Raw genomic sequence first — 57,671 nt, forward strand, 5'->3', positions numbered from 1 at the left:
CCCGCGAAGATCGCGCCGCTTTTGCCGACCTGGTCGAGCGCCACGCCCTTACCGAATGCGCGCAGCGCATCGCCAGGCCGACCACCGCACCGGTGGTGCGCGTATCGCTGGCAGGCGAGAACCTGGCCGAGTGGCGCTGGGAGCAGCTGTTCGATGCGTGGTGGTCGGTCACCCATGCCATGCAGAAGCGTCGCGACAATCCGGCCAGCGCCGATGCCGAGCGCGATGTAGCCCGCGCGTTCAACGCACCGGGCCTGAAGCCGAAGCTGAGCTTCGACCTCAACGAGGATGTGGCGGCGCCGTTCATCAGCACCGGTGCGCGTCCGCGCGTGGCGGTACTGCGCGAACAGGGCGTCAACGGCCAGATCGAGATGGCCAACGCCTTCGAACGTGCAGGCTTCCGCGCGTTCGACGTGCACATGAGCGACCTGATCGAGGGGCGCGTGGCCCTGCAGGACTTCACCGGCCTGGTCGCCTGTGGCGGCTTCAGCTACGGCGATGTGCTGGGTGCCGGCCGTGGCTGGGCGACCTCGATCCTGGAACGCAGCGCGCTGCGCGATGCCTTTGCGGCGTTCTTCGAGCGCCAGGACAGCTTTGCCCTCGGCGTATGCAACGGTTGCCAGATGATGAGCCAGCTGAAGGACATCATCCCCGGCGCCGAACACTGGCCGCAGTTCCGCCGCAATGCCAGCGAGCAGTTCGAGGCCCGCACCGCACTGCTGGAAGTAGTGGAATCGCCGTCGATCCTGCTGCGTGGCATGGCCGGTTCCCGCCTGCAGGTGGCGGTGGCGCACGGCGAAGGCCAGGCGGTGTTCGACAACGCCGTCGACCAGGCCGCTGCGCGCGTGTCGCTGCGCTACATCGATGGCAACGGTGCCATCGCCCAGCAGTATCCGCTCAATCCGAACGGCTCACCGGATGGCATCACTGGCCTGACCAGCACGGACGGGCGCGTCACCATCATGATGCCGCATCCGGAGCGCACCCCGCGCGCACTCAATCTGAGCTGGGCGCCGGCCGAGTGGCAGGGTGATTCACCGTGGATGCGGATGTTCCGCAATGCCCGGGTGTGGTGCGGCTGATCGCGCACCGCTTCGCGCAGGCGTCGATGCCGATGCGTATGGAAAAACCCGCCGCATTGCCGGCGGGTTTTTCTTTGCGCGGATGAAACTCCTGTCGCCACCATGAGTTACATGCATTTCCATGCGCCAGACAATCGTCACGTGCAACTAACAAAATGGATTGATAAACGCGTGAAAAAGTGAACTGCTTCACGGCAATGTGATTTGCTGTGTCAAAGTCTTGACGATATGGAAAGTTGCCGTTAACACTTGAACCCCGTTTCAGAACCATTCATCCCGCAGTAACCGCTTGGCGCACGCGCTCGGTTTTCTGTCGCTGCGCGCCGTTCGGCAATACCCCGCAGTAAATCACGCGAATAAACGCCCCCAGGGGACGTTGGACCAGAAGGTCCGGCGGTGGCGTTGCTTTGCCCAAAACCAGTCCAATCAGGAGCCGTACCGATGAATCGGATTTATCGCAAGGTCTGGAACAAAGCACTGGGTCAGTTGGTCGTGGCCTCGGAACTGGCCTCGTCCGACAGTTGCGGCGGGGTCGTCGACCAACGCCGCGATTCGACACAGGCCAGGCCCTTTGTACTGGCTGCCGCACTGGCGCTGGCACTGGGATTGGGCATGACCGGCGTCGCCTCTGCACAGTCGGTGGAGATCGGCGGCAACGCCAACTGCGTGGTGCTCAACAGCTCGATCGTCGACAAGTGCCTGGTGGATGGCAGCGCCTCGGCCACCGGCACCAATGCGGTCGCCGTGGGCACCGGCAGCCGTGCAACCGGTGCCAACAGCGTGGCGCTGGGCGCCGGCTCGAAAGCAACGCGTGCCAATACCGTTGCTGTCGGTGATGCGGGCAAGGAACGGCAGGTGACCCACGTCGCCGCTGGCACCGAGGCAACCGATGCGGTGAACAAGGCGCAGCTGGATGCACAGGCGCGGGCCACGCAGGCGGCGTTGGCCGAAGCGACAGCCCAGAGCAGTCGCTACTTCAAGGCCGACGGCGCCGGTGATGACAGCGACGCGGCGAAGATCGAAGGGCAGGGCGCGATTGCGGTCGGCAGCGGCAGCCAGTCGCTGGCCAACGCCACCACGGCCGTCGGCACACAGGCCGTGGCCGCCGGTCTGGGCGCCAGTGCGTTCGGCCAGAACGCGTTGGCCATCGGCGATGCCAGCGTCGTCGTCGGCCAGAGTGCCGTTGCGCTCGGACTGGGAGATACCGCCGTAGGTGCCAGCGCTGTTGCGGCCAGCGAGAACGGCGCAGCGACCGCACTGGGCGCGTTGTCCGAGGCCAGTGCGGACGGCGCAACGGCGGTCGGTGGCGGAGCCGTGGCCATGGGCCCGGGCAGTACCGCCGTGGGTCGTGGCGCAACGGCCGCCAATGAAGCATCGATCGCGGTCGGTGCGTTCAGCACCGCCGTGGGTGAATACAGCACCGCGCTGGGTTCGAACTCGGCAGCGGTTGCCACCGGCAGTGTGGCGCTGGGCGCCGGCTCGCTGGCCGACCGGGTCGATACGGTATCGGTGGGCGCGGCCGAGTACGGTCTGACCCGGCAGATCACCAGTGTCGCGGCGGGTACCGAAGACACCGATGCGGCCAATGTCGGCCAACTCCGGGACGTCGCGGCCGTGGCCGATGCCACGGCCAAGCGTTTCCAGGCCACCGGCAGCAGCAACAGCGACGCCGGTGCGCTGGCCGCAGGCGATGACGCGCTGGCTGCCGGTGAAGCGGCCAACGCGCTCGGCGATGGCACCACCGCAGTCGGCGCCGGCGCCACCGCGGTCGCGCAGAACGCCACGGCGGTCGGCAACAACGCCCTGGCCGCCGGACAGAACAGCGCCGCGTTCGGCAACAACGCGCAGGCTGCAGGACCCGGCAGCGTCGCGGTGGGTGGCGCCGCCGTGGACGAGAACGGCAATCCGCTCATCACCAACGGCGGCGTGCCGGTGGAGACCGGTGCGACCAGTGCCGGCGTCGGCGGCACTGCGGTCGGTGCCAGCGCAGAGGCGGCTGGCTTCGCTGCGTCCGCCTATGGCGTGGGTGCCTATGCGGCCGGCGCGCAGTCCTCCGCATTCGGCGCGGTGGCCAACGCCATCGGCGACTACGCCACCGCAGTCGGCACCCAGAGCAACGCGACCGGCACCAGCAGCGTGGCCGTGGGTGGCCCGGCTGACCTGATTCCCGGTCTGGGCTTCTTCGTGCAGACCCAGGCCAGCGGCGAAGCCGCCACCGCTGTGGGTGCCGGCGCGATCGCCAGCGGTGACCGGACCGTGGCCAACGGCAGCCTGACCGAAGCCTCCGGCGCCGAAGCCACGGCCATCGGCTACTTCGCCTACGCACCCGGAGAAGGGGCCAGCGCGCTGGGCGCGCAGACCTGGGCCAGCGGCGCGCAGAGCACGGCGGTTGGCTACTACGCCACGGCGCGCGGCGCCAACAGTGTCGCCCTCGGCGCGAACTCTGAAGCCATCCGTGACAACAGCGTCGCCGTGGGCAGTGCCGGCAACGAGCGGCAGATCACCGGCGTCGCTGCCGGCAGTGAAGCCACCGATGCAGTGAACAAGGCGCAGCTGGACGCCGTGGCCAGCACCGCGGATACCACCGCCCATTACTTCCAGGCCCAGCCGGAAGCCGGCAGCGATGCCGGTGCGTTTGCCGAGGGGGAGGGTGCGGTGGCCGCCGGTTCGTCCAGCAACGCGATCGGCGCCGGTGCCGTCGCCCAGGGCGCGGGTGCTTCCGCCGTGGGCGATGACAGCGTCGCCATCGGTCGCAACAGCAGTGCCAGTGGCAACGGCGGGGTCGCCATCGGTGGACTGGGCCAGGCCTACGACCAGTACAACCAGCCGATCATCGGCGATGACGGTCAACCAGAACGTGTCGGCACCACCGCCGGCGCCGATGCCACCGCCGTCGGCAATGGTGCGCAGGCAACGGGTGCGTCGGGCAATGCCTTCGGCAGCGCGGCCAAAGCCACCGGCGACAACAGCGTGGCTGCCGGTGGCAAGTCGCGGGCGACCGGCAGCTACGCGGTCGCCGTGGGCGACAGTGCGTTCGCCAGCAGCGACGACAGCACCGCCGTCGGCGGCTACAGCTGGGCCACCGCCAGTGGCGCCAGCGCATTCGGTTCGGGCGCATGGGCCACCGCCACCAACGCATCCGCCTTCGGCAATGCAGCATGGGCCAGCGGCAGTGGCGCCACCTCCATCGGCTACAACAGCTGGGCCAACGGCACCAGCGCCACCGCCGTCGGCCGCGGTGCCTTCGGCTACGGCGACTACAGCGTGGCGTTGGGCTACCAGGCGCTGGGCAACACGGTCAACAGCATCGCCATCGGCACCAATACGGTGGCCGGCGGTGAAAGCGCGATCGCGCTGGGTGCCGGCAGCAACGCCAGCGGCAGCAACGCGGTCGCGTTGGGTGCAGGCTCGGTGGCTGATCGTGACCGCAGCGTGGCGGTTGGCGCTGCCGGCAACGAGCGCCAGGTGACCCACGTGGCCGCAGGTACGCAGGCCACCGATGCGGTGAACAAGGCACAGCTGGATGCCGTCGCGGCGGAAGCCTCCACCACCGGCAAGTACTTCCAGGCCAGCGGCAGTGCCGACAGCGATGCTGGCGCTTACGTGGAAGGGGACAACGCACTGGCTGCCGGCGAGGCATCCAACGCCATCGGCGACGGCGCCATCGCCCTGGGCAGCGGCGCCAACGCACTGGCCAACAACGCGCAGGCGCTGGGCTTCAATGCCGTGGCCACCGCGGCCAACGCCAGCGCGATCGGTGCCAACGCACAGGCGACTGGCGAGTACGCCACCGCGCATGGCGCGGAAAGCGAAGCCAGCGGTGAACAGAGCGCGGCCTTCGGTGCTGCCTCGATCGCCAGTGGCGCTGGCAGCACCGCCAGCGGCGTGCTGTCCGAAGCCTCCGCAGAAGAGGCGACGGCGGTGGGCTACTTCAGCACCGCCAGTGGTGAAGCGGCCACGGCGGTCGGCAGCGAGAGCGTGGCCAGCGGCACGGCCTCGGCCGCGTTCGGCATCGGTGCGGAAGCCACGGGTGGCTACAGCACCGCCATCGGCGGTTTCGCCAGCGCCTCGGCGTTCAACGCCACCGCGTTCGGCAATTTCGCCAATGCCTCCGGCTCCAACAGCGTGGCGCTGGGCGGCGACTCGGAAGCCTCCGGCGACTACAGCACGGCCACCGGTCAGGGCAGCTTGGCCACCGGTACGAACAGTGTCGCTGTCGGCGGCTCGTTGTTCGGCATTCTCGCCACCGAGGCGTCCGGCAACTACTCCACGGCCGTCGGTGGTGGCGCATGGTCGCCGGGCATCAACAGCACCGCGCTCGGCAATGCGGCCGAGTCGCGCGGCGCCAACAGCGTCGCGCTGGGTGCCGATTCGATTGCAGACCGTGACAACACGGTATCGGTCGGTGGTGGTGGCAACACCCGCCAGGTGACCAACGTGGCGGCAGGTACCGAAGGCACCGATGCGGTCAACAAGAATCAGCTGGACGCCGTGGCGTCGGTGGCTGAGAACACCAGCCGCTACTTCCAGGCCAGTGGCAGTGCCGACAGCGATGCCGGCGCCTATGTGGAAGGTGACAACGCGCTGGCCGCCGGCGAAGCGGCCAACGCGATCGGCAACGGTGCCACCGCACTGGGCAGTGGTGCGACGGCGGTCGCCGCCAGTGCCACCGCGGTGGGCCTGGACAGCCTGGCCAGCGGCAGCAATGCCGCAGCGGTGGGCAGCAACGCACAGGCCACCGGTGAAAACAGCGCGGCACTGGGCAGCGGTGCGGTCGCCAGCGAGATCGGCAGCACGGCGACCGGCGCGGGCGCACAGGCCACGGCGGTGTACAGCACCGCCAACGGCTCGGAAGCGCTGGCCAGCGGTGCGCAGTCGCTGGCCAGCGGCTTCCGCAGCGCGGCGTCGGCCGATGGCACCACGGCGGTCGGTGGCTACAGCGAGGCAACGGGTCGCCTCGGCACCGCGCTCGGCTATGGCACCGCCGCGACCGGTGCCAACACCACGGCCGTCGGGTTCGGTGCGGCCGCGGCCGGTACCGGAGCCGTGGCGGTGGGCCAGTCCAGCGAAGCCAGTGGCGAGGAGAGCGTCGCCATCGGTGGCAGCACTTTCTTCGGCCTGATTCCTTCCCGGGCCAGCGGTACCGGTGCGTCGGCGTTTGGCGCCGGCGCCTGGGCCACCGACGACTACGCGACCGCCATCGGCTGGAACTCCTGGGCCGACGCAGCTGATTCCACCGCACTCGGTGCCAGCGCCACCGCCAATGCTGCGAACAGCGTGGCACTGGGTGCGGGTTCCGTTGCCGACCGCGCCAACAGCGTGGCCGTCGGCAGCACGGGCAGCGAACGTCAGGTCACCCATGTCGCGGCGGGTACCGAAGGCACCGATGCGGTCAACAAGAACCAGCTGGACGCCGTGGCGTCGGTGGCCGAGAACACCAGCCGCTACTTCCAGGCCAGTGGCAGTGCCGACAGCGATGCCGGCGCCTATGTGGAAGGTGACAACGCGCTGGCCGCCGGCGAAGCGGCCAACGCGATCGGCAACGGTGCCACCGCACTGGGCAGTGGCGCGACGGCGGTCGCCGCCAGCGCCACCGCGGTGGGACTGGACAGCCTGGCCAGCGGCAGCAATGCCGCAGCGGTGGGCAGCAACGCACAGGCCACCGGTGAAAACAGCGCGGCACTGGGCAGCGGTGCGGTTGCCAGCGAGATCGGCAGCACGGCGACCGGCGCGGGTGCACAGGCCACGGCGGTGTACAGCACCGCCAACGGCTCGGAAGCGCTGGCCAGCGGTGCGCAGTCGCTGGCCAGTGGCTTCCGCAGCGCGGCATCGGCCGATGGCACCACGGCGGTCGGTGGTTACAGCGAAGCCAGTGGTCGTCTCGGTTCTGCACTGGGTTACGGCACGATCGCCAGCGGGGCCAACAGCACCGCGACGGGCGTGTTTGCCACGGCCAGCGGCGCCAGCGCGGTGGCCATGGGTGATTCCAGTGAAGCCAGCGGCGATGAAAGCGTCGCCATCGGTGGCAGCACCTTCTTTGGTCTGATCCCGGCCCGCGCCAGCGGCTACGGCGCTGCGGCGTTCGGTGCGGGCGCATGGGCCACCGACGACTACGCGACCGCCATCGGCTGGAACTCGTGGGCCGACGCAGCTGATTCCACCGCACTGGGCGCCAATGCCACCGCCAACGGCAGCAACAGCGTCGCCCTCGGTGCTGCATCGAAGGCAGACCGCGACAACACGGTGGCGGTTGGCAGCACGGGCAGCGAACGCCAGGTCACCCATGTCGCCGCAGGTACCGAAGGCACCGATGCGGTCAACAAGGACCAGCTGGACGCCGTGGCGTCGGTGGCCGAGAACACCAGCCGCTACTTCCAGGCCAGTGGCAGTGCCGACAGCGACGCCGGCGCCTATGTGGAAGGTGACAACGCGCTGGCCGCCGGCGAAGCGGCCAACGCGATCGGCAACGGTGCCACCGCACTGGGCAGTGGCGCGACGGCGGTCGCCGCCAATGCCGCTGCCGTGGGCTTCAACGCGGTGGCGACGGGTGAGGATGGCGTGGCCATCGGCAACAGCGCCAGCAGTACCGCTGGCGGCGCGATCGCCCTCGGTGCGCAGAGCAGCAGCGCCGGGCCGGCCAGCGTCGCCCTGGGCGCGCAGTCGGAAGCGGAGGGCATCGGTGCCGTTGCGGTAGGTGGCATCGCCCAGGCCAGCGGCCTGGCCGCTACCGCCGTCGGCTACGGGGCCACGGCCGACGGTCGCGAAGCGACTGCGGTCGGCAACTTCGCCTATGCCAATGGCTGGCAGTCCACAGCCTACGGTGCGGGTGCCACGTCCAGCTTCTTCGGCACGGCCCTGGGCAGTGGCGCGCAGGCGGCCGACGTCGCCACGGCGGTCGGCCAGGGCACCACCGCGCAGATCGCCGGTGCGGGTTTCGGCGTACAGGCACGCGCCGGTGAGTACGGTACCGCGCTCGGCAACAACGCGGCCACCGGCCTCAATGGCGTGGCGGTGGGCTTCAACGCACTGGCCGGGCAGGATGCCAACAGCGTCGGCAGCGGTCAGCACACTACCGCCATCGGCAGCGAGGCGTGGGCGACCGAGGACGGGGCCACCGTGGTCGGCTACAACAGTTACGCGCAGGCAACCAATGCCACGGTGCTGGGCAGCAACACCTGGACGACCAAGGCCGCCGACAACAGCGTCGCGCTGGGTGCCGGATCGCTGGCGGATCGTGCCAACGCGGTATCGGTCGGTGCGGCGCAGGACTGGGTTGATGCGGCGGGCGTTACCCACAGCGCGATCAACCGCCAGGTCACCAATGTCGCGGCCGGTACCCAGGCGACCGATGCGGTGAACAAGGGCCAGCTGGATGTGGTGGCGGCCACCGCCGATGCCACCGGCCGCCACTTCCGTGCGACCGGTACCGGGACCGCCAGCGCCACGGGCAGCAACGCGGTCGCCGTCGGTTCCGGTGCCAGTGCCAGCGGCAACCGCAGCAATGCGCTGGGCAGCAGTGCCAGCGCCATCGGCAATGCGGCGCTGGCCGTCGGCGCCAACGCCGGCGCGACCGGTGCGAACTCGGTGGCGCTGGGCAGTGGCGCGCGCGCGCTGGACGCCAATGTGGTGTCCGTCGGCGGTGGCAACGGTACCGATGGTCCGGCGACGCGCCGCATCGTCAACGTCGCCGACGGTCGCATCGCCGCAGGCAGCAGCGACGCGGTCACCGGTTCGCAGCTCAACGTCACCAACCAGCGCGTCGGTGCGGTGGAAACCCGGGTCGGCGATTTCGATTCGCGTATCGCGACCGTGGAAACGTCCACTGCCAATGCGGTCGGTTATGACGACGCCAGCCGCGACCGGCTGACCCTGGCCGGCATCGAGGGCACCACGATCGACAATGTCGGCGCCGGCAGCATCGCCGCAGGCAGTCGCCAGGCGATCAATGGCGGCCAGCTGTTCCAGTCGCTCAGCGATGCCGCCAGCTTCCTCGGCGGTGGCGCCAGTGTCGGCATGCAGGGCGTGTTCGTCGCGCCGAACTACGTGATCCAGGGCGCCAGCTACAGCAATGTCGGCGATGCGCTCGGCGCACTGGACCGCAAGGTCAGCGAGATCGACCAGCGCACCGGGGGGGCGAACCGCTCCCGCACCGCCAGCCTGCGTTCGACCAGCACGCCGCTGGAGGGGGGCGCCGGCAGCCTGGCCGCGGAGACGGCCAGCGCCGATGCCGTCCCCACCGTGGCCACTGCCAGCACTGCCCGGGTACAGGGCGCGCCGACCGCCGCCGCAGCGGGCTCGGGCATCCCGGTCGCCACACCGGCAGCGGGTTTCAACGCGGTCACCGTGGGAGAGGGCGCCGTTGCCAGCGGCGCGTCGTCCACGGCCATCGGCCAGGGGGCCAGTGCGACGGCCGCCAACGCCGTGGCGCTGGGCCAGGGCTCGGTTGCCGATCGTGCCAACACCGTCTCTGTCGGCAGCGAAGGCAACGAGCGCCAGGTCACCAATGTCGCGGCCGGCAGCGCTGCCACCGACGCGGTCAACAAGGGTCAGCTGGACCGTGGTGTCGCCACGGCCAACAGCTACACCGATGGCCAGGTGAAGGCCGTGACCGACAGCTTCGATGTGTTCAAGGGCGAAGTCGATGGCCGCCTGCGTCATATGGACCGTCGCATCGATCGTCAGGGCGCGATGAGCGCGGCGATGCTCAACATGGCCACCAGCGCCGCCGGCATCCGTACCCAGAACCGGGTCGGCGTCGGTGTCGGCTTCCAGGGCGGCGAGTCGGCGTTGTCGCTGGGTTACCAGCGTGCAATCAGCGACCGCGCCACGGTCACCTTCGGCGGTGCCTTCAGCAGCGACGACAGCTCGGTCGGCGTTGGCGCCGGCTTCGGCTGGTAAGCCACTCCATCGCGCCGGCGGCCACCCACGCCGGCGCAATACCCGCAACGAGGGCCTGGGGGGAGGTCACGGCAATCCCGGCTGGGCCGGCCGGGAGTCGTCAAGGAATGATGGCCGCAGTGTTGGTTCGATCCATGACCCAGAAGAGGAATTTCGACGTGATCAAGAAGCAGAACCTTCGCATCAACGTGCTTGCCGCCGCTGTGCTGTCGATGACCGCGGTAGGTGCCGTCCATGCCGCCGGGTTGCCGACGCAGGAACCGGCACGCCAGGCGCGCACCGCACAGCCGGGCACCGACCGCATCATCGTCAAGTACCGCGCCGGCACGGCCGCTGCGCTGGATCGTTCGGCCAAGCTGTCCACGGTGCAGTCGGCGCTGACCCGCGCCAGCCTGTCCGGCGGCACTGTGCGCGCCAGTACCCTGGGCCCGCAGGTCGTGCGCAAGCTCGGCGTCGGCGCCGATGTGATCCGCCTGCAGGGCCGCCTGGCCCCGGCTGAACTGCAGCGCGTGCTGAAGGAGCTGAAGGCCGATCCGGCGGTGCAGTACGCCGAGGCCGACGTGAAGCTGCGCCGCAGCGAACTGCGTGCCGGCGACGTGCAGCCGGCGCTGGTGCCGAACGACCAGTACTACCAGCAGTACCAGTGGCACCTGCACAACGCGACCGGCGGCATCAACGCGCCGGCGGCCTGGGATGTTTCGCAGGGCGAGGGCGTGGTGGTGGCGGTGCTCGACACCGGCATCCTGCCGCAGCACCCGGATCTGGTCGGCAACCTGCTGGAGGGCTACGACTTCATCAGCGATGCCGAGACCTCACGTCGCGCTACCGACGACCGTGTACCGGGCGCACAGGACTATGGCGACTGGGTCGAGAACGACAACGAGTGCTACACCGGTTCGCTGGCTGAAGACAGCTCCTGGCACGGAACGCACGTCGCCGGCACCGTGGCCGAGCAGACCAACAACGGTGTCGGCATGGCCGGCGTCGCGCACAAGGCCAAGGTGCTGCCGGTCCGCGTACTCGGCAAGTGTGGCGGCTACCTCTCCGACATCGCCGACGCCATCACCTGGGCCTCCGGTGGCACCGTGACCGGCATTCCGGCCAATACCAACCCGGCCGAAGTCATCAACATGAGCCTGGGTGGCAGCGGCAGCTGCGATGGCACCTACCAGGATGCGATCAATGGCGCGATCTCGCGCGGCACCACGGTCGTGGTGGCCGCCGGCAACGAGACCGACAACGCGTCCAATTACCGTCCTGCCAGCTGCGCTGGTGTGGTGACGGTGGGGGCCACCCGCATCACCGGCGGCATCACCTACTACTCCAACTACGGCACCCGCGTCGATCTTTCCGGCCCCGGTGGTGGTGGCAGCGTGGACGGGAATCCGGGTGGCTATGTCTGGCAGGCAGGTTCCGACGCGGCGACCACGCCGGATTCGGGCAGCTACAGCTACATGGGCATGGGCGGTACCTCGATGGCCTCGCCGCACGTCGCGGCGGTGGCGGCACTGGTGCAGAGCGCGTTGATCGCCGATGGCAAGGAGCCGCTGGCTCCGGCAGCCATGCGTACCCTGCTCAAGGAAACCGCACGCCCGTTCCCGGTGGCCATCCCGTCGGCGACCCCGATTGGTACCGGCATCGTCGACGCAAAGGCCGCACTGGCCAAGGCGCTGGAGGAACCGTGCACCGAGGACTGCGGCCCGGTAGCCACGCCGCTGACCAACAAGGTCGCTGTCGGCGGCCTGTCCGGTGCGACCGGCGGCAGTGCCCTGTACAGCTTCGAAGCGGTGGCGGGCAAATCGCTGAGCGTGATCACCTACGGTGGCAGTGGCAACGTGTCGGTGTACCTGGCCCAGGGCCGCGAGCCCAGCGCGAGCGACAACGATGCCAAGTCCACACGTGCGGGGAACGCCGAAACCGTGCGCGTCAACAAGCCGGTGGCCGGCACGTACTACGTCAAGGTCGTGGGTGAAGCCGCCTACAGCGGGGTGACCATCCTCGCCACGCAGTAACGCCATCACACTGTCGTAGATGAACTGGCGACGCCCGTCACCCCGCGGTGGCGGGCGTTGTCATTTTTCGAAAGGCGGCGCGATGGCGGCGGAAACCACGGCTTAACTGCTAAAGTCGGGCCGATCGACAGGAGAGTCACGTGAACGCGCTCGCTGCAACCACTGCCGACGACGCCGAGAGCCGCATCCTGGATGCGCTGCTGGCGCGTGGGCGGCTCAAGGAAGGAGACCTGGCCCGGGCGCGGCCACTGCATGCCGAGGCCGGCGGCAGCCTGCTCGGCCTGCTGGTGCGCCTGGGGCTGGTGTCCGAGCGGGACCAGGCGCAGGCCAGCGCGGATGTGCTGGGCCTGCCACTGCTGGAAGGCAAGCAGGTGCCCGAGACGCCGCCGCAGTCCCTCGCCGAAGGCCTGCCGCTGTCGCTGCGCTTCCTCAAGCAGTTCCACGTCTGCCCGCTGGCGCTGGATGAACACGGCGTACGGCTGTGGTTGGCCGATGCCCACGATGTCTACCCGCAGCAGGCCGTGCAGCTGGCCCTGGGCGTGCCGGTCACGCCGGTGCTGGGCATGCGTGCGGAGATCGACGATCTGGTCGAGCGCTGGTTCGGCCAGGGCCGCAGCGCCATGGGGGCGATCGTGGAAACCGCCGATGGTGAAGGCGGCGCGGTGGACGACATCGAGCATCTGCGTGACCTTGCCTCGGAAGCGCCGGTGATCCGCCTGGTCAACCTGGTGATCCAGCGCGCGGTGGAACTGCGTGCCTCGGACATCCATGTCGAGCCCTTCGAAAGCCGGCTGAAGGTCCGTTACCGCGTCGATGGCGTGCTGGTGGAGGGCGAGAGCCCGCCCGCCAACCTGACCGCCGCGGTCATCAGCCGCATCAAGATCATGGCCCGGCTCAACATCGCCGAGCGCCGCCTGCCGCAGGACGGCCGCATCATGCTGCGCGTGCAGGGCAAGGAGCTGGACCTTCGCGTCAGCACGGTACCGACCGCACACGGCGAGAGCGTGGTGATGCGCCTGCTTGACCGCGAAACCGTGGTGTTCGATTTCCATCGGCTTGGCTTCACCGATGCATTCCTGCCGCAGTTCCGCAAGGTCCTGGAGCAGCCGCACGGCATCCTGCTGGTGACCGGCCCGACCGGTTCGGGCAAGACCACGACGCTGTACACCGCGTTGAGCCAGCTCAATACCGCCGACGTCAAGATCATCACGGTCGAAGACCCGGTCGAGTACCAGATCGAGGGCATCAACCAGATCCAGGCCAAGCCGCAGATCGGCCTGGACTTCGCCAATGCGCTGCGCAGCATCGTGCGCCAGGATCCGGACATCATCATGATCGGCGAAATGCGCGATCTGGAGACCGCGCGCATCGCGATCCAGTCGGCGCTGACCGGCCATCTGGTGCTGTCCACCCTGCATACCAACAATGCCGCCGGTGGCATCACCCGGCTGCTCGACATGGGTGTGGAAGACTATCTGCTGACCTCCACCATCAACGGCATCCTCGCGCAGCGTCTGGTGCGCCGTCTGGAGCCGACCCACGCCGAGCGCTACCCGGCGTCACCGGAAGAGATCGATCGTTTCGAGCTGCGCCGCCTGCAGCCGGAGGGGGCGATTCACCTGTACCGGCCGCGTCCCTCAGCACTGGCACCGACCGGCTACCTGGGCCGCACCACCATCATGGAATTCCTGGTGATGAACGACGCGCTGCGGCGCGCGGTGATGCGCCGCGATGGTATGGGCGAGCTGGAGCGCATCGCGCGCGAAGGCGGCATGCGTACCATGTACGATGATGGCCTGGCCAAGGCCCTTGCCGGGCAGACGACCATCGAGGAAGTCCTGCGTGTGACGGAGGAGAGCTGATGCGCGCCGGAGCCCGGGGCTGACATGCCTAACTACCGCTATAAGGCCCTCAATCCGCATGGCGAGATCTTCGACGGGCAGATGGAAGCGGCCAGCGAGGCCGACCTGATCGCGCGCCTGCAGGACCAGGGGCATCTGCCGATGGAAACCCAGCTGGCCGATGCGGGCTCCATCGGGGGGGGCAACTGGCGCAACCTGTTCCACCAGCGCCCGCTGCAGGGCCCGGCGCTGCTGCAGTTCACCCAGCAACTGGCGACCCTGCTCGGTGCCGGCCAACCGCTGGATCGCGCGCTGTCGATCCTGCTGGGCCTGCCCGAGGACGAGCGCTCGCGTCGTGCGATCACCGACATCCGCGACGTGGTGCGCGGTGGTGCGCCGCTGTCGACCGCGCTGGAGCGCCAGCATGGCCTGTTCTCGCGCCTGTACGTGAACATGGTGCGTGCCGGCGAGGCCGGCGGCAGCCTGCATGAGACCCTGCAGCGGCTGGCCGATTACCTTGAACGCGCGCGTGCGCTGCAGGGCAAGGTGATCAATGCGCTGGTCTACCCGGCCATCCTGCTGGTGGTGGTGGGCGGCGCGCTGCTGTTCCTGCTGGGTTACGTCGTGCCGCAGTTCGCGCAGATGTACGAGAGCCTGGACGTGGCGCTGCCGTGGTTCACCAACGCCGTGCTGCAGCTCGGTCTGTTCGTGCGCGACTGGTGGATGCTGCTGCTGGTGGTACCGGGCGTGCTGGCCCTGCTGTTCGAGCGCAAGCTGCGGCAGCCGGCCTTCCGGCTGGCCCTCGACGGCTGGCTGCTGCAACGGCGCAGCATCGGCCGCCTGCTCGGCGAGCTGGAGACCGCACGGCTGGCGCGCACGCTGGGAACGCTGCTGCGTAACGGTGTGCCGCTGCTGGGTGCGCTGGGCATCGCCCGCAACGTACTGGGCAACCGCGCGCTGGCAGCCGACGTGGATACCGCCGCCGACGAGGTCAAGAACGGTGCGGGCCTGTCGCTGGCACTGTCGCGCGGCAAGCGCTTTCCGCGGCTTGCCCTGCAGATGATCCAGGTCGGCGAGGAATCCGGCGCGCTGGACACCATGCTGCTGAAGGCCGCGGATACCTTCGAGCAGGACAGCGCCCGGCGCATCGATCGCCTGCTGGCGGCGATGGTCCCGGCGATCACCCTTGTGCTGGCTTCGGTGGTCGGTGCGGTCATCGTCGCCGTGCTGGTCCCGCTGTACGACCTGACCAATGCCATCGGTTGACGATGGACTCTTCCGCACTTCGACCCAACGCAACCGAAAGGACCGATCATGATCGCTAACCGTCGACCCATCCGCCTGTCCTTCACCGCCGCGCGGCACCAGTCGGGCATGAGCCTGCTGGAGATCATCATCGTCATCGTGTTGATCGGCGCGGTGCTGACCCTGGTGGCCAGCCGCGTGCTGGGCGGTGCCGACCGGGGCAAGGCCAACATCGCCAAGGCGCAGGTGCAGACCGTGGCATCCAAGATCGACAACTACCAGATCGATACCGGCAAGCTGCCGGGCGCGCTCACCGATCTGGTGACCGCACCGGCCGGCGTTGGCGGTTGGCTCGGCCCGTACGCCAAGCCGGCCGACCTCAACGATCCGTGGGGGCACGCGCTGGAGTACCGCGCACCCGGCGAAGGCCAGCCGTACGAGCTGATCAGCCTGGGCAAGGACGGCAAGGCCGGTGGCAGCAGCGTCGATGCCGACATCCGCTACCAGCCGTAATCCCGCATGACGTATTTCCTGCCGCGCCGGTTGCCCCGACCGCGCCTGCACGGCAGGCGCCCGGCGGGGCTGTCGCTGCTGGAGATGCTGCTGGTGATCGCGCTGATCGCGGCCATCGGCCTGATCACTGCGGCGGGACTGTCGCGTGGCTTCGCCGGCATGCAGCTGCGCAGCGCCGGCAAGGACATCGCCAACCAGCTGCGCATGGTGCGTGCACAGGCGATCGCGCGCGGCGAACCGCAGCGGTTCGTGATCGAGCCGGCACGGCATCGCTGGCAGGGGGCGAACCAGCGCCAGGGTGAACTGCCGGCACAGTTGACGGTGCGTTTCGAAGGTGCGGCGCAGCTGGCCACTGCGCCGGGGCAGGGTGTGATCGAGTTCCATCCCGATGGCGGTTCCAGTGGCGGCCGCATCCGCCTGCAGCGTGATGCCGCTGAATGGCGCATCGATGTCGGCTGGTTGACCGGTGAAGTCCGCTCCGGCCCATGGCAGGCGCAGTGATGCGGCGCGCGCGCGGTTTCACGCTGCTGGAGGTGATCGTGGCCTTCGCTCTGCTCGGGCTGGCGCTGACCCTGCTGTTGGGCAGCCTGTCCGGCGGTGCCAGGCAGGTGCGCGAGGCCGAACTGCGCACGCGCGCCGTCCTGCATGCGCAATCGCTGCTGGCTGCGGCGGGCGTGGATGCGCCGCTGCAGGTGGGGCAGCAGCAGGGCGACTGGGAAAACGGGCGCTATCGCTGGGAGCTGCAGGTGCAGCCCTGGACCGAGCCACGCGCCGGCAACGCCGCGGCCACGCAGTCGCCGGGTGCCCCGTGGCTGGCCGAACTGCAGTTGCAGGTGCGGTGGGGCGATGGCGAGCGCGAACAGCTGCGCTGGCGCAGCCTGCGCCTGCTGCCGCCGGACCTGGAGCGCGCGCGATGAAGCGGAGCGCTGCGGGATTCACTCTGGTTGAGGTGATGCTGGCGACCGTGCTGCTTGCCGGTGGCCTGGCGCTGGCGTTCGCCAGCGTGCGCTCGGCGATGGCGGTCAGCCAGCGGGGTGAACAGATCGCCGCCGAAAGCGAGCGGATGCGCGCGGTGCAGGCCCTGCTGCGGCGACAGCTGGCCGGGGCGATGCGCAGCCCGCTGGAAGTGCCTGACCCGACCCGCGAGCCGGTGTTCTTCCAGGGCGAAGAGCAACGGATGCTGTTCGTCGCCGATCTGCCAGGCTACCTCGGACGCGGCGGGCCCTATCTGCATGCGCTGCAGGTGGACGGCAAGGCCGGGCAGCAGCGTCTGCTGCTGGACCTGGTCCTGCTGCAGGAGGGCGAGCGCATCGCCGAAACGCCACCACGCCCGCCCGAGGTGCTGGTGGATGGCCTGCAAGCGGTGGAGATGCGCTATCGCGGCATCGATGCCGGCAGCGGGCAGATGACCGAGTGGCTGCCGCGCTGGGAAGACACCCGTCGCCTGCCTCTGCTGGTGGAACTGCGGATCGTGCCGGTCCGCGGTGCCGCATGGCCGCCCCTGGTGGTGGCCCCCCGCCTGGGCGGCGGTGGAGGGGGGCGTTGATGCGGTCGCGCGGGGCCGCACTGGTGCTGGTGCTGTGGTTGATCGCGCTGATGACCGCACTGGTCGGCGCGTTCGCGCTCAGCGCCCGCGTCGAGCATCTGCAGGAGCGCGTGCTCGACGACGATGCACGTGGCCAGGAGCGTGCTCGTGCGGGACTTGAGTACGCACTGATGCGGCTGTCACCGGATCCGCTGCGCGCGCCGTGGCAGGCCGATGGTCGCACCTATCGCTGGCAGTTCGACGGTGCCCGCATCGAGATCCAGGTGCTGGACGAGAACGGCAAGATCAACCTGAACCTGGCCGACGTGGCGCTGCTGACCGCATTTCTGCAGGCACTTGGCGAACCGGTGGACAACGCGCGCCAGCTGGCAGGCGCGATCGTCGACTGGCGTGACGAGGACAGCCTGCTGCAGCCCGGCGGCGGTGCCGAGGCACAGGATTACGCCGCGGCCGGGCTGCCGTATGGGCCACGCAACAAGCGCTTCGAGACGCTGGGCGAGCTGCAGCGGGTGCTGGGCATGAACGGGCCGCTGTACCGGAAGATGCTGCCGCACCTGACCCTCTACAGCCGCCAGGCACGACCGGATCCGCGATTCGCCAGCGCTCCCGTGCTGACCGCGCTGGGCCTGGATGCCGACCTCGTGCTGGCGCAGCGGAACCAGCCGGAGCGTGACGGCGATCCGGCGGATGGATCTTCAGCGCTTGCCAGCAGCAGCGGCACCTATAGTATCGAGTCCCGTGTCATCGACGGCAGTGGACGCAGGTCGGTGTTGCAGGCAGTGGTTCGCAATGGCTCCGGGGGGATTCCCGGGCGGTCCTACACAGTGCTTCGCTGGGAGCAGGGAATGACGGCAAGATGACGGCTTGGCAGGACAGTCTGCGGCAGGTGCAGGGCCAGATCGGTCCTGGCGCCGGCCGTTTCCTGCGCTGGTGGCGGCACTCGTTGCTGGCGTGGGTGCCGGCGCGCTGGCAATGGGCGCTGGGCTGGGCCCAGGCACGGTTGCTGCTGCAGCGCGAGGGTGACCAGCTGCAGGTCTGGCGCGAAGCGGGCGAGCGCCGCGAGGCGGTGGTCACCCTGCCGTGGCCCTCGTCTCCGGTCGCACTGGATCGCGTGCTGGAGCCGCGCCTGCGCAGCCTGCCGCGATTCTGGCTGCTGCCGGTGGAACGGGTCCTGCGTCGCACCCTGCGGCTGCCGGCGGCGGCCGGCGACCGGCTGCACGCGGTGGTCGGTTATGAGATCGACCGGCAGACCCCGTTCGAGGCCAGCCAGGTCAGCTATGACGTGCGTGAACTGGGCGTGGCAGGGGAAGGCCAGCTGCAGGTCGAACTGGTGGCCTGGCCGCTGCGCCAGATGGAGGCCTGGCGTGCCAGCGTGGGCGAATGGGGCGACGCCCTGGCCGGCGTCGACGCGATCGATGCACAGGCTGGCACGCTGCAGGTCAACCTGTTGCCGAGCGCCCAGCGCCAGTCGCGGCCCGATCCGATGCGGCGCTGGAACCTGCTGCTGGCCCTGGCCGCGCTGGTGATGCTGGTACTGGCTGGACTGCAGTTGCTGGACAACCGCCGCGCCGCCGCCGACGCACTGCGTGCGGACGTCGAACGCAGCGCGCGCAGTGCCCGGGGTGTAGCCAGTGAACGCGCCCAGCTGCAGGCACTGATCGACGGCGCGGCCTTCCTGGAGTCGCAGCGCCGCCAGCATGCCGGCACGGTGGAAATCTGGAACGAGCTGACCCGCCGTCTGCCTGAAGGCACCTATCTGGAGAAGCTGGCCATCGAGAACAACGGTCTGCAGCTGATCGGGCTCAGCCGCGAAGCCTCGCAGCTGGTGCAGCTGCTGCAGGATGCTCCGCAATGGCGCAAGGTCAACCTGACCGGTGTGCTGCAGGCGGACGGCGCCGGCAGCGGCCGGGACCGCTTCACCATGACTGCCGAACTTCAGCCGTTGCCCGCGGCGGCACCGGCAACGCCGACAGCAGCGACTCCGGAGGCGGCCGATGCCAAGCGCACGCCGTGACCGCTGGCTGGCGCTGGCGCTGCTGCTGGCGGTGCTGGGCCTGGCTTACCTGTTGCTGGTGCACCCTTGGTTCACCCAGCCGCTGCGCGAGATCGATGCCGATGTCGCGGCCCTGCGCGAGCGCCAGCAGCGCGTGCAGGCGCAGCTGCAGCAGCAGCCCCAGATCGAACAGCGGCTGCGCGCCACCCGTGAAGCCTTGCAGCGGCAACCCGGCTTCCTGCAGGAGGCCACGGCCGAAGCCGCCGCCGCCGCGCTCGGCGCGCGCCTGCAGGATGCGGTGGCCACGGCAAGCCCCGGCAACCGCAGCTGCACCATCAGCAACCGCACGCCGCTGACCGACAATCGCCGTGATGCCCAGTTCGTCCGTGTCGCCATGCAGGTACGCCTGCGCTGCGGCGTGGCGGAACTGGCGACCGTGCTGCACAGCCTGGAAACCGGCAGCCCGCGGTTGTTCGTGGACAACCTCAATCTCATCGCGCAGCGCTTCCAGCAGTCGCCGAACGAATCCGGGCTGGGCCTGGACGTCTCCTTCGAACTGGCCGGCTATCTGTTGCCCGGTGCCGCCAGTGGCGCTGCGGCAATCCCTCCCGCAGCGGAGCCCGCCGCGGCCGTCCCGGCCCCGGTCGAGCCGCCGCCACCGGCGGCCGCCGAGGGAGAGGAGGTCGCCGATGAAACGTGAGCCCCTCAGCCTGCGCACCGCTTTCCTGCTGGCCCTGGCCGGCTGGTCCGCGGCGGTATGGCTGGCCACCGGTTTCGGACTGGGCAGTCGCCTGCCGGCCGGCGGGGCCGACGCCGACCCCGCAGCAGCACTGCCGGTGCTGCCGGCGTTCGCTCCGGAACGGATGGCCAGTGCGGACAGCTACAGCGCCATCGCCGCGCGTCCGCTGTTCGCCGAAGACCGCAGGCCGCGCCCTTACCTGCTGGGCGGCAGTGAACCCAGCGCCAGCGCCGCTTTGCGCCTGACCGGTGTGCTGCTCACGGACGACTTCGGCCTGGCCACGTTCAGTACGGAGCAGAACCGCTCGCTGCGCCTGCGCCTCAACGGTGACGCGGTCGACGGTTGGCAGCTGGTCGCGCTGCAACCCCGCCAGGCGACGGTGATCGGCCCGGGCGGCAGCCAGGTGCTGGAACTTGCCGTTTTCAACGGGCAGGGCGGGGAGCCACCGACGGTTCTGCGCGGCAGTACCGGTGCACCCGCACCGGGCGTGCCGGTGCCACCGCCGGTAGTGCCGCTGCCGGCGCAGGCCGCGCCGGCACAGGCGGCGACCGCACCGCAGCGTGCAGCGGACGCCACACCCGCGCCGGCGTCTGCTGCCGCCCCCCCGCCGCCGGCCAACAGCAACGGGCCCAGCGAAGCGCAGATGCAGGCCATCCGCGAGCGCATCCAGGCCCGCCGCCGCCAGCTGCAACAACAACAGCAACAACAGTCGCCGCCGCCTTCGGGCAATGGCGCCAACCGGTAGAGTGAGAGCATGAGCCTGCGTTTTCTTCCTTGGTCCTTCGTGCTCGCGCTGCTGGTGGGCTGCAGTACCGTCTCCAGCCCCCATGTGCAGCGCAAGGGCGCCCTGCAGCCTGCGGCCAGCGCCGGCCAGGCCGCAGCGGACGTCCAGGCCGATGCGGCGGCCGACAGCCAGGGGGCACCGCAGGCGGTCATCCGCCGTGGCACCGGCACGATGATCAACCGCGAGGCCGCGCGCGCGCCGTCGCCGGCATTGCATGCGGCCGGCACCGGCAGCGCCACGTTCAACTTCGAGGGCGAATCGCTGCATGCCGTGGTCAAGGCGATCCTCGGTGACATGCTGGGCCAGAACTATGTGATCGCGCCGGGGGTGCAGGGCACGGTCACGTTGGCCACGCCCAAGCCGGTCTCGCCGGCACAGGCGCTGAACCTGCTGGAGATGGTGCTGGGCTGGAACAACGCGCGCATGGTGTACAGCGGCGGGCGCTACAACATCGTTGCCGCCGACCAGGCGCTGGCCGGCACTGTCGCGCCGAGCACCGCACCGGCCTCCAGCGCGCGCGGTTTCGAGGTCCGGGTGGTGCCGCTGCAGTTCATCTCCGCCACCGAGATGAAGAAGGTGCTGGAGCCGTACGCGCGGCCCAACGCCATCGTCAACGTCGACAGCGGCCGCAACGTGATCACCCTCGGCGGCACCCGTGCCGAGCTGGAGAACTACCTGCGCACGGTCGAGATCTTCGATGTGGACTGGCTGTCGGGCATGTCGGTGGGCGTGTTCCCGATCACGTCCGGCAAGGCCGAGCAGGTTGCCAGCGACCTGGAGAAGGTGTTCGGCGAGGAAAGCAAGACGCCCAGCGCCGGCATGTTCCGCTTCCTGCCGCTGGAAAACGCCAACGCGGTCCTGGTGATCACCCCGCAGGTGCGCTACCTGGACCAGATCCAGCAATGGCTGGACCGCATCGATACGGCCGGTGGCAGTGCCCGCCTGTTCTCCCATGAGCTGCGCTACATCAAGGCGCGCGATCTTGCCGAGCGGCTCAGCGAGGCGTTCGCCAGCAGCGGCAAGCGGGGCGGCTCGAGCCCTGCATCGCTGGCCCCGGGTGCCATTCCGTCGCAGCTGGACAGCGACAGCGACCGTGGCATCGACAGCAACAACAGCAGCAGCTTCGGCTCGACCCCGGGCAGCAGTTCCAGTGGCGGTAATGGCAGCTTGAACCTGCCGCAGCGCCAGTCCGGCAACGTCAGCGTCAGCCTGGAAGTGGAAGGCGACCGGGTCGGCGTGTCGGCGGTGGAGGAAACCAATACGCTGCTGGTGCGCGCGACGCCGCAGGCCTGGCGCTCGATCCGCGAGGTGATCGAGAAGCTGGACGTGATGCCACTGCAGGTACATATCGAAGCCCAGGTGGCCGAGGTCGCTCTGGATGGCGACCTGAAGTACGGCGTGAACTGGTTCTTCGACAACGCCGTGGCCGGGCGTGCACTGACCGGAGCCTTGAGCGGTGTGACCCTGCCGGCCGCGGCGAGTGGCTCCTGGAGCAGCTTCGCCGGTGCTGCGACCGGCGGCGAAGGCCTGGGTTGGGCGTTCACCGGCCACAATGGTGCAGCGGTGGTGAGCGCGCTGGACAAGGTCACCGATGTGCGACTGCTGCAGACCCCGTCGGTGTTCGTGCGCAACAACGCCGAGGCCACGCTCAACGTGGGTGACAAGGTGCCGATCAGCACCACCACGGTGAACACCGGCGTCGGCACCAGCAGCTACAGCTCGGTGCAGTACATCGATACCGGCGTGATCCTGAAGGTGCGCCCGCGCGTGACCCGCGACGGCACGGTGTTCCTGGACATCGTGCAGGAAGTCAGCAGCGCGTCGGATGTGCCGGAGAACTGCAATCCGCAGGAGCGCAACTGCAACCCGCGCATTTCCACCAAGAAGCTGGCTACCGAGGCCGCCGTGCAGAGCGGCGACACCATCATGCTGGCCGGCCTCATCACCGACTCGGCCACCGATGGTAGCAGCGGCATTCCCGGCCTGAGCCGGATTCCGGTGATCGGCGCACTGTTCGGGCAGAAGAGCCGCACCAGCCGTCGTTCGGAGGTGATCGTGCTGCTGACGCCCAGCATCGTTCGCAATGCGCAGGAAGCGCGCACGTTGACCGACGAGTACAGCGAGCGTTTCCGGGCGATGGAGCCGCTGAACCAGCCGCGCGCAAAGAAGTAGGGGGTTACGGCGGGGCGACGCCCGCCGTTTCCATGAACCCCGCTTCGGCTCCGGCCTCTGCACGTGCCGGGTGCAACCCGGCCAACACCCTCCCGGTGCTACGCTGTGGCCACCGACAACCACGGAGGCGGGATGGGGGCGATCGTGTTGTTGCCGCTGTGCGTGGACGATGCGGCGCTGGACCGGTGTCTGGCCGCACTTGATGCCGGTACGGCACCGGGTACCGCGGTCTGGTTGGCCGACGATGCCCAGACCGGACCACGCGCTCAGGCGGTCGTCGAGCACTGGCTGGCGAACACGCCACTGCAGGCCGAGTACACCCGCCGCGCCCGGCCGCTGGGCGAGGTGGCCCATCTGGATGAAATGCTGCGTGCCTGCGAGGGGCTCGACGTGGCCGTGCTGGCACCGGACAGCGTACCGGCGCCGGGATGGCTGCAGCAGCTGCAGGACGCCTTCGCCCGCGATGCGGCCATTGCCACCGCCACGCCCTGGTGCAATGCGGGCGAGACCGCGGCCTGGCCCCGGCTGGGCGAGATCAATGCCGAGCCCACCGATACTGCGCTGCTGGCGCAGACCTGCGCCGCACTGCCGACCCTGCACCCGGAGCTGCCATCGGCGGTCACGCATGCGGTACTGGTGCGCGGCAATGCACGTCGCCGTGCCGGCGGACTGGACGTGGAAAGCTACGCCGGCTGGAACGCTGCGCTGGTCGATCTGAGCCTGCGCATGGCGGGCCTGGGCTGGCGCAACGTGCTGTGCGAGAACGCGTTCGTCAGCCGCGCCGGCGAAGCGGTCAGCCGCGATGGCGATCTGGAGGCGTTGGCCGCGCGGTGGCCTGGCTGGGTGCCACGCCTGGCCGACTTCCTGATGCACGATCCGCTGCACGAACTGCGCGCGGACCTGCAGCAGCGGATGCAGCAGGCGATAATGCCGCGCGAGCAGGGCGATCTGTTCGTCCCGTCCGCGTCGGAGCCAACCGCTTGAATGCCGCCATTGCCGCCATCGTCGTTACCTACCAGAGCGGCAGCACCATCGATGCCTGCCTGTCGCGGCTGCGCCAGTCGCAGGATGTGGCGGAAATCCGGGTGATCGACAACGGTTCGGTGGATGGCACGCTGGACATCGTGCAGCGGCACGCCAGCCACGACCCGCGCGTGCGCTTCATCGGCAATCCGGACAATCCGGGCTTCGCCGCCGCCAACAACCAGGGCGCGGCCGATTCGCACAGCCCGTGGCTGGCGTTCATCAACCCGGACCTGATGGTCGAGCCGGAAACCCTGGCCAGGCTGCGCGACCGCGCGCACGTGCTCGGTGACTCCCTGCTCGGGGTCGAGCAGGTGGATGAGCACGGCCATGCCGATGAGGCGGTGCGCCGCCGTGATCCGGATTTCCTGGCCATGCTGCGCTCACCGGGCAGCGGCTCGAAACTGGCGATTCCGCGCGATCCGGCACAGACGCTGCAGCCGGTGCCGGCGCTGTCCGGCGCGCTGCTGCTGATGCCGCGGACGCTGTTTGATCGTCTCGGTGGCTGGGACGCCGGTTACCGGTTGCACGCCGAGGACCTGGACCTGTGTCGGCGCGCGCGTGAGGCGGGCGCGGTGGTGGCGATCGCCAACGACCTGCAGGTCACCCATGTCCGCGGCGTGTCCAGCCGTTCGCGGCCCTTCTTCGTCGAGTGGCACAAGCACCGCGGATTGTGGCGTTACTTCCGCAGGTTCGAGGCGCCACAGCGCTCGTTGCTGGTGCAGGTGGCGGTCTGGGGGGCGATCTGGGCGCACGCGCTGCTGCTGGTGCCGAGACTGCTGCGCAGATCCCTGTAGTGTCGAGCGTGTCCGGCGGCGGCGCGCATGGGCGGGGCCCCCGGGTTCACCCCGCCGGGCGCATAATCCGCCTCATGCCTATCATCCAGTCCCTGCTCGACACCGATCTGTACAAGTTCACCATGATGCAGGCGGTGCTGCACCAGCATCCCGGCGCCCAGGTGCAGTACCGGTTCAAATGCCGCACGCCCGGCATCGACCTGGCCCGCTTCATCGACCAGATCGATGAAGAGATCGACCACCTGTGCAGCCTGCGCTTCAGCGACGCCGAGCTGGATTACATGCGTGGCCTGCGCTTCGTGAAGCCCGATTTCGCCGATTTCCTCGGCCTGTTCCACCTGGACCGCAAGTACATCCAGCTGCGTGCCTCGACCCGGGTGCCCGGCGAGATCGAACTGGACATCACCGGGCCCTGGCTGCATACGATCCTGTTTGAAGTGCCGCTGCTGGCCATCATCAACGAAGTCTGGTTCCGCAACACCACCACGCCCGACTTCGCCGAGGGCGAGCGCCGCCTGCAGGCCAAGGCCGCGCTGCTGCGCGACACCCCCGGCTTCGAGCAATGCCGCATCGCCGACTATGGCAGCCGCCGTCGCTACTCGCGCGACTGGCATGCGCGCCTGCTGCCGCTGCTGCGCGATGCGCTCGGCCCGCAGCTGGTCGGCACCAGCAACGTGCATTTCGCCCGGCTGTACGGCATGACCCCGCACGGCACGATGGCGCACGAGTACCTGCAGGCATTCCAGGCGCTGGGGCCGCGGCTGCGTGATTCGCAGGTGGCGGCATTGGAGTCGTGGGCGCGCGAGTACCGCGGTGACCTGGGCATCGCGCTGTCCGACGTGGTCGGCCTGGACGCCTTCCTGCGCGACTTCGACATGTATTTCTGCAAGCTGTTCGACGGCGTGCGCCATGACTCGGGCGATCCGTTCGACTGGGGCGACCGCATGCTGGCGCATTTCCAGCAGCGCCGGGTCGATCCGCGCAGCAAGGTGCTGGTGTTCAGCGATGGGCTCGACATCGCCAAGGTGATGCGCCTGTACGACTATTTCCGCGGTCGCTGCCAGGTGGCCTTCGGCGTCGGCACCCACCTGACCAACGATCTGGGCCCGACGCCATTGAACATCGTCATCAAGATGGTCCGCTGCAACGGCCAGCCGGTGGCCAAGCTCAGCGATTCGCCGGGCAAGAGCATGTGCGACGACCCCGGCTACCTGGCCTACCTGCGTCAGGTCTTTGAACTGCCGGACCCGGCTTAAAGGTAGTCGACCACCACCAGGTAGGCGCCCCGCAGCGGTTGCTGCTGCGGCGCTTCCACGCGGTAGCGCTCGGAGAAGGCGATGTCGCCGACGCGCATGGCGCTGGCCGACACGGCCAGCTGCTGGCCATGGCGCTTGCCATCGCGCAGCGTCGCGGCCTGGCTGTCGCCCACCGCGGTCACCGCCACCGTCGAGCCCTTGGCCGACGGCGGGCAGGCCGCCAGGCTCAGCTCGCCCTGGGACAGGGCCGTCGTGCAACCCGGCTCGGCGATGCGGCCGCTGAACCGGATGCTGCCACTGCTGGCCTGGGCCAGCGCACTGACGGACATCAGGGCCACGCACAGCAGAAGGGAAGTCCTCATGACACGTTCTCTGGTTCGGTGTGTCCTAGTTAGCGACAGCTCCGGACGGCCTTTAATAGGCAAAATCCGAATCTGCTAGGGCCATCACCAACAAAGAGTGATGCGCATCAAATAAGGCGCTGGCCGCCTGAAAACAGCCTCTTTCAGGCGCGCCCGCCACCGGGTCGAAGACGTCATCTGCTGTCGTTCCCCCACCTTTGCCGGCCCGCGCCAACTCCCCATCGGCCGCCAAGCCAAAAGTGCCTATCACGTCACATTTGGGGCGTCAATAAACCATCGTTCAGAAAAATAATGGGACTTTCATCACAGTTCTGCATATACTTGCGTCACGGATTCAGGGGTAGGTATGTCCGAATCCGGCCACAGGTGAGACGCAAGGATGGGTCTTGAAGCCCGGCAGTGCTCCTTGCTTCCTCCTCTACTTCCATCTCTTCAGTAGGGTTAGGTAAAAGCAATGCACAAGATCAACATCATCGCGGCTCTCATGCTGGCCGCTGCTCCGCTGGCCGCCAACGCTGCCGACGGCACCATCACCTTCAATGGCAAGGTGACCGACAAGACCTGCACCATCTCGACCCCGGGCGGCAAGGACTTCGCCGTTACCCTGCCGACCGTGTCCAAGAACACCCTGGCCACCGCCGGTGCCGTCGCGGGCCGTACCCCGTTCGCCATCAACCTGACCAAGTGCAGCGCCGGCAACGTCGCCACCTACTTCGAGCCGGGTTCGACCGTTGACTTCAACAGCGGCCGCCTGATCAACCAGGCTTCGGCCAACGCTGCCGGCAACGTGCAGCTGCAGCTGCTGGGCTCGAACAACCAGTTCCTGCCGGTGAAGGCCGCAGGCACCGGTCTGGCCCAGGACAACTCGCAGTGGGTGACCGTTGCCACCGACGGCACCGCCAACCTGAACTACTACGCCGAGTACTACGCCACTGCCGCCGCCACCCCGGGCGACGTCACCAGCAGCGTCAAGTACACGATCATCTACAACTGATCATCGCCGTACCCGCACTGGCCGGCGTACGCGCCGGCCAGCGCTCCGCGGCCCCTGGCCACACACCTCGAGCGTAGTACTTCCGATGAAAGCTCTCTTTCCCCGGGCGCTGCTGCTGGCAGCGTCGACGCTGCTCTTCTGCCAGGAAGCCATGGCAGGCGTGGTGGTCAATGGCACGCGTGTGATCTATCCGGCGCAGTCGCGCGAAGTCACCGTGCAGGTCGACAACGTGGGCGACTCGCCCGCGCTGGTGCAGGCCTGGATCGACAGTGGCGACGCCAACCAGACGGCCGACACCAGTGATGCCCCGTTCGTGCTGACGCCGCCGATCAGCCGCGTCGAGCCGGGCCGCAGCCAGGCGCTGCGCCTGATCTTCTCCGGCGCGCAGCTGCCGACCGATCGCGAGTCGGTGTTCTGGCTGAACGTGCTGGACGTGCCGCCGTCGCCGGACAACGCCGAGAACGGTGAGCAGAACTACCTGCAGGTCGCGTTCCGTTCGCGCCTGAAGCTTTTCTATCGGCCGCAGGGCCTGAAGGGCGTCGCCAACGACGCACCGGCAGCCCTGCGCTGGACCCGCAGCGGTGACCGCCTGCGGGTGGAGAACCCGAGCCCCTTCCACGTGACCCTGGCCGAAGTGCATGCCGTGACCGGCAGCAGCGAAAAGGCGGTCGAGGACAAGGGAACGATGGTCGCACCGAAGCAGAACCTGGAGTTCGCCGCACCGGCGGGCACCACCGAGGTGCGCTTCATCACCATCAACGATTACGGCGGTCGGGTGGAGCACAAGGTCCGCCTCGACAGCACCGGGGGCTGAACGCGCCGCGCTGGCCAGGGCCTGCGCATCCCGCCACCGCCGCCGTGCGGCGAATTGAAGGAATGTCAGTGTGATCGGAAACAGATTGACATTGTCGATCCATCAGGCGCTTTGCCTGTTGGCTGCCGGCGTGGCCTGCCCAGGATGGGCGCTGGCTGCCCCGGCCAATCTCGGCGAACAGGCGCTGATGGCGCAGACTGGGGCGGCGACCGCGCGTGCGCCGGAGTCGGCGCAGTTCAACTCCAGCTTCCTCTCCGGCCAGGCCAAGCAGGTCGATCTGGCGGCCTTCAGCAACGGCAATCCGATGGTCGCCGGCACCTATCGCGTGGACGTCTACGTCAATGGCGCCTGGCAGGGCCGCCGCGACGTGCAGTTCAAGGCGGATGCACAGGGGCGCGTCGATGCCTGCCTGGCGCTGCCGATGCTCGAGGAAATGGGCGTGGACAGCGAGGCGGTGCTGCTGCAGCAGGATCCGTCGGTGCCGACCGATACCTCCACGTGCGTGCCGGTGCAGCAGCGCATGGCCAATGCCTATGGCGTCTATGACAGCGGCAACCTGCGTTACGACCTGAGCATCCCGCAGGTGTTCCTGCGCCGCGAAGCGCGTGGCTACGTCAACCCCGCGCTGTGGGACCGTGGCATCAACGCCGGCTTCGTCGGCTACAGCTTCAATGCCATCGACAGCGACAGCCGCGTCGAAGGCGGACAGCGCAACCGCAGCGCCTATCTGGGCCTGAATGCCGGCCTGAACCTGGGTGGCTGGCAGTTCCGCCACGATTCCAACCTGACCTGGACCGAGGGCGACGGCCGCCACTGGCAGAGCATCGCCACCTACGCCCAGCGCGGCATCCCGAAGATCCGCGGCATGCTCACTGTGGGCGAGGCCTACACCACCGGCGAACTGTTCGAGTCGATCGGATACCGGGGTGCCAGCCTGGCCAGTGACGACCGCATGCTGCCCGATTCGCTGCGCGGCTACGCGCCGGTGGTGCGCGGCATCGCCGAGACCAATGCGCGGGTGGAAGTCCGGCAGAACCAGCAGCTGATCTATTCCTCCACCGTATCGCCGGGCAGCTTCGTCATCGACGATCTGTACCCGACCGGTTACGGCGGTGACCTGGAAGTGAGCGTGATCGAGGCCGATGGCCGCCGCCGCGAGTTCAAGGTGCCGTTCGGTTCGGTGCCGCAGATGCTGCGCGAAGGCGTCTCCCGCTACTCGTTGACCGCCGGCCAGGTCCGCAACGAGCTGCTGCGCGATGAACCCTGGCTGGCGCAGGGTACCTACCAGCGCGGCATCGGCAACCAGCTGACCCTGTACGGCGGCAGCGCGCTGAGCGAAGGCTACGTTTCACTGCTGTACGGCATTGGCCTGTCCACCCGGATCGGTGCGTTCGCGGCCGATGTCACCCATGCCCGTACGTCGTTCAACCACTACGGCGACCACACCGGCGCCAGCGTGCGCCTGAGCTACAGCAACATGATCGGCGAAACCGGGACCAACCTGACCCTGGCCGCCTATCGTTATTCGACCGAAGGCTACTACAGCCTGCAGGACGCCCTGTACGGACGCGACGCGGATGATCGCGGCATCGACCCGACCACCCGTGGCCGCCAGCGCAGCCAGTTCCAGCTGACCCTGAACCAGCCGCTGGGCCGCCGTGCCGGTGCGCTGTACGTCACCGGTTCGGTGCGTGACTTCTACGACCGTTCCGGCACCTCCAAGCAGTACCAGGTGGGCTACAACAACGCCTGGCGCTCGGTGAACTACGGTTTCTCGGCACTGCGCACCGAAGAAGGCATCCTCGGCCGGGCCGACACCCAGTACCTGTTCTCGATGAGCGTTCCGCTGGGCCGCGGGACCCATCCGGTGTCGTTCAGCGCCGACCTGGGCGCGCGTGACCGTGGTGGCTACGACAACAGCCGCGTGGGCATCACCGGTTCGGCCGGCGTCGACAACAACTTCAGCTACGGCGTGGCCCTGTCCGATTCCCGCGAGGGCAACACCACCGCGGTCGGCAACGCCGAGTACCGCAGCCGCTACACCGCGTTGAACGCGACCTACAGCCATTCCAGCGATTTCCGCCAGGCATCGGTGGGCGCCAACGGCAGCGTGGTCATGCATCCGGGCGGCGTCACCTTCACTCCGCAGCGTGGCGATACCATGGTGCTGGTCGAGGCGCCGGGCGCGCGCGACGCGCAGGTGACCAACGCACCGGGCCTGCGCATCGATGGTCGCGGCTACGCCGTGGTGCCGTACGTATCGCCGTACCGCCTGAACACTGTGACCCTCGATCCGCAGGGCATGGCGCATGACGTCGAGCTGGAAAGCAGCAGCCAGTCGGTTGCACCGTTTGCCGGTGCCATCAGCTACCTGCGCTTCGATACCCGCAAGGGCAACGCGCTGCTGATCCAGGTGCGCAATCCCGATGGCCGCACCCTGCCGTTTGGCGCACAGGTCAAGGACGAGCAGGGCCAGCCGGTGGGCATGGTCAGCCAGGGTGGCCGCCTGTATGTGCGCAGCGAGCAGGATCACGGCCGCCTGCAGGTGGAGTGGGGCGCCGGCGCCGACCAGCGCTGCACCGTCGATTACCAGGTTCCGGCGGGCGCCGATGCGTCCAAGACCGGCTTCATCCCGCTGGAGGCAGCATGCCGATGATTCTTTCCCGTGGCCGCAAGGCGCTGGCCGCACTGGCCGTGCTCACGGGCGCCCTCGTGGCGGCGCCTGCGTTTGCCAGTTGCTACATCACCCAGTCCGGGTTCCAACCCCAAGACGTGACCATGGACATGGGCCAGATCGTGATTCTTCCCAGCACCCCGGTCGGCGGCGTGATCAAGGAACTCATTGTCAACATCAATCAACGCAACAGCGTCGCTTACTGCGATAGCCGGGGCGGCAACGCCAGCGGTCGCTTCGTCAATGCGGCACAGCAGACGCCGGTACCAGGATTCAGCAACGTATACGCAACCGACGTGGCAGGTGTTGGCATTCGCGTCTATCGCGATTCCGGTGATATCCAGACCTACTATCCTCACACGCTGATCCTGCGAAGCAATACCAACCTCTCGTTGAGCGGAGGCCGCTTCCGTGTCGAACTGATCAAGACAGCAGCTCAGACAGGATCGGGCGTTATCGCGCCGAATGGACGTTTCACCACCTATTACTACGATGGCGACAGTGCCAGCCGGCCGGTGCTGACCTCCACCTTCAAGGGATCGGGCACGACCGTGGTCAGCCCGACCTGCGAGGTGGACGCCGGCAGCCGCAACATCGCGGTGGACTTCGGCAGTGTCCCCAACACCTCGTTCACCGGCGTCGGTTCGCGCGCGGTCAACCGTGACTTCGACATCCGCCTGAACTGCCAGGGCAGCAATGTTGCTGCCTACCAGAGCAAGATCGGCATCCGCCTGGATGCCGACCAGGACAGCTCCAACATGCCGGGCGTGCTGAAGCTCAGCGCGGCTGCCAACAGCGCGACCCGCATCGGCATCCAGATGGTCCAGCGCGATGGCACCACCGAGCGCGAAGTGCGCTTCGGCCAGGCGATCAATGTCGGCACCACCATACCGGGTACCAGCACCATGACCCTGCCGCTGCGCGCCCGCTATGTACAGACCCAGGCCGGTACCGTCGGTGCCGGTGTCGCGAACGGACAGGCGACTTTCACCATCCAGTACGAGTAACGGCCAACGGCCGTTCCACCGCTGCGTTGCACCCCAACGTTGCCTGTTCCGCAGGCGACGTTGACTGCGTCTTGATCCCGGAAATACCAAGATCGGAGCTGCCATGAACGTATCGCAGCACTAGTGTGATGCGCGTCATGAAATTCGAGTCGCCCAACACAGCACCTCCGCTGCCGCAGCGTCGGCTCGGCTGAGGTCCGCTGAAAGGACCCGGCATGACAGCGCCCCATCTTGCCATCGCCGGTTTGCCGCCCGAGTTCGTCGAGATGCACGGCGGTGGGCTGTACTGGGTCGTCGCGGCCGGAAGCGCGCCGGCCGACCTGGTCGGCGCAGGTGTGCTGGGTTCGGCCAGCGACGTGCAGGACGCCGTGCTGGCGACGCTGGGGCGCGGCGCCGATGCGATGCTGGCCGAGCTGCCGCCGGGGGAGGGGCCGGCGCGGTTGCGTCTGTTCCGTTCCTCGGCCGCTGCCATGCAGCGGACCCTGCGCGGTCTGGCGGTTGATCTTCCCCGCGCGGCCACCGCCGCGACCCGCCTGTGCATGGTGCAGTTTCCGCTGGCGGCGCTGGAAGGCTGGAGCGATGCCCGGCTGGCGGCATGGAACCGGCAGCTGCAAGCCTGGGCGGAGCAGGCCGGCACGGTGCTGCTGCTGCTTTGCCACGGTGAAGTGGCCACCCTGGCGCCGCGCCTGCTGGCCTTGAACCGGACCTGTTCCGGCGTCGCCCAGCTGCATCCGCACCGCGGTGCGCTGCAGCTGCTGCTGCATTACTGGGCCAACGCCCATGGTGTGGTGGCCCGCCGTGCCTTCGCGATCGAAGCGGCAGAAGGCGGGTTGCGCCGCGTGCCAGAAGAGGCGGACAGCGTGCTCTCTGCGGTCGAGGCCAGCGGCGGCGATCGTGATCTGTACCTGGCCGAGGCCGACGTGCTGGAAGGCGCTCCGCCGCTGTCGCCCGCCTGGCGGCTCCACGATGGCTGGGCGGACCTGCTGCCTTCGGCGCTGCAGGCGCGCGAGGCCACCGTGGTGCTGGCGATCCGCAGCAACGACCAGGTGGACACACTGGCACGCCTGCTGCATCGGCTGCGCCGCGAGCGCGGCGACCTGCTGAAGCTGGTGGTGCGCGAGGTGCAACCGTGCCTGCGCTACGCCGACGAGCGCCTGCTGCTGCAGTGCGGCGGCAACATGGTGGTGCCGGCGGCGACTCCGCTGCCGCGGCTACTGACGCTGCTGGAGACGGTGCAGCGGCAGCGTTGGCAGGGGCAGCTGGCGGCCGACCCCGAACCGTTGATCCGTGCCCACCGGCCACCGGAAGTGAATGGAATCGTGGCGGCCGACCGCTTCCGGCAGATCGTCGGCGAACGCATCGATCAGGACGGCAGCGCGGTGGAAAGCGCCGTGCTGGCGCTGCAGCCGGTGGCCGGGCTGCGCGCGGAACAGACCCTGCAGCAGTTGAACATCCGCAGGCAGGGGGATGTGGCCTGCGTGTACCGCGGCCAGGTCCGCCTGTTCCTGTTCGGCTGCCGCCGCGATGCGGTCGAACAGGCGCTCTCCAACCTGTACCGGCTGCCCTGGCGCGAGCTGTTCGATGGCTACCAGCGCCTGGCCGAGTACGACATCGCAGCGATGAATGCCCGCGGCAGCGACTCCGAATCCGAGACGCTGCCCGCCCCTGCCGTTCCGTTGCCGCAACCCGCGGCCCCGGTCAACGAGGTCGCATTCAACGCCCCCATCCCGTTCCGGTTGGGAGATTCCGCATGACCACCGACCAGCAGCTGTGGACGCTGATCGCGGCCTGTGCGCTGGTGATGATTCCGTTCGGCGTGATGCTGGGCGCGCTGTGGCGCGCGATGCGTCGCCGCGCAGCGTCCTGGCTGCCCCCACGGCACCTGCGGCGGGCGGGCGTGCGGGTGCGCGATGCGCGGAGGCCGCAATGAGCGCACAGCTGACGCCCGCATCGCGGTTCGTGTGGTCGGACCTGCGCGGCTGGAACCTGTATTTCCTGTCCAAGGTGGTGCTGGCCTGGATGGGCGCGCTGGACCTGAAGATCCTGCCCAACCTGTTGTTCCTGGCCGCCCTGCTGGTGCCACTGCCGTGGCGATGGGCACGCATCACACGCACGGTCGTCGCCGTGCCGGTGGCCGTGGTGCTCTACTACCAGGACACCTGGTGGCCGCCCTTCCAGCGTCTTCTCGCACAGCCGGGCGTGCTCGATTTCTCCGCCGACTACTGGCTGGAGCTGGCGCAGCGCTTCATCAACTGGCAGATGGTCGCGGTGCTGGTGCTGCTGGTGGTTGCCTACCTGCTGCTGAAACCGTGGCTGCGCATCACGACGCTGAGCGTGCTGGGCATGCTGGGCATGGCGGTGGTGGCACTGCCATTGCCGGCGGGCCTGAACTGGGGAACGTCGCAGGCCACCGCAGCGACCGGCGGTGCTGACGCCGCTGCCGGCGCTGCCGGTGCACTTGCGCCGGCCAGCAACGAGACACTCAATGCCTGGCTGGCGGCCTTCTACCAGCAGCAGTCGGGCCTGAAGACGGTGTTCCCGGCGCCGGCCAGCGCTGCGCCGTTCGACGTCATCATCCTCAACATCTGTTCGCTGGCATGGAGTGATCTGGACGAAGTCGGCATGCGCCAGAACACGCTGCTGGACCACATGGACCTGATCTTCGACGATTTCAACTCGGCCACCGCCTACAGCGGACCGGCGGCGATCCGCCTGCTGCGCGCCAGCTGCGGACAGACCTCGCACACCGCATTGTTCGACCCGGTGCCAGCCGAATGCCAGTTGTTCTCCAACCTGCAGCGCCTGGGTTTCCAGAGCGAGCTGGCGATGAACCACGATGGGCACTTCGACAACTTCATCGGCGAACTGAGCCAGTACGGTGGGTTGCAGGCACGGCCGATGGACATCAGCGCGTTTCCCCGGGCGCTGGTCGCGTTCGACAAGTCGCCGCTGCGCCGCGATGGTGACGTGCTGAACGCCTGGTGGAAGCAGCGCCAGGCCGAACAGGCGCAGCAGGTCGCGCTGTTCTACAACACGATCTCCCTGCACGACGGCAACCGCATCGTCGGCGCCGACGGTCGTGCCAACGCGGCTGACTACAAGGCCCGCGCGCAGATGGTGCTGGGTGACATGGCAGGCTTCGTCGAAGCGGTGGAGCGCAGTGGCCGTCGCGCCATGATCGTCGTGGTGCCCGAGCATGGCGCGGCGCTGCATGGCGACCGCATGCAGATTCCCGGCATGCGGGAGATTCCCAGCCCCTCGATCACCCATGTGCCGGTCGGCGTCAAGCTGGTCGGGATGGGCACGCCGGCCAGCGGAGGGCCGCGTCATGTGCCCGAACCCAGCAGCTATCTGGCCCTCTCCGAACTGGTGTCGCGGGTGTATGCGCTGAACGCGCAGTCGCCGTCGGGAGCGCGCGACTGGGACAGCCTGCTGCAGGGGCTGCCACGTACGCCCTCGGTGTCGGAGAACGAAGGCGCCAAGGTCATCGATTACGGTGGCAAGCCCTGGCTGCAGCTGCAGGGCAGCCAGGCCTGGAACCCGTACCCGGAGGACAAACGCTGATGGCCGACATCTTGGCCGTTGCCAGCACGCTTTCGGTGGAGGAGGACGACATCGATCTGCTGCGTCGCAGCCTGGGCATGCCCGGGTTGCCCTACGTGGACTTCTCGGCGCAGAACGAACGTGCCCGGGCACTGGCACGCTGGCCGTTGCTGGCCGAGCTGGAGCGGCAGCCATGAGCGTACTGTTGTCCCTGCAGGGCGTGCACGGCGGCACAGGCGTCACCACGGTGCTGGCCGCGTTGGGACAGGCGCTGCATGCGCAGGGCCAGCGCGTGCTGCTGGTCGAGTGCAGTCCGGATCAGATGCTGGGCCTGCATGTCGGGTTGGCCGCACGGGAGGCTGATGGCTGGGCGCGGGCAATGCTGGACGGCCGCGACTGGCGAGATGCGGCCTTCGCCTGCGCGCCGGGCCTGGCGGTGCTGCCGTACGGCCGTGTCAGCGCGGCCGAAGCCCTGCAGATCGAGCAGGCGCTGAGTCTGGCACCCGACACCTGGAATGATCGCGTGCCAGTGCTGTCGGCGCAGTTCGACTGGCTGCTGTTCGACCTGCCGCAGCGGCTGCCGGCACACGCGGCGGCGGTCAACCGATATGCGCGCTGTACGCTGCCGTTGCGCTTGGCGTGCGTCGATCCGGCAAGCCACGTCTTCCTGCAGCGGCAGCACGACGATCCGCGCCGTCTGCTGGCCAACCGGTATGACCCGGCGGTTCCGGTGCAGCGCGATCTGATGCAGCTGTGGCTGCATGCGCACGCGTCGATGCTGGTGCCTCAGCCTCTGCATGAAGATGCGCGGGTGCCGGCCGCGTTGGCCAGCAAGCAGCCGCTGGGGCAGCATGCGGCCGATGCGCTGGCGGCTGCCGACGTCGCCGGCCTGGCATTGTGGTGCCTGGCCGAGGCGGCGCGGCGGCAGGATCGGGAGAGCGGGCGATGAAGGGCGCACGCATCCACTATCTGCACTGGAACCGGCTGCGTGAGCGCGTGTACGCCGCATGGCCACTGTGCGCGCTGCTGTGGTCGCTGCAGGCGCTGGGCTGGGCGCTGTTGAGGCTGGAAGGACCTGCGTGGCAGGCGCTGGCGCCGCGGCTGCGGCGTGCGTTCCCGCAGTTGCAGGGTGATCGCCGCTGGCGCCCCGGAGATCCACTGCGGCTGCTGATCCAGGCCGCATGGCTGTCGCTGGTGCGGCTGGTTCCGCATACCTCGCTGCGCCGCCAGCGCCTGGCCCAGGCCCGGCGCCAGCGCATCGCCGAGCTGCGCGGAGCGGCAGGACGCGGTCGCCTGCGCTACCTGCGGGCGATGCGTGATGCACCTGCCGATGTCGGCAACAGTCGCCTCGCGGCGTGGCTCGCACAGCGCCTGGAGCACCTGCCACCGCGCGCGCGGCACGCGCTGACCGCCATCACCGGCCTGGCTACGCTGGCTCTGGCCGCGCTGTGCATTACCCAGCCCTTCAGCTACCTGGCGCAGTTCGTGTTCGTGCTGCTGCTATGGGTCATCGCGCTGCTGGTACGGCGCATGCCCGGCCGCTATGCGACGCTGGTACTGGTGGTGCTGTCGATCACCGTGTCCTGCCGCTATCTCTGGTGGCGCTATACCGCCACCCTGAACTGGAGCAGCACCTTCGACCTGGTCTGCGGCCTGGTGCTGCTGGTGGCCGAGACGTATTCCTGGCTGGTGCTGATGCTGGGCTACGTACAGGTTGCCTGGCCGCTGCGGCGGCGTCCGGCACCCTTGCCGGCCGACATCCGGCAGTGGCCCACGGTGGATGTGCTGATTCCCACCTACAACGAAGACCTGTCACTGGTGCGGCATACCGTCCATGCCGCCATGGGGCTGGACTGGCCGGCCGACAGACTGCGCATCCACCTGCTCGATGACGGCAAGCGCGAGGCGTTCCGTGCCTTCGCCGAGCAGACCGGCGTCAACTACATCACCCGCAGCGACAACCGGCACGCCAAGGCCGGCAACCTCAACCACGCCCTGACCCTGATCGACGGTGAGCTGGTGGCGATCTTCGACAGCGATCACCTCCCGGTGCGCTCGTTCCTGCAGATCACCTGTGGTTGGTTCCTGCGCGATCCGAAGCTGGCACTGGTGCAGACCCCGCACCATTTCTTCTCGGCCGATCCCTTCGAGCGCAACCTGCAGGTGTTCCGCAGTGATCCCAACGAGGGCGAGCTGTTCTACGGGCTGGTGCAGGACGGCAACGACCTGTGGAATGCCGCGTTCTTCTGTGGTTCCTGCGCGGTGCTGCGGCGTGAGGCCATCGATGCCATCGGCGGCTTCGCCACCGAGACCGTCACCGAGGATGCGCATACCGCCCTGCGCCTGCATCGCCAGGGCTGGAACTCGGCCTACCTTCGCATTCCGCAGGCGGCCGGCCTGGCCACCGACAGCCTGGGCGCGCATGTCAACCAGCGCATCCGCTGGGCGCGCGGCATGGTGCAGATCTTCCGCATCGACAATCCGCTGCTTGGCAAGGGCCTGAGCCTGTTCCAGCGCTTCTGCTACGCCAACGCGATGCTGCACTTTCTCGCGGGCATCCCGCGGCTGGTGTTCCTCACCGCGCCGCTGGCCTTCCTCCTGCTGCATGTCTACATCATCTACGCCCCCGCGCTGGCGATCCTGCTGTTTGTCGTTCCACACATGGCCCACGCCAGCCTGACCAACGCGCGCATCCAGGGCCGGTACCGCCGCCCGTTCTGGGGTGAGGTCTATGAAACCGTGCTGGCCTGGTACATCGCGCGGCCGACCACCGTGGCCCTGTTCAGTCCCGGCCGCGGCAAGTTCAATGTCACCGACAAGGGAGGCACGCAGGCGGGTGACCGCTTCGACTGGCGGGTGGCGCGCCCCTACCTGGTACTGGCGCTGCTGAACGTGCTGGGGCTGTGCTTCGCCGTGTGGCGTTTCATCGAGGGGCCTGCCGATGAGCGCGGCACGGTGGTCGTGAGTTCGTTGTGGGTGCTGTACAACCTGCTGATCATCGGCGGCGCGCTGGCGGTGGCGGCGGAGGTACAGCAGGTGCGGCGCACCCACCGGGTCACCACGCGCCTGCCGATGGCGCTGCAGATACCCGATGGGCGTCGACTGCGGGGCGTGCTGCAGGACTATTCCAACGATGGCGTCGGCCTGGAGTTGGGACTGGATCCGCAACTGGCCGAAGGCACGCGCGTACACCTGCTGCTCGGGCGTGGCCGGCGCGAGTTCGCCTTCCCGGCGCGGGTACAGCGCAGCGTCGGCCATCGCCTCGGCCTGCTGCTGCAGTTCGACAACGAGCGCCAGCGCGTGGAGTTCGCGCAATGCACATTCGCCCGCGCCGATGCGTGGCTGGACTGGCATGCCGGTTACCAGCCCAAGAGCCTGCCACGCAGCCTGTGGAGCGTGCTGGTGCTGGGCTGGAAAGGCTATCGGCGGATGGGCGACTTCACGCCGTTCGATCTCGACCGCCCCGTGCACTGGAGCGGTCGCCTGCTGCGCTGGCTGGCCAGTTTCGCACCACAACGTCCGCTTCCCTCCCACCCGGCTGACCCAGCCGCTGACCCAGGGCTTCGTCCATGAGCATCCCGACCTCTCTGCGCTGGCTGCTGCTGCCGTTGCTGGTACTGCCAGTGGTGTCCGGCAATGGCGCTCCAGCACCCGTGCCGGCGCCTGCCACCGGTTCAACGCCGGATGCCCCGGCCGCGCAGGTTGCGGTACCGACCCCGACCACAGCGGCATCGGTGCCCGCGCCGCGCGGCGAACCGGCCTTGCCCGATACCTGGGCCGGCAGCGCTTGGCCCTGGCAACGGCACAGCACCTTCGCACAGCTTGGCCGCCGCCAGGACACGCTGCTGTCCGGCGTCCGCAACAGCACCACGTTCGAATTCCAGGTGCGCCGCGATCGCCTCGCGCGCGAAGCGGAACTGGATCTGAGCTTCACACCCTCGCCGTCGCTGTTGCCGACGCTGTCGCACCTGCGGGTCTATCTGAATGACGCGATGATGGGCGTGGTACCGATCAGCAACGACCAGCTGGGGCGCCCCGTGCAGGCCAAGCTGCCGCTGGACGCGCGCCTGATCGCTGATTTCAACCAGGTTCGCCTGGAATTCGTCGGCCATTACACCGATATCTGCGAAGAACCCACGCACAGTTCGCTGTGGGTCAACCTCTCCAGCAACAGCACGCTGAGGCTGGGCGGCCAGCCGCTGGACATGCAGGATGATCTGGCCAATTTCCCTCTGCCCTTCTTCGATCCGCGCGACACCGCGCGGCTGGAACTGCCGGTGGTGTTTGCAGCGGCGCCCACGCTGGCGCAGCAGCGGGCTGCGGCGGTCATGGCGTCCTATTTCGGCAGCCTGGCGGGATGGTGGCGGCAGGCCCGTTTTCCGGTGAGCTTCGGCACGCTGCCCGAGCAGGGCCACGCGGTGGTGCTGGCGGTGAATGGCCGCTTCCCGCCGGTGATCGCCAACCACGCGCCTGTGCAGGGGCCGGTGATCGAGCTGATGGCCCTGCCCGAGGATCCGCAGCGCAAGCTGCTGCTGGTGCTGGGCCGCAACGACGATGACCTGCAGAAGGCCGTTTCGGCGATGGCGGCCGGCAATGTCCTGTTCCGCGGCCGCCAGGTCGCGATCGACGAAATGAAGCCGTTGGCGCCACGCAGGCCGTACGACGCGCCGAACTGGGTGCGTACCGATCGCGCGGTGCGCCTGGCCGAGCTGCTGGACTATCCGCAGCAGCTGCATGCCAACGGGGTATCGCCGCAGCCGATCACGGTCAATCTCAACCTGCCACCGGACCTCTTCATCTGGCGCAACCAGGGCATTCCACTGAACCTGCGTTACCGCTACACGCCGCCGTTTGGCAGTGATGAGTCGCGGCTGGGCGTGGCGATCAACGACCAGTTCATTTCAAGCTTCCCGCTGGTGCGCCGCAGCGGCAAGCAGGGCGTGGAGGAAATCCGCCTGCCTGTGCTCGCTGGCGATGCCGGCGCCGACGATGGCCGCCTGTTGATTCCGGCGCTGAAGCTGGGTGACCGCAACCAGCTGCGGTTCGACTTCAACTTTGCCAGCGTGATGGGCAGTGCCCAGCGCGACCACTGCCAGACCGTGCTGCCGCCGAACCTGCAGGCGGCCATCGAGGAGGATTCGACCATCGACTTCTCCGGTTTCCATCACTACATGGGGTTGCCGGACCTGTCCGCGTTCGCGCTCAGCGGCTTCCCGTTCACACGCATGGCGGACCTGTCCGAGACCGTGGTGCTGGTGCCGCCGTCCGCCAGCGAGGCGCAGGTCAGCCTGCTGCTCAACCTGATCGGAGGCCTTGGCGTACAGAGTGGGTACCCGGCCTACGGGTTGCGCCTGTCCGCGGACTGGAAACAGGCCAGTGCGCTGGATGCGGACCTGCTGGTTCTGGGCGCGTTGCCGGATGAGCTGCGCGGCAGCCAGCAGCTGTCACTGCTGATCGACGACCAACGCACCCGCCTGCTCAACGGCCAGTGGCCATCGCCGGAACTGGCGGTGCAGCAGGCCCGTCGCGGCAGCCGCGCGGGCGATCCTGCGGTCACCCGCGTGGCGGTCACCGCACAGGCGCCCTTCGCGGCCATCGTCGGCCTGCAGTCGCCCCGCCATGCACAACGCAGCATCGTCTCGCTGGCGGCCAGCCATCCGGCCGACTATCAGCTGCTCGATGATGCACTCAGCGACACCGGCAAGCGCGAAGCCATTGCGGGATCGGTGGCGATCCTGCGCAGTTCCGGCATCAACAGCCAGTTCGTGGGCGAACACTATTACGTGGGCGCGCTGCCGTGGTGGCTGCTGCTGTGGTACCACCTGGCCGATCATCCGGCATTGCTGGCCGTGCTGGCCACGCTGGTGGTGCTGATGGTCGCCTTCCTGCTCTGGCGTGCACTGCGCTGGGTCGCCGCGCGGCGCCTGGATGCGGGCAAGGAATGAGCCGGACCTCGCCGCCGCTGCTGATGGCGTCCCGGCTGGTGCTGCTGGGTCTGGCCGGGACCGGCGCATGCGCGGCACAGGCGCTGCCGCAAATGCCCGGCGGTACTGCGGCCGAGCAGCGGCAGTGGTTGTTGCAGCAGGTACGCATCGGCGAGGCGACCGGGCGCCAGAGCCTGATCGAAGATGCGTTGGCACGGCTGCGCATGCTGGCACCGGATGATCGTGGCACCCTGCTGGCGATCCTGGAGGTGCAGTTGTCGCAGCAGAAGGTGGAGGATGCGACCGCGACGCTGCAACGATTGCGGCAGGTCGGTGCGGGCAGTCGCGAACTCGCTGCGGGTGATCGCCTCTGGCAGGCCTACCAGGGCGATCTGCAGCAGGAGCTGCAGCAGGCACGCCTGTTCGCAGCCGGTGGCCGCAGTGCCGATGCGCTGGCGATCTACCGCCGCCTGTTCAATGACGCGCCTCCGGGGTTGCAGCTGGGGCTGGAGTACTGGCGTCTGCGTGGCGCGCAGGCGGATGGCCGCGCGCTGGCGATCCGGGAGCTGACCGCATTGGACCAGGCGTATCCAGGCAACACCGGGCTGCTGCAGACGCTGTCGCAGCTGCTGTTCGCGGCCGGTCGCGACGATGAAGCGCTCGACGCGCTGCGGCGCATGGGCCGCAACCCCGACGCCCGCGGGCTGGCTGCCGATGCCGAGTGGGCGTACCTGCAGGACCAGCCCGCCGATGAGCGCGGCGTGCGTCGCCTGCAGGAGTTCATCACCCGCAATCCCACCTTCAATGACATCGCCCTGGTGCGCGAGCGCTATGCCGAGCAGCACAGGCAGGTCAGTGATCCGGCTTGGCGGGCGGGTCTGCGTGGCCAGCAACTGCTTGAACGCGGGCGCGATGCCGAGGCCGAACGTGCCTTCCAGCAGGCGTTGCGGGCCTATCCGCGCGAAGCCGCCTTCCTGGGCGGATTGGGCATGGCGCAGATGCGACAGGGCCGTCGCGCGTCGGCGATCGGCCTGTTCGAACGCGCGATCCAGGCCACGCCCGTCGGCGAGAGCAGCGACAAATGGCGCGACCTCATTGCCAGTACGCGCTACTGGCTGCTGCTGGACCAGGCCGATGCCGCACTCGGTGCCGGTCGGCTGGACGAGGCGGATGCGTTGTACGCGCAGGCGCGGCGGCAGCAGCCACGCGAGGTCAACGCACGGCTGGGGCAGGTGGATGTTGCCGTGGCCCGTGGCGACGACGCCTCGGCCGAACGCCAGCTGCAGGCCGCGAGGCGGATGGCGCCGAACGATGCCAACGTGATCCGCAGGTTGGTGCAGCTGTATGGGAGGACCGATCCGCAGCGTCTGGAGACCTTCATCGATGCGTTGCCGGCCGCGCAGCGCCGGTTGTACGCCGAGGATCTGCGTCAGCTGCGGATCAGTCGCCTGCGCGAACGACGTGAGCAGGCCTTGGCGACCGGCGATGCGGAGGCCGCCCTTGCGCTCGGGCATGAGCTGCGCGTGGAGCTGCCCGCCGATGCGTGGCTCGCCCGTGCCCTGGCCGTTGAGCTGCAGGCCGCGGGTCGGCCTGCCGAGGCCGATGCGGTGGTCGCGGACATGGTGACGCGCAATGACAGCGCTGAAGCACGCTACGCGCAGGCGTTGTATCTGTCCGGCACCGATCGCCTGCCGCAGGCACTGGCAGTGCTGGACGCGGTGCCGCTGGCGGAATGGGATGACGATATCCGCGCACTGTCCGCACGGCTGCGCCGGCAGCAGCTCATCGATCATCTCTGGTCGCTGCGTGCGCAGGGACGCGAGCCGGAAGCCATCGCTCTGTTGCAACAGCAACCGGCCAGTGCCGAGAACAACCTGCTGCTGGCCGACTGGGCGCGCCTGCGCGGCGACCACCCGCAGGCCCTGCAGTATTACCAGCGGGTACTTGCGGAGCAGCCGGACAACGTCGATGCACAGCTTGGCCAGGTGCAGGCCTGGATCGGTGCCGGCGATCTGGACAACGCGCGGCGGCAGATGCGGCTGTCGCCCCCGGTGGTCGCCGAAGATGCGCTCGGCCAGCAGCGCCAGCTGGCCGGCATCTGGACCGACCTGCACGAGGACGCCAAGGCATTGGCGATCCTGCGCGCGCTGCTGGCCCGCAGGGACGGTCCGGATCCACAGTCCTGGCGCGACGCGGCGCGACTGGTGCGCCGCGAGGATCCGCAGCAGGCGCTGGACATGTACGCGCAGGCGATGGCCGACAACGGCCTGCTGGCCGCAACGCAGGCACAGCCGCGCGACAACCGCGCGCTGACCCTGGCCAGTCGCGAGACCGCGGGGGACGACTGGCTGCGGCGCAGCCTGCGCAGCGACGTGGAAACGCTGTACCAGCAGGAAAATCCCACGCTGACGGTGATGCAGGATACCGGTCGTCGCAGCGACGGAACGCCCGGCATTTCCCGCCTCGGGCGCGACACCCGCATCGCGCATCTGGATGCGCCGTTTGCAGGCGGGCTCGGCTGGGCGCGCATCGAACAGGTGCACTTCGACGCAGGGCGGTTCCGCACCGGCGCCGACGGCACTTACGACGAGGATTTCGGCAGCTGCGACCTGTCGCTGCTGCGTGCCGACGGCTCCCGGCTGCAGGCCCCGGGATGTACCCGCTTCGTGCATCAGCGGCGCAGTTCCGGCGCAGGGTTCGCGGCCGGCTGGCGCACGCTGGACGATCGCTGGAATGTCGACCTTGGCCATACGCCGTCCCACTATGTGATCGGCAACTGGCTGGGAGGCATCACCGCCAATGGCGATCTGGGCCGTCTCGGCTGGGGGGCGACGCTGTCGCGGCGGCCGATGACCAACTCCCTGCTGTCACAGGCCGGTGCCTACGATCCTCGCAGCGGCATTGCCTGGGGTGGGGTGACCGCCAATGGCATCACCTTCAGCCTGGGCTTCGATGAGGGCGGACGCAATGGCGTCTGGTCGAACTGGAGCTGGCACCGGTTGACCGGTCACAACGTCGCGGACAACACGCGTGCGCGTGCGATGGTCGGCTGGTACCACAAGCTGATCCAGCGTACGGACATGCGCCTGGACGTCGGCACCACGGCCATGTACTGGCGTTACCAGAAGGATCTGGGCGGCTACTCGCTGGGCCAGGGCGGCTACTACAGCCCGCAGCGCTATGCCTCGTTGAGCCTGCCGGCCAGCTTTGCCTGGCGCAATGATCTGTGGTCGCTGCGGGTGGATGGGTCGGTCAGTGTTTCCAGCGCGCGTACGGCGTCGATCAGCCGCTTCCCGGACCAGGCGCTGATCGAGCGCGTGGTGGCACAGCTGGAGCCGCAGTACGGTGCTCTCGCGCTGGACGAGGCTGGCCTGTACACCGGCGACAGCCGCAGCACCGGCACCGGCTATCGGCTCTACGCGGCCGTGGAGCGGCGGCTGGGCGATCACATCGTCCTGGGTGCGGCGGGAACCCTGCAGCGCAGCCGTGACTTCTCGCCGAACACATTCCAGCTCTATCTGCGCTATACCTTCAAGCCCTGGCAGGGCAACCTGCCGCTGCCCGTGTCGCCACTGGTGCCCTATGGCGAGTTCCGCTGACCCGCAACGCCGCCGACTGCTGCAGGCGACGGCCGCCTTGCCGTTGCTGGCCATGGGCGCAGGGCGTGCGCTCGCAGCGCCGCGCTGGCCGGCCTGGCAGGTGCTGCTGGACAGCAGCCTCAGCAACGACGGACGCATGATCGATCGCAGCCAGGACGACCAGCGCAGTACGTCGGAAGGGCAGTCGTATGCGTTGTTCTTCGCGCTGGTCGACAACGATCAGGCGCTGTTTGATCGCGTTCTGGGCTGGACCCAGGACAACCTGGCCGGGGGCGACATGCGGCAGCGGTTGCCGGCCTGGCTGTGGGGCCGCGATGACAAGGGCGGCTGGCGCGTACTGGACGACAATCCGGCGTCCGATTCCGATCTGTGGCTGGCCTACGCCCTGCTCGAAGCGGGGCGGCTCTGGCACCGTCCTGCGTTGCAGGCCATCGCCGGGGGCATGCTGGGGCAGGTGCGGGAAAGGGAAGTCGTGCAGCTGCCCGGTCTCGGCCCGATGCTGCTGCCGGGACCGCAGGGATTCGTCGAAGGCGATGCGACCCGGGTCAATCCCAGCTATCTGCCGCTGCCGCTGCTGCGGCGCTTTGCCGCGGCCGATCGCAGTGGGCCCTGGGCGGAACTGGCGGACAACGCGACCACGCTGCTGGAGCAGACCAGCCCGCATGGCTATGCACCGGACTGGGCGGCGTGGCAGCAGGGGCGCTTCGTGGTCGATCCGGTGAACGGAGCGGTGGGCGGCTACGATGCGATCCGCTGCTACACGTGGGCAGGCATGACGGCCCCGCGCGATCCGTTGTTCCGGCGGCAGCTGGCGGCGTTGTCCGGTCCGCTGCAGCGCCTGCGCAGCGGTGCGGCACTCTGGGAAAAGGTCGATACCCGCAGCGGGCAGGGGCAGGGCGAAGGAAACTATGGTTTCCGCGCGGCTGTACTGCCCTGTGTGCTGGCACAGCGCGAGCAGGGGCTGGCGAAGTCGCTGCTGGCCAGCCTGCCCAGCCCGGAACAGCAGCGTGCCGAGGCACCGGCCTACTATTCGCAGATGCTGGCCCTGTTCGGCCGGGGCTGGGCCGAGGGCCGCTGGCGTTTCGGCGTGGATGGCCAGCTGCGACCGGCCTGGCGATGAGTACACCACCAGCCCGCCGTGACAGCGGGCCCCTGCCCTGATTACTCCAGCGCGAAGCGCAGCACGAACAGCACGGCCACCAGCCACACCGCCGGATGCACCTCGCGCCAGCGGCCAGTGCCGGCCTTCAGCGCGGCGTAGGCGATGAAGCCGAAAGCCAGTCCATTGGCGATGGAGTAGGTGAACGGCATCGCCAGCGCGCACAGGGCCGCCGGCACCGATTCGGTGAGGTCGCTCCAGTCCACTTCCACCAGCTCGCGCAGCATCAACCCGGCAACGAACAGCAGGGCCGGTGCGGTGGCGTAGCTTGGCACCATCGAGGCCAGCGGCGAGAACAGCAGGGCGGCCAGGAACAGCGCGGCGACCACCAGGGCGGTGAGGCCGGTACGGCCGCCCACCTGCACGCCCGAGGCGCTTTCGGCGAATGCCGTGGTGCTGCTGGTGCCCAGCATGGAGCCGGCGACGATTGCCGTGCTGTCGGCCAGCAGTGCACGGCCGAAACGCTTCTGCGCACCCGGCAGCTTCAGCAGGCCGGCGCGGCCGACCACCCCGTACAGCGTGCCGGTGGCATCGAACACCTCCACCAGCACGAACACCAGCACCACCTGCAGCAGTACCGCGATGGGGGCACCGCCGTCGTGGTGCAGCAGGCCCGGCAGGTCCAGCTGCAGGAAGGTCGGCGCCAGGCTTGGCGGCAGGGACACCAGTCCCTGGTACTGCACGTCGCCCAGCGCCCAGCCGGCCCCAGTGACCGCCAGGATGCCGATCAGGATCGCACCACGGATGCGGCGCGCCTCCAGCACGGCGATCAGCAGGAAGCCGGCCAGTGCCAGCAGCGGTGGGGCGGTGTTGAGCGGGCCCAGCGCCACCAGCGTGTCCTCGTTGCCGATGATCACCCCGGACTTCTGCAGGGCGATGATGGCCAGGAACAGGCCGATGCCGGCGACGATGGCTGAGCGCAGTGACGAAGGAATGCCGGATACCAGCCAGGCACGCACGCCGGTCAGCGACAGCACCAGGAACACCAGGCCGGAGATGAACACTGCCGCCAGCGCCTGCTGCCAGGGCAGGCCGGCGGCGCCGACCACGGTGAAGGCAAAGAACGCGTTCAGGCCCATGCCCGGAGCCATGCCGACCGGGAAATTGGCTGCCAGCGCCATCACCGTGGAGCCCAGCGCGGCCGCCAGGCAGGTGGCGACGAATACCGCGCCCGCATCCATGCCGGTGGTGCCGAGGATTTCGGGGTTGACGAAGACGATGTAGGACATCGTCAGGAAGGTGGTGACACCGGCCAGCAGCTCGGTGCGCACGGTGGTGCCGTGCTGCTGCAGCTGGAACAGGCGTTCGAACAGGGACATGGGGCTTCTCGTGAAGGTGTCTCCCGGCAAGCGGGCGACCCACAGAAGGAGAAAGGCCGCGCGAGCGCGGCCTTTCCTGTTGCGTTACTTCAGTGCCTTGAAGCGCAGGCGCTTCGGCGCAGCGTCATCGCCCATGCGGCGCTTCTTGTCTTCCTCGTACTCGCGGTAGTTGCCCTGGAAGAACTCCACGTGCGAGTCGCCTTCGAAAGCGATGATGTGCGTGGCGATGCGGTCCAGGAACCAGCGGTCGTGCGAGATCACGAAGGTGTTGCCCGGGAACTCCAGCAGCGCGTCTTCCAGCGCACGCAGCGTTTCGATGTCCAGGTCGTTGGACGGTTCGTCGAGCAGCAGCACGTTGCCACCCTGCAGCAGGGTCTTGGCCATGTGCAGGCGGCCACGCTCACCACCGGACAGCGAGCCGACCATCTTCTGCTGGTCCTGGCCCTTGAAGTTGAAGCGTCCGATGTAGGCGCGCGACTGGATCTCGATGCCGTTGATGTTGAGGATGTCCAGGCCACCGGCGATTTCCTGGAAGACGTTGTGGTTGCCTTCCAGCTTGTCGCGGCTCTGGTCCACGTAGGACAGCTGCACGGTCGGGCCGATCACGATCTCGCCCGAATCCGGCTTCTCCTGGCCGGTGATCATCTTGAACAGCGTCGACTTGCCGGCGCCGTTCGGGCCGATGATGCCGACGATCGCGCCCGGCGGAATCAGCATCGACAGGTTGTCGATCAGCAGGCGGTCGCCGAACTTCTTGGACACGTTCTTGAACTCCATCACCATGTTGCCCAGGCGCTCGCCCGGCGGGATGAAGATTTCGTTGGTCTCGTTGCGCTTCTGGTAATCCTGCGACTGCAGCTCTTCCAGGCGGGCCAGACGGGCCTTGCCCTTGGAACGGCCGCCCTTGGCGTTCTGGCGCGACCACTCCAGTTCCTTCTGGATCGCCTTCTGGCGGGCCTTTTCCTGGTTTTCTTCCTGCTTCAGGCGCTCATCCTTCTGCACCAGCCATTCGGTGTAGTTGCCCTTCCACGGAATGCCGCGGCCGCGGTCCAGTTCCAGGATCCACTCGGCGGCGTTGTCCAGGAAGTAGCGATCGTGGGTAACGGCCACCACGGTGCCGGTGTAGCGCGCCAGGAACTGTTCCAGCCATTCCACCGACTCGGCGTCGAGGTGGTTGGTCGGTTCGTCCAGCAGCAGCATGTCCGGCTTCTGCAGCAGCAGGCGGCACAGCGCGACGCGGCGCTTTTCACCGCCGGACAGGTTGGCGATCTTGGCATCCCACGGCGGCAGGCGCAGCGCATCGGCAGCCACGTCCAGCTGGTTTTCCAGGGTGTGCGCGTCGCCGGCGGCCAGGATCGCCTCCAGGCGCTCCTGTTCCTTGGCCAGGGCGTCGAAGTCGGCGCCTTCCTCGGCGTAGGCGGCGTACACCGCCTCCAGCGCAGCCTGGGCCTGCAGCACTTCGCCCACGCCTTCCTCGACCGACTCGCGCACGGTCTTGTTCGGGTCCAGTTCCGGTTCCTGCGCCAGGTAGCCGACCTTGATGCCCGGCTGCGGGCGTGCCTCGCCCTCGAAGTCGGTATCCACGCCGGCCATGATCTTCAGCACGGTCGACTTGCCGGCGCCGTTCAGGCCCAGCAGGCCGATCTTCGCGCCCGGGAAGAAGGACAGCGAGATGTCCTTGATGATCTGCCGCTTGGGCGGGACCACCTTGGACACGCGGTTCATGGTGTAGATGTATTGCGAGGACATGAGGTCTCCGTAGGCGCGACCCTGCGCCCGACCGTCACGGGAGGTTTCCCGGTGCGGCAGCGGGCACAGACTTGAATGGAATACCGCCAATTATAGCCGGAACCGGTTACCCGCCGCGCCACGGGGAGCCGGCCGGGCTGGCCGCGGCCTGAATCGCCGTCACAGTCCTGAAGCGGGAAGCGTTTCCAGCCGGAAACGGTTCAGATCCGGTGCGCAATATGGGGTCACCACCACCCAAGCAGAGGTCTGACATGCGCATCAATCGAGTAATGGCCGGAGCCGTGGCCTCTGTGCTGGCGCTCGGCGCGGTTGCCCCGGCATTTGCCGACGACGACCACCGCGGCCGCGGTCACGACCGCCGCGAGTGGCGGGAGGATCGTCGCGAGTGGCGACAGGACCGTCGTGACTGGGAGCGCGACCGCCGTGAGGCCCGGCGCGATTACCGGCAGGACCGCCGCGAGTGGCACCGTGACCATGACCGCTACTACCGCCCGGCACCGCCGCCGCGTGTGGTCTACCGCCCTGCCTACGGCCCCGGCTATGGCTGGAAGGTGGGGCACCGCTACCGCGACTACTATCGCGGCCCGATCTACGTGGTGAACGACTATCCGCGCTACCACCTGCGCCGTCCGCCGCATGGCCACCACTGGATCCGCGATGACCGCGGCAACATGCTGCTGGTGGCCATCGCCACCGGCGTGATCGCCCAGTACGTGCTCAGCAGCCGCTGAGGACCCCGCAACATCACTCGGAACCATACGGGGCCGGATTCCTTCGAGGGATCCGGCCCCGTCCGTTTCGGCCCCAGCCGGCCGGTGCGGGGCTACAATCAGGGGCTGAGCCGTACACCCCCTTTCCCTGCCTGCTGGAGTACCCGATGTTCCCGCGTGACGTCCGCATCGAATCCTACGATCCCGAACTGGCCAAGGCCATCGCCGCTGAGACCCAGCGCCAGGAAGACCATGTCGAGCTGATCGCCAGCGAGAACTACACCAGCCCGGCAGTGATGGAAGCGCAGGGCAGCCAGCTGACCAACAAGTACGCCGAAGGCTATCCGGGCAAGCGCTACTACGGTGGTTGCGAATACGTGGACATCGCCGAGCAGCTGGCGATCGACCGCCTCAAGCAGCTGTTCGGCGCCGACTATGCGAACGTGCAGCCACACAGCGGCTCGCAGGCCAACCAGGCCGTGTACTTCGCGCTGCTGCAGCCGGGCGACACCATCCTCGGCATGAGCCTGGCCCACGGCGGCCACCTCACCCATGGCGCCAAGGTGAACGCCTCGGGCAAGCTGTTCAACGCCGTGCAGTACGGCGTGAACGACCAGGGCCTGATCGACTACGACGAAGTCGAGCGCCTGGCCCTGGAGCACAAGCCGAAGATGGTCGTGGCTGGCTTCTCGGCCTACTCGCAGGTGATCGACTGGGCACGCTTCCGCGCCATCGCCGACAAGGTCGGCGCCTACCTGTTCGTCGACATGGCCCACGTCGCCGGTCTGGTCGCCGCCGGCGTCTATCCGAGCCCGCTGGACCATGCCCACGTCGTCACCTCCACCACCCACAAGACCCTGCGCGGCCCGCGCGGCGGCATCATCGTCGCCAAGGGTGCCGATGAGGACCTGGTCAAGAAGCTGCAGTCGATCGTGTTCCCGGGTATCCAGGGCGGTCCGCTGATGCATGTCATCGCCGGCAAGGCGGTGGCCTTCAAGGAAGCGCTGGAACCGGCCTTCAAGACCTATCAGCAGCAGGTGGTGAAGAACGCCCAGGCGATGGCCAACACGCTCATCGCGCGCGGCTACAAGATCGTCTCCGGCGGCACCCAGAACCACCTGATGCTGGTGGACATGATCGGCAAGGACGTGTCCGGCAAGGACGCGGAAGCGGCACTGGGCAAGGCGCACATCACCGTCAACAAGAACTCGGTGCCGAACGACCCGCGTTCGCCGTTCGTGACCTCGGGCCTGCGCCTGGGTACGCCGGCGGTGACCACCCGTGGCTACACCGAGCAGGACTGCGTGGATCTGGCCAACTGGATCGCCGATGTCCTCGATGCGCCGAACGATGACGCCGTGATCGCCCGCGTGCGCGATGCCGTCAGCGCGCAGTGCCGCAAGTACCCGGTCTACGGTTGATCGGGTAATGGGGTCGGATCCCGTCCCGCAGGGGAAGGGCTCTGACCCCGGCCCAGGGAGAGCAACGCACATGGATGAGCGTATGGATGAACGTCTGCACAAGCGCCTGCACCTCGTGCAGGCCCTGCTGTTCGGGCTGCCAGGCGTGCTGCTGGGAGGCACCGTGGCCTTGGTGGGCGTGTACTCCGGCCTGACGCAGGAAACCCGCCTGCCGAGCCGGCTGCTGCTGGTGTGCTGGGGCACCGCCGGGGCGCTGGGCATTGTTGCCTGGTTGTACATCGGCGCCGGTTTCCTCCTGCAGGGCCGGTCTGGCCTGCAGGCAGTGGGCCGGGTGTGGTGGGCGTTGCTGGCGCTGGGCGCGCTGGCAGCAGTGCCCGCCGTCGTGCTGGGGCTGGTGGTCGGCCTGACCGAACGCATGGACGGCTTCAGCCTGTTGCTGTTCGGCCCGCCGCTGTTGCTGCCCGCGGCGCATCTGGCCTGGCTGCGCTGGCGGCCTGCTCACCTTCCGGGCGCCTGACTTTCCAGGCAAGTCGCATGGTGGTGTAGGGATGGCATGTCCAGCCTCACGCATCAGGGTGTTTCTGAGTATCTGGGTGCATCTGGGACGGCTGCAGGGTTGCCCTTGACGAGGGGCCGTACAGCACATGGAATTTGCCGGAAAGCCCCTTCTCAGGTACCTTTGCGACGCCGCCATGACCATGGCGTAGGTTGCCCCCTGAGCCAGGCGTTCCATGTATTGCCCCTTCTGCCAACATGCCGATACCCGGGTCATCGACTCGCGCGTCTCTGAAGACGGCGCGACGATCCGCCGTCGGCGTGAGTGCGAGGCCTGCAACGAGCGCTTCAGCACCCTGGAAACCGTCGAACTGAAGCTGCCGGCCATCGTCAAGAGCGATGGCACCCGCGAGGCCTTCGACCAGCGCAAGGTACGCGCCGGCTTCGATCGCGCGCTGCAGAAGCGTGCCGTGCCGGAAGACAAGATCGAAGCGGCGGTGCGTGCGGTGGTCCATCAGTTGCGCCTCAGTGGCGAGCGTGAAGTGCCTTCGATCAAGGTGGGCGAGTTCGTGATGAACGAGCTGCGCAAGCTCGATCACGTGGGGTACGTGCGATTCGCCTCGGTCTACCGCAGCTTCGAGGATGTGGCCGATTTCCGCGAGGAAATCGAAAAACTCGAACGCGAGCTGCCGGCCAGCACCGAACAGCTGCAGCTGCTGGGCGATGTGATCGCCCTGGCCAAGAAGAAGAAAGGCTGACCGCCTCTGCGGCGGCCTGTGCCAACCCTGGTTGGCACTGATGGCGCATCCACGGGTGGGTGCCAACCTTGGTTGGCACCGATGGCATGGATCAACACCGGCAGCGTTACCATGGCCAGATGACCACCCCATTCTCCGTCCTCGACCATCTGCACATGGCCAGCGCGCTGCGCCTGGCCGAGCGCGCCGCCTACACCACCCGCCCCAATCCGATGGTCGGCTGCGTGATCGCCCATGGTGAACGTGTGGTCGGGCAGGGCTGGCACCAGCGTGCCGGTGGCCCGCATGCCGAAGTGTTCGCGTTGCGCGAGGCCGGTGGTGAGGCGCGCGGTGCCACTGCCTACGTCACCCTTGAGCCCTGCGCGCATTACGGGCGCACACCACCGTGCGCACTGGCACTGATCGAGGCCGGTGTATCGCGTGTGGTCGCTGCGCTGCGTGATCCCTTCCCGCAGGTCGATGGCGGCGGATTCGACCTGCTGCGCGGCGCCGGCATCGAGGTCGCCGAAGGGCTGATGGCGGCGCAGGCACGCGAGCTCAACAAGGGCTTTCTGTCACGCGTGGAGCGCAATCGCCCGTGGCTGCGGGTGAAGCTGGCCGCCAGCCTGGACGGGCGTACGGCGATGGCCGACGGCGCGTCCAAATGGATCACCGGAGCAGCGGCGCGCGAAGACGTGCAGCACTGGCGTGCACGCGCCGGCGCGATCCTGACCGGTGCCGACACCGTCCTGGCTGATGATCCGATGCTGACCGTGCGCCTGCGGGACGTCGACGTGATGCCGCCGCTGCGCGTCGTGCTCGATTCGCGCCTGCGTTCCCTGCAGTGCAGCCGCGTGCGCGAGGGTGGGGCACCGACGCTGTACCTGCATGATGCGGCGGTCAGTGCACCCGATGCAGCCGATGCCGAATTCGCCAGCGTGCCCAGTGCCGACGGCCGTCTCGATCTTGGCGCGATGCTGACCCTGCTGGCCGGGCGCGGCATCAACGAAGTGCATACCGAAGCCGGCGCTACGCTGGCCGGTGCGCTGCTGCGCGGCGGTTGGGTGGATGAGCTGCTGCTGTACCAGGCGCCCACCCTGATGGGGGAACGCGCCCGCCCGCTGCTGGCCGGACTGGGCATCGAGGCGATGCAGCAGCAACGCCGGCTGCGCGTGGTCGAGCAATGCCAGGTGGGTGAGGACCTGCGCCTGCTGCTGCGCACATGATGCAGTGACAGACGCCGTCCTCGGTCTGCACTGTCATTCGTGGAATCGGACCGAGGCGGCGATGGCATCAATCGCCTCTTCCACGTCCTGCGTGCTCTCCGCCGGCAGAATCGCGGCCAGACGGACAAACCGCTCACCTGGCCAGAGTGCAAGGTAGTGGCGGTAGTGACGCCCGTCGGGTGTGAGTCCATCAACGCGGTGTCCCTCGATGCCGCCGAACGGCACGTCGCTCCTCGAGGCAACGGTTCCTCCCTGGATGCGGACAGTTCCAGCAATCAACTGATCGGATACCTCCGCCAGATCGTCCGAATCAAACGGCAGAGAAAGCTGGGAGGCGACGACCACCAGAGGTTGGCGACCCTCGGGATCCGTATCCAGTTCACCGGCCGTAAGGATTACGGCCGAGTTTGCATGGGTGTCGATCAGCCGGAAGGGTGGCTCGGGTCTGACGCTGAAGGGCATGGCGGCGACTTTCTGCTCAAGCGTGGCCTGTGCCCCAAGGGTCACCGAGGCCAGAGCACGCATTGCCTGCTTGTGCGTCAGCCCATGTTCGCGCGGGGCTTGGATCGTGATCATGACCGTTGGAGAGCCGCTGAACAGCGCAACCCACTTGTCGAAGGTGTAACCGTGGGCGATCTGGCTGCCAATGACCACCGGAATCGTCCGCCCCTCGCTGGTGACCGATTCCAGACGGTCGACCCGGACGCCCTGGCTGGCAAAGCGGTTGCGCGCGGTTGCCTCGTCTACAAACAGTCCGCTGACGGCGGCACGGGCATCGGCGGGCAGTTCGGCGACCAGGATGCTGGCGCGACCATCTCCGCTGGCGAAGCCGGAGAAATGGGGTGCTGGCGCGAATCCCGGAGGTGGCACGAGGCTGACGACCGAGCCGGGTATGGCCATCGGGGTCTGAGCGCCCTGCGCGCAGCCGATCAGCAGCAGGGAGGGCAGCAGCCGCAGCGCGGCGCGAGCAAGGGGTCTGAGCGAAGCGAACATCTGTATTTCCAACATGATAGAGAGAAGAGATACGTGGTGACTCGTGCCGGCTCTGCCAGCAGACACCGATGGCTCTCGGTGTGCCTTGTGAGCAGTGCTGCGTCCACGGCTCGGCATCGGCGCGTCGCTGGACGGCCTGCTCATGAGCGTTGTTCAGGCGTAACACACGCCGGGAGAATTCGTCATCGCGGGCCAGCGAGCATGGAACGCGCTGGCGAACGACGCGCGTGCACCGTCCACCCCCAAGCTTCACGCGGCGGGCGTTACCTGTCCATGCAACAGTTCCGAAAGTCGGACTTCGGCGGTCACTGACACTGACAGCTGGAGCACGGTGCGCGCATTGCACGCGCCTGGAGAACCGGGCAAAAGCCCTGCACGACGGCGAGCGCCACCCGCATCGCCAGGTGTTCGGCAACATCCGGACGACGATGAGGAAGGTTGACGGCAGCGCAGTGTCGCCGGGTATGGCCCAGCGCTACCACTTAGCGGCTCAGGTGCATTCGTCGGTCCACATCATCTCGGCCAGCGGGCGCAGTGCCTTGCACTCCTGCGTCATCTCCTCGACCGACTGCACCTGCGCTTTGGCCTTCAGCTCTTCGGCCATCGCGTCCACGCCGCTGATCTGGTCGGGCGCGATCTTCGCCACGCAGCTGCGGTGCTGCTGCAGCAGCAGGTCGCAGCCGGGTATGCCGGTCACTTTCGGCGCGTTGGCCGCCTGCGCGTCCTGCATCCAGTCCTCGAACGGAGCCAGCGCACCGGCCACGGTGCCCACCAGATCATCGAAGTTGCCGCTGTACCAGTAGCCGTTGTCCTTGGCCGGGTAGAGGGTGAAGGTGCCGCTGACCGGCACGCGTGCACCACTCTGCAGCGCCTGGGTGTAGGCGTCGGTGAACTGCTTGCGCGAGGCCGGGCTGGCATGGTCGGCCAGGCTGGCGGCGAACAGCGGGCGGACCTTGCCCAGGTCGGGCACCTGGCAGGTGTAGGTGATCCGCGCCAGCTTCTGGTCTTCAACGTATTCGTTGTCTTCGATCACGCTCTGGGTTGCGCGGCACTTCGAATCACGCAGCGCCTTGGCGTACAGCGCTTCGGTGGCCGCAGCGTCGATCGAAGCGCCGGTGCTGGCCAGTACCGTCTGCCAGGGTTCGGCCAATGCCTTGGCCAGCGCGCCCGGGTTTGGGGTCACGGCGTCCTGGCCCTCGAACGCCGGCTTCAGCGCGTCGTTGAGCGTGCGCGTGGCGGTCGCGTCGTCTTCCAGCAGTACGCGGGAATAGAGATCGAACGTCTGTTCGGGGCTCAGCTGCGTCGAGGCGGCGCTGGCGAACAGGGGAGCGCACAACAGTGCAGTGGCCAGCAGGGAGCGCAGGGGGGTCTTCATGACAGTGATTCCGGGTCCAGAGGCGGGCAAGCCTAGCGCATCTGCCCACGCTTTCGATGGTGCGATGCAGCCAGGTAACGGTGTGCAGCGGAAAAAAAACGGGCCCCTTGCGGGGCCCGTTCGATCGCACGACGAGGATCGGGCAATCAGAAGCTGGCGCGGACGCCGGCCGAGAACTGGGTGACATCGCGCTGGCCGGAGACTTCTCCCACCAGGCCCCAGGTCGGGGTGAAATTGATCTGGCCACCGACGGTGCCGACCCAGGTGCCCTTGAAGTCGTTGCCGCCATCCATGTAGCCGGCCTTGGCCCACGCTTCGGTCTTCGGCGAAGGCTTGCCACGCACGCCCATGGTGGCGCGGGCCAGGTTGGTGTGATCCTTCAGGTGTTCGCGGCCGAACAGATCCGATTTCACGGTCAGCTCGGCGTTCTGGCGCACCCAGGCGATGTCGGCGGTGTAGTCCAGGCGGTCCGTCCACGGCATGTGGTAGCCGATGCCCAGCTCAGGCTGGTCCAGTTCGAACTTGGCCGACGCACCGGTGAAGTGGTAGCTCTTGCTGGTACGCGACCAGCTGCCGAACACGTGCACCTGCTCGGCCAGCGCGAACGAACCGCGCACGTAGCCGCCGTCAAGCTTCGGGTCGTTGAAATCGCTGTCGTCGGTCTTGACCTGGGTCCAGCCACCTTCGACGTAGGTGTAGCTCAGCCCTTCGGCGGCCGAGGCCAGCGGAGCGACGGCCAGCAGGCTGGCGATGATCAGGAGCTTGCGCATGGGAATTCCTGTGAATTGCAGTCCATTGGCGGGCGCGCCGGAGGCGCAGCCCGTGGCGACCTCATGTCGTCCGCGGCGAATTTTAATGAAAGTTTTACAAAATGCGAGAGACAGCCGTCACAGGCTGGGCAGGCTTGGGGTCAGATCCGTTTCCCGCCGGGAAACGGCTTCGGCCCCGGGTGTCCCACCCCGTTCAGCCCGGGCTGGTACACTGTCCACGCCGGTTCGCCGGTATACAAACGTCTTCAGGGCGGGGTGCAACTCCCCACCGGCGGTAGGTGCGCAAGCACGAGCCCGCGAGCGCCCCGGCCCACGGCCGGGGGTCAGCAGATCCGGTTCAATGCCGGAGCCGACGGTCATAGTCCGGATGAAAGAAGACGGTGCCACAGGGCTCATGCCCTGCGCGTGCCTGTTTGCCTTGCGGCGTTTTTCGCTCACATCCTGCGGAGAACGTTACTTGTTTACTGGAATCATCGAAGGCGTCGGCCGTCTGGCCGCACGCGAGTCCATCGGCGGCGATGTCCGCTTCACCTTCAATGTCGGCAACCTGCCGTTCGACCACGTGCAGATGGGCGAAAGCATCGCCATCAACGGTGTCTGCCTGACGGTCATCGCATTCGACGCCAACAGCTTCCAGGCCGATGCCTCCACCGAGACGCTGGGCCTGACCACGCTGGGCCAACTCGAGCAGGGCGCGGTCATCAACCTCGAGCGTGCCATGCGCCCGACCGATCGTCTGGGTGGGCATCTGGTCAGCGGCCACGTTGATGGCCTGGGCCAGGTGCTGTCCATCCACGATGACGCGCGCGCCCAGCGCTGGCGCTTCGCCGCGCCGGCCTCGCTGCTGCGCTACATCGCCAAGAAAGGCTCGATCTGCGTGGACGGCGTCAGCCTCACCG

The 57,671-nt window shown here is 68.2% G+C and carries 42 protein-coding genes and 1 riboswitch (2 of these 43 cut by a window edge); of the genes, 36 read left to right on the top strand and 6 right to left on the bottom strand.

Going from position 1 to position 57,671, the window contains the following annotated elements:
- The 17 genes from purL to pncB all read left to right on the top strand — a co-directional run.
- On the top strand, nt 1-1,082 hold the final stretch of the coding sequence (gene purL / locus N8888_RS02560) for a phosphoribosylformylglycinamidine synthase (protein ID WP_263177266.1). It extends 2,803 nt beyond the left edge of the window; only the last 1,082 of its 3,885 coding nucleotides appear in the window; the start codon falls outside the window, past its left edge; its stop codon occupies nt 1,080-1,082.
- A 441-nt stretch (nt 1,083-1,523) separates the two neighbouring features.
- Nucleotides 1,524-9,980 carry an ESPR-type extended signal peptide-containing protein gene (locus N8888_RS02565; RefSeq protein ID WP_263177268.1) on the top strand — a complete coding sequence of 2,819 codons (8,457 nt, stop codon included), beginning with the start codon at nt 1,524-1,526 and terminating at the stop codon, nt 9,978-9,980.
- A 158-nt stretch (nt 9,981-10,138) separates the two neighbouring features.
- Nucleotides 10,139-11,992 carry a S8 family peptidase gene (locus tag N8888_RS02570; RefSeq protein WP_263178328.1) on the top strand — a complete coding sequence of 618 codons (1,854 nt, stop codon included), beginning with the start codon at nt 10,139-10,141 and terminating at the stop codon, nt 11,990-11,992.
- A gap of 140 nt (nt 11,993-12,132) precedes the next feature.
- Nucleotides 12,133-13,854, top strand: a complete 1,722-nt coding sequence (gene gspE / locus N8888_RS02575; RefSeq protein WP_263177270.1) for a type II secretion system ATPase GspE — start codon at nt 12,133-12,135, stop codon at nt 13,852-13,854.
- A 24-nt stretch (nt 13,855-13,878) separates the two neighbouring features.
- Nucleotides 13,879-15,099, top strand: coding sequence for a type II secretion system protein XpsF (xpsF, locus tag N8888_RS02580; protein ID WP_263177271.1), 1,221 nt, complete (start codon nt 13,879-13,881; stop codon nt 15,097-15,099).
- Between the two features lie 48 nt (nt 15,100-15,147).
- Nucleotides 15,148-15,591 carry a type II secretion system major pseudopilin GspG gene (gene gspG / locus N8888_RS02585; RefSeq protein WP_053520019.1) on the top strand — a complete coding sequence of 148 codons (444 nt, stop codon included), beginning with the start codon at nt 15,148-15,150 and terminating at the stop codon, nt 15,589-15,591.
- A gap of 6 nt (nt 15,592-15,597) precedes the next feature.
- Nucleotides 15,598-16,092 carry a type II secretion system protein XpsH gene (xpsH, locus tag N8888_RS02590; protein WP_074901860.1) on the top strand — a complete coding sequence of 165 codons (495 nt, stop codon included), beginning with the start codon at nt 15,598-15,600 and terminating at the stop codon, nt 16,090-16,092.
- Entirely contained in the window at nt 16,092-16,508 is a 417-nt protein-coding gene (gene xpsI / locus N8888_RS02595) for a type II secretion system protein XpsI (RefSeq protein WP_053520017.1), read from the top strand. Before xpsH ends, xpsI begins: the two co-directional genes overlap by 1 nt.
- The gene (locus N8888_RS02600) at nt 16,505-17,137 is read left to right on the top strand and encodes a type II secretion system protein J (protein WP_128989080.1); all 633 of its coding nucleotides are present in this window, start codon (nt 16,505-16,507) and stop codon (nt 17,135-17,137) included. The genes xpsI and N8888_RS02600 overlap by 4 nt, the downstream gene beginning before the upstream one ends.
- The gene (locus N8888_RS02605) at nt 17,134-17,997 is read left to right on the top strand and encodes a type II secretion system minor pseudopilin (RefSeq protein ID WP_164151717.1); all 864 of its coding nucleotides are present in this window, start codon (nt 17,134-17,136) and stop codon (nt 17,995-17,997) included. The genes N8888_RS02600 and N8888_RS02605 overlap by 4 nt, the downstream gene beginning before the upstream one ends.
- Nucleotides 17,994-19,151, top strand: coding sequence for a PilN domain-containing protein (locus tag N8888_RS02610; RefSeq protein ID WP_263177277.1), 1,158 nt, complete (start codon nt 17,994-17,996; stop codon nt 19,149-19,151). The genes N8888_RS02605 and N8888_RS02610 overlap by 4 nt, the downstream gene beginning before the upstream one ends.
- Entirely contained in the window at nt 19,132-19,830 is a 699-nt protein-coding gene (gene gspM / locus N8888_RS02615; protein WP_263177279.1) for a type II secretion system protein GspM, read from the top strand. The genes N8888_RS02610 and gspM overlap by 20 nt, the downstream gene beginning before the upstream one ends.
- A complete protein-coding gene (locus N8888_RS02620) occupies nt 19,820-20,614 on the top strand; it encodes a type II secretion system protein, XpsN-like (RefSeq protein WP_263177281.1) in 795 nt (264 codons plus the stop codon). Before gspM ends, N8888_RS02620 begins: the two co-directional genes overlap by 11 nt.
- Before the next feature lie 9 nt (nt 20,615-20,623).
- Complete coding sequence (gene gspD / locus N8888_RS02625; RefSeq protein WP_263177283.1) at nt 20,624-22,825, top strand: type II secretion system secretin GspD; 2,202 nt, start codon at nt 20,624-20,626, stop codon at nt 22,823-22,825.
- Nucleotides 22,826-22,957: 132 nt separating this feature from the next.
- Nucleotides 22,958-23,809: a glycosyltransferase family 2 protein gene (locus N8888_RS02630; RefSeq protein ID WP_111186329.1), complete on the top strand. Its 852-nt coding sequence runs from the start codon at nt 22,958-22,960 to the stop codon at nt 23,807-23,809.
- The gene (locus tag N8888_RS02635) at nt 23,806-24,645 is read left to right on the top strand and encodes a glycosyltransferase family 2 protein (RefSeq protein WP_263177286.1); all 840 of its coding nucleotides are present in this window, start codon (nt 23,806-23,808) and stop codon (nt 24,643-24,645) included. Before N8888_RS02630 ends, N8888_RS02635 begins: the two co-directional genes overlap by 4 nt.
- A 74-nt stretch (nt 24,646-24,719) precedes the next feature.
- Complete coding sequence (gene pncB / locus N8888_RS02640) at nt 24,720-25,901, top strand: nicotinate phosphoribosyltransferase (protein WP_053518866.1); 1,182 nt, start codon at nt 24,720-24,722, stop codon at nt 25,899-25,901.
- Here the strand turns inward: pncB and N8888_RS02645 are convergent.
- Nucleotides 25,898-26,263 (bottom strand): fimbrial protein, encoded by a 366-nt coding sequence (locus tag N8888_RS02645; RefSeq protein WP_053518868.1) that lies wholly within the window; start codon nt 26,261-26,263, stop codon nt 25,898-25,900. The genes pncB and N8888_RS02645 overlap by 4 nt on opposite strands.
- 454 nt (nt 26,264-26,717) lie before the next feature.
- Between N8888_RS02645 and N8888_RS02650 the strand changes: the two genes are divergently transcribed.
- The 13 genes from N8888_RS02650 (at nt 26,718) to bcsZ (ending at nt 45,938) form a co-directional block, all read left to right on the top strand.
- Nucleotides 26,718-27,257: a fimbrial protein gene (locus N8888_RS02650; RefSeq protein WP_053518870.1), complete on the top strand. Its 540-nt coding sequence runs from the start codon at nt 26,718-26,720 to the stop codon at nt 27,255-27,257.
- Between the two features lie 85 nt (nt 27,258-27,342).
- On the top strand, nt 27,343-28,071 hold the full coding sequence (locus tag N8888_RS02655; RefSeq protein ID WP_053518872.1) for a fimbrial biogenesis chaperone: 729 nt from the start codon (nt 27,343-27,345) through the stop codon (nt 28,069-28,071).
- 91 nt (nt 28,072-28,162) lie between these two features.
- Complete coding sequence (locus N8888_RS02660) at nt 28,163-30,727, top strand: fimbria/pilus outer membrane usher protein (protein ID WP_317629487.1); 2,565 nt, start codon at nt 28,163-28,165, stop codon at nt 30,725-30,727.
- Nucleotides 30,718-31,752 carry a fimbrial protein gene (locus tag N8888_RS02665; protein WP_263177291.1) on the top strand — a complete coding sequence of 345 codons (1,035 nt, stop codon included), beginning with the start codon at nt 30,718-30,720 and terminating at the stop codon, nt 31,750-31,752. Before N8888_RS02660 ends, N8888_RS02665 begins: the two co-directional genes overlap by 10 nt.
- Before the next feature lie 215 nt (nt 31,753-31,967).
- Nucleotides 31,968-33,506 carry a BcsE family c-di-GMP-binding protein gene (locus N8888_RS02670; RefSeq protein ID WP_065175833.1) on the top strand — a complete coding sequence of 513 codons (1,539 nt, stop codon included), beginning with the start codon at nt 31,968-31,970 and terminating at the stop codon, nt 33,504-33,506.
- On the top strand, nt 33,503-33,682 hold the full coding sequence (bcsF, locus tag N8888_RS02675; RefSeq protein ID WP_065175832.1) for a cellulose biosynthesis protein BcsF: 180 nt from the start codon (nt 33,503-33,505) through the stop codon (nt 33,680-33,682). The genes N8888_RS02670 and bcsF overlap by 4 nt, the downstream gene beginning before the upstream one ends.
- On the top strand, nt 33,679-35,316 hold the full coding sequence (gene bcsG / locus N8888_RS02680) for a cellulose biosynthesis protein BcsG (RefSeq protein ID WP_262217911.1): 1,638 nt from the start codon (nt 33,679-33,681) through the stop codon (nt 35,314-35,316). Before bcsF ends, bcsG begins: the two co-directional genes overlap by 4 nt.
- Nucleotides 35,316-35,492: a cellulose biosynthesis protein BcsR gene (bcsR, locus tag N8888_RS02685; protein ID WP_080375313.1), complete on the top strand. Its 177-nt coding sequence runs from the start codon at nt 35,316-35,318 to the stop codon at nt 35,490-35,492. The genes bcsG and bcsR overlap by 1 nt, the downstream gene beginning before the upstream one ends.
- Nucleotides 35,489-36,244 (top strand): cellulose biosynthesis protein BcsQ, encoded by a 756-nt coding sequence (gene bcsQ / locus N8888_RS02690; RefSeq protein WP_053518884.1) that lies wholly within the window; start codon nt 35,489-35,491, stop codon nt 36,242-36,244. The genes bcsR and bcsQ overlap by 4 nt, the downstream gene beginning before the upstream one ends.
- Nucleotides 36,241-38,868 carry a UDP-forming cellulose synthase catalytic subunit gene (bcsA, locus tag N8888_RS02695; RefSeq protein ID WP_262217913.1) on the top strand — a complete coding sequence of 876 codons (2,628 nt, stop codon included), beginning with the start codon at nt 36,241-36,243 and terminating at the stop codon, nt 38,866-38,868. The genes bcsQ and bcsA overlap by 4 nt, the downstream gene beginning before the upstream one ends.
- Nucleotides 38,865-41,240, top strand: a complete 2,376-nt coding sequence (gene bcsB, locus N8888_RS02700) for a cellulose biosynthesis cyclic di-GMP-binding regulatory protein BcsB (RefSeq protein ID WP_263177297.1) — start codon at nt 38,865-38,867, stop codon at nt 41,238-41,240. Before bcsA ends, bcsB begins: the two co-directional genes overlap by 4 nt.
- Entirely contained in the window at nt 41,237-44,818 is a 3,582-nt protein-coding gene (gene bcsC / locus N8888_RS02705) for a cellulose synthase complex outer membrane protein BcsC (protein ID WP_263177299.1), read from the top strand. Before bcsB ends, bcsC begins: the two co-directional genes overlap by 4 nt.
- Nucleotides 44,802-45,938 (top strand): cellulose synthase complex periplasmic endoglucanase BcsZ, encoded by a 1,137-nt coding sequence (gene bcsZ, locus N8888_RS02710; protein WP_111186320.1) that lies wholly within the window; start codon nt 44,802-44,804, stop codon nt 45,936-45,938. The genes bcsC and bcsZ overlap by 17 nt, the downstream gene beginning before the upstream one ends.
- A 41-nt stretch (nt 45,939-45,979) precedes the next feature.
- On the opposite strand, the gene N8888_RS02715 is transcribed toward bcsZ, so the two are convergent.
- Both N8888_RS02715 and ettA read right to left on the bottom strand, forming a co-directional pair.
- Complete coding sequence (locus N8888_RS02715) at nt 45,980-47,296, bottom strand: NCS2 family permease (protein WP_053518892.1); 1,317 nt, start codon at nt 47,294-47,296, stop codon at nt 45,980-45,982.
- 84 nt (nt 47,297-47,380) lie between these two features.
- Nucleotides 47,381-49,045, bottom strand: coding sequence for an energy-dependent translational throttle protein EttA (ettA, locus tag N8888_RS02720; RefSeq protein ID WP_005415249.1), 1,665 nt, complete (start codon nt 49,043-49,045; stop codon nt 47,381-47,383).
- A gap of 251 nt (nt 49,046-49,296) precedes the next feature.
- Between ettA and N8888_RS02725 the strand changes: the two genes are divergently transcribed.
- The 5 genes from N8888_RS02725 (at nt 49,297) to ribD (ending at nt 53,634) form a co-directional block, all read left to right on the top strand.
- Nucleotides 49,297-49,776, top strand: a complete 480-nt coding sequence (locus N8888_RS02725) for an RcnB family protein (RefSeq protein WP_065175826.1) — start codon at nt 49,297-49,299, stop codon at nt 49,774-49,776.
- A gap of 146 nt (nt 49,777-49,922) precedes the next feature.
- The gene (glyA, locus tag N8888_RS02730) at nt 49,923-51,176 is read left to right on the top strand and encodes a serine hydroxymethyltransferase (protein WP_053518895.1); all 1,254 of its coding nucleotides are present in this window, start codon (nt 49,923-49,925) and stop codon (nt 51,174-51,176) included.
- Nucleotides 51,177-51,258: 82 nt separating this feature from the next.
- Nucleotides 51,259-51,693, top strand: a complete 435-nt coding sequence (locus N8888_RS02735; RefSeq protein ID WP_065175824.1) for a hypothetical protein — start codon at nt 51,259-51,261, stop codon at nt 51,691-51,693.
- Between the two features lie 214 nt (nt 51,694-51,907).
- Nucleotides 51,908-52,429 carry a transcriptional regulator NrdR gene (gene nrdR / locus N8888_RS02740; RefSeq protein WP_053518899.1) on the top strand — a complete coding sequence of 174 codons (522 nt, stop codon included), beginning with the start codon at nt 51,908-51,910 and terminating at the stop codon, nt 52,427-52,429.
- Nucleotides 52,430-52,548: 119 nt separating this feature from the next.
- Nucleotides 52,549-53,634: a bifunctional diaminohydroxyphosphoribosylaminopyrimidine deaminase/5-amino-6-(5-phosphoribosylamino)uracil reductase RibD gene (gene ribD, locus N8888_RS02745; protein WP_263177318.1), complete on the top strand. Its 1,086-nt coding sequence runs from the start codon at nt 52,549-52,551 to the stop codon at nt 53,632-53,634.
- A gap of 33 nt (nt 53,635-53,667) precedes the next feature.
- On the opposite strand, the gene N8888_RS02750 is transcribed toward ribD, so the two are convergent.
- The 3 genes from N8888_RS02750 to N8888_RS02760 form a co-directional block, all read right to left on the bottom strand.
- On the bottom strand, nt 53,668-54,627 hold the full coding sequence (locus tag N8888_RS02750; protein ID WP_263177320.1) for a hypothetical protein: 960 nt from the start codon (nt 54,625-54,627) through the stop codon (nt 53,668-53,670).
- Nucleotides 54,628-55,117: 490 nt separating this feature from the next.
- The gene (locus N8888_RS02755) at nt 55,118-56,002 is read right to left on the bottom strand and encodes a hypothetical protein (protein WP_263177322.1); all 885 of its coding nucleotides are present in this window, start codon (nt 56,000-56,002) and stop codon (nt 55,118-55,120) included.
- Nucleotides 56,003-56,148: 146 nt separating this feature from the next.
- Nucleotides 56,149-56,772, bottom strand: a complete 624-nt coding sequence (locus N8888_RS02760; protein WP_053518907.1) for a hypothetical protein — start codon at nt 56,770-56,772, stop codon at nt 56,149-56,151.
- Between the two features lie 237 nt (nt 56,773-57,009).
- Nucleotides 57,010-57,155, top strand: a riboswitch (FMN riboswitch).
- Between the two features lie 74 nt (nt 57,156-57,229).
- Between N8888_RS02760 and N8888_RS02765 the strand changes: the two genes are divergently transcribed.
- Nucleotides 57,230-57,671, top strand: the 5' portion of a protein-coding gene (locus N8888_RS02765; protein ID WP_111186317.1) for a riboflavin synthase. The gene runs 170 nt beyond the window's last position; only the first 442 of its 612 coding nucleotides appear in the window; the start codon lies at nt 57,230-57,232; its stop codon lies beyond the right edge, outside the window.

The sequence above is a fragment of the Stenotrophomonas maltophilia genome (assembly GCF_025642255.1).
Taxonomy (GTDB): domain Bacteria; phylum Pseudomonadota; class Gammaproteobacteria; order Xanthomonadales; family Xanthomonadaceae; genus Stenotrophomonas; species Stenotrophomonas maltophilia_P.

Excerpts from the sequence above, each read along its gene's own strand:
- N8888_RS02565 (WP_263177268.1), top strand. The coding sequence starts at position 1,524 with ATGAATCGGATTTATCGCAAGGTCTGGAACAAAGCACTGGGTCAGTTG.
- xpsF (WP_263177271.1), top strand. The coding sequence starts at position 13,879 with ATGCCTAACTACCGCTATAAGGCCCTCAATCCGCATGGCGAGATCTTC.
- gspG (WP_053520019.1), top strand. The coding sequence starts at position 15,148 with ATGATCGCTAACCGTCGACCCATCCGCCTGTCCTTCACCGCCGCGCGG.
- xpsH (WP_074901860.1), top strand. The coding sequence starts at position 15,598 with ATGACGTATTTCCTGCCGCGCCGGTTGCCCCGACCGCGCCTGCACGGC.
- xpsI (WP_053520017.1), top strand. The coding sequence starts at position 16,092 with ATGCGGCGCGCGCGCGGTTTCACGCTGCTGGAGGTGATCGTGGCCTTC.
- N8888_RS02600 (WP_128989080.1), top strand. The coding sequence starts at position 16,505 with ATGAAGCGGAGCGCTGCGGGATTCACTCTGGTTGAGGTGATGCTGGCG.
- N8888_RS02610 (WP_263177277.1), top strand. The coding sequence starts at position 17,994 with ATGACGGCTTGGCAGGACAGTCTGCGGCAGGTGCAGGGCCAGATCGGT.
- gspM (WP_263177279.1), top strand. The coding sequence starts at position 19,132 with ATGCCAAGCGCACGCCGTGACCGCTGGCTGGCGCTGGCGCTGCTGCTG.
- N8888_RS02620 (WP_263177281.1), top strand. The coding sequence starts at position 19,820 with ATGAAACGTGAGCCCCTCAGCCTGCGCACCGCTTTCCTGCTGGCCCTG.
- gspD (WP_263177283.1), top strand. The coding sequence starts at position 20,624 with ATGAGCCTGCGTTTTCTTCCTTGGTCCTTCGTGCTCGCGCTGCTGGTG.
- N8888_RS02630 (WP_111186329.1), top strand. The coding sequence starts at position 22,958 with ATGGGGGCGATCGTGTTGTTGCCGCTGTGCGTGGACGATGCGGCGCTG.
- pncB (WP_053518866.1), top strand. The coding sequence starts at position 24,720 with ATGCCTATCATCCAGTCCCTGCTCGACACCGATCTGTACAAGTTCACC.
- N8888_RS02645 (WP_053518868.1), bottom strand. The coding sequence starts at position 26,263 with ATGAGGACTTCCCTTCTGCTGTGCGTGGCCCTGATGTCCGTCAGTGCG.
- N8888_RS02650 (WP_053518870.1), top strand. The coding sequence starts at position 26,718 with ATGCACAAGATCAACATCATCGCGGCTCTCATGCTGGCCGCTGCTCCG.
- N8888_RS02655 (WP_053518872.1), top strand. The coding sequence starts at position 27,343 with ATGAAAGCTCTCTTTCCCCGGGCGCTGCTGCTGGCAGCGTCGACGCTG.
- N8888_RS02665 (WP_263177291.1), top strand. The coding sequence starts at position 30,718 with ATGCCGATGATTCTTTCCCGTGGCCGCAAGGCGCTGGCCGCACTGGCC.
- N8888_RS02670 (WP_065175833.1), top strand. The coding sequence starts at position 31,968 with ATGACAGCGCCCCATCTTGCCATCGCCGGTTTGCCGCCCGAGTTCGTC.
- bcsF (WP_065175832.1), top strand. The coding sequence starts at position 33,503 with ATGACCACCGACCAGCAGCTGTGGACGCTGATCGCGGCCTGTGCGCTG.
- bcsG (WP_262217911.1), top strand. The coding sequence starts at position 33,679 with ATGAGCGCACAGCTGACGCCCGCATCGCGGTTCGTGTGGTCGGACCTG.
- bcsR (WP_080375313.1), top strand. The coding sequence starts at position 35,316 with ATGGCCGACATCTTGGCCGTTGCCAGCACGCTTTCGGTGGAGGAGGAC.
- bcsQ (WP_053518884.1), top strand. The coding sequence starts at position 35,489 with ATGAGCGTACTGTTGTCCCTGCAGGGCGTGCACGGCGGCACAGGCGTC.
- bcsA (WP_262217913.1), top strand. The coding sequence starts at position 36,241 with ATGAAGGGCGCACGCATCCACTATCTGCACTGGAACCGGCTGCGTGAG.
- bcsB (WP_263177297.1), top strand. The coding sequence starts at position 38,865 with ATGAGCATCCCGACCTCTCTGCGCTGGCTGCTGCTGCCGTTGCTGGTA.
- bcsC (WP_263177299.1), top strand. The coding sequence starts at position 41,237 with ATGAGCCGGACCTCGCCGCCGCTGCTGATGGCGTCCCGGCTGGTGCTG.
- bcsZ (WP_111186320.1), top strand. The coding sequence starts at position 44,802 with ATGGCGAGTTCCGCTGACCCGCAACGCCGCCGACTGCTGCAGGCGACG.
- N8888_RS02715 (WP_053518892.1), bottom strand. The coding sequence starts at position 47,296 with ATGTCCCTGTTCGAACGCCTGTTCCAGCTGCAGCAGCACGGCACCACC.
- ettA (WP_005415249.1), bottom strand. The coding sequence starts at position 49,045 with ATGTCCTCGCAATACATCTACACCATGAACCGCGTGTCCAAGGTGGTC.
- N8888_RS02725 (WP_065175826.1), top strand. The coding sequence starts at position 49,297 with ATGCGCATCAATCGAGTAATGGCCGGAGCCGTGGCCTCTGTGCTGGCG.
- glyA (WP_053518895.1), top strand. The coding sequence starts at position 49,923 with ATGTTCCCGCGTGACGTCCGCATCGAATCCTACGATCCCGAACTGGCC.
- N8888_RS02735 (WP_065175824.1), top strand. The coding sequence starts at position 51,259 with ATGGATGAACGTCTGCACAAGCGCCTGCACCTCGTGCAGGCCCTGCTG.
- nrdR (WP_053518899.1), top strand. The coding sequence starts at position 51,908 with ATGTATTGCCCCTTCTGCCAACATGCCGATACCCGGGTCATCGACTCG.
- ribD (WP_263177318.1), top strand. The coding sequence starts at position 52,549 with ATGACCACCCCATTCTCCGTCCTCGACCATCTGCACATGGCCAGCGCG.
- N8888_RS02750 (WP_263177320.1), bottom strand. The coding sequence starts at position 54,627 with ATGTTCGCTTCGCTCAGACCCCTTGCTCGCGCCGCGCTGCGGCTGCTG.
- N8888_RS02755 (WP_263177322.1), bottom strand. The coding sequence starts at position 56,002 with ATGAAGACCCCCCTGCGCTCCCTGCTGGCCACTGCACTGTTGTGCGCT.
- N8888_RS02760 (WP_053518907.1), bottom strand. The coding sequence starts at position 56,772 with ATGCGCAAGCTCCTGATCATCGCCAGCCTGCTGGCCGTCGCTCCGCTG.